Origin of the sequence: Pseudophaeobacter sp. 1A09344, from assembly GCF_041008745.1 — a bacterium.
Taxonomy (GTDB): Bacteria; Pseudomonadota; Alphaproteobacteria; order Rhodobacterales; family Rhodobacteraceae; genus Phycobacter; species Phycobacter gallaeciensis_A.
Window position 1 is genome coordinate 227133 of sequence record NZ_JAXGFS010000004.1, and the last position, 57671, is coordinate 284803.

Genomic DNA, 57671 nt, shown 5'->3' on the forward strand with positions numbered 1-57671 from the left:
CACCACCACGACCTCGGCGAATTTCACCGCGCGCAGCCCGTCCGATACGGACAGTTTTTCCAGCTTTTCCTGAACCTTGGCTTTTTTGCGCATACCCGCAGTGTCAAAGACCCGCATCGGCGTGCCTGCCCAGTCGATCTTCAGCGAGATCGCATCGCGGGTAATCCCCGCCTCGGGCCCGGTCAGCAGGCGATCCTCACCAAGGATCTTGTTGATCAGGGTCGATTTGCCCGCGTTGGGACGGCCGACGACTGCCACCTGCAGCGGCTTGTCCATCGTTGGCTGAGGGACCTCGTATTCGGCCTCCTCGTCGTCCAGATCCTCGTCCACAGACACGTCCGTCAGCGGAGCATTGTCCTGCGCGGTCTTTTCAAAACGTTCCGAAATCGGCAGCAGTTGCGAATAGAGATCATTCAGGCCCTCGCCATGCTCGCCGGACAGTCGGATCGGCTCACCGAGGCCTAGGCCATAGGCTTCCAAAACCCCCGCATCGGCCGCAGATCCTTCGGATTTGTTTGCCGCCAGAATGACATGCGCGGATTTTTTGCGCAGGATATCGGCAAACATCTCGTCCACCGGGGTCACACCCGTGCGCGCATCAATCATGAACAAGCAGACATCCGCCATATCCACCGCCCGTTCGGTCAGGCGGCGCATGCGCCCTTCGAGCGAGTTGTCGGTGGCATCCTCAAGGCCGGCGGTGTCGATGACGGTAAACCGCAGATCGCCCAGCCGGGCCTCACCTTCGCGCAGGTCACGGGTGACCCCCGGCTGGTCATCGACCAGGGCCAGTTTCTTGCCGACAAGGCGGTTGAACAGGGTGGACTTGCCCACATTCGGACGGCCCACGATAGCGAGGGTAAAAGACATCGGACCCAACTTTTTGCGATTCAGACGCGCCCCATAGCGCATCTGCTGTCTTACGGCCAGAGCCGATCGACGCTTTAACGGAAGGCGAGAAGCTCCCCTTTCGAGGAAACCACATAAAGGGTCTTGCCCGCAACAACCGGCGCGGTCGTCGCGCCGCCGGGGGCCTCGATGCTGCGCGTCAGGCTGCCGTCACGGGGATCGAACATGCGAATCTGACCATCGTTGGAGGTGATGATCACCCGACCACCTGCCAGCACCGGACCATAGTGGGCCACCACTGCGCCGCGTTTAGAAGGCTTGTCCTTCAGATAGCCCGGCAGATCCACAGCCCAGATCACCTCTCCGCTGGAGGCATCCAGACGCAGGAGCTGGTTGCGGTCGCTAATCTGGAACAGGCTGCCTCCCGCAGGCCAGACCGGACCGATGGCCCCTTCCTGTGCCGTCCAGATGCGATCGCCATTGTTGGTGTCGATCGCCACGGTGCGGCCCGAATGGTTCCCCACGAAGGCACGGTTTCCGACCACCACTGGCGCACCGGTGACATCGCTGATCCGCGCCAGCGTGGTGCCGACGCGCTGCCCCGCCACCGAGGCGTTCCAGCGGCGCACACCGCCACGGCGGAAACTTGCGACCAGATCGCCGGAGCCAAAGGCAAAGATGACGTAATCCCCGGCAATCACTGGCGACGGGGCGCCCAGCACGTTCGAGGGGCTCGGAACGCCTTCGACCTGCCATGCGATGCGGCCGTCCGAGGTGTTGACGGCCCAGCCGGTATCATCCCCGGCCACCAGATAAACCAGCCCGTCGCGCACCATCGGTTCGCCCGAACCGGTGGCTTCCAGTTTTTGACGCCAGATCTGTTTGCCGGTGCTGGCCTCCAGCGCGGTCAGAACGCCATAGCCAGAGGAGATGTAAAGAACACCCTTGTCATAGGCCATGCCGCCGCCGGTTGCCTGACCTTCGCTTTCGCGGGCGGGAATCAGATCGCTTTGCCACAGGATCTGACCAGACGGAGAGACCGCGCTGACGCGGGCCGCGCTGTCCAGCGTGTAGATACGCCCATCAGCCACAACGGGGCGCGCCGTGATGCGCTGGCGGCGGCTGTCGCCCTCGCCGATGGAAACGGCCCACTGCAATTGCGGCGCCGTCGACAGCGCCGGATGCGCGGTGCGCTGCGCCGGAAGCCCGTGCGTCTGCGCCCAGGAAGCGTTGACGGTCTGGCTGGGCAGGGAAATTGGCCGCGACTGGTTGACCACCTCGATATTGGCATCGGGACGGATGTCTTCGCGCTGCCCTTGCAGGATCACCTCTGGTTCGGCGCAGGCGGCCAGAACCAGAGCCATCGCGCTACCGCAAAAAAGCGCCCGCGCGCGAGAAATGGATTTAGCTGCCGTCATTGCCCTGCCCCGCAATTCGTTTCCCTCTCCGCGCACATTTCGCGCGGCGCCTTTTAACCTTCCGGCGCGTCTGCCGCGTCCGGTTTTCCACCAAGTGCTACAATCACTTGAGTTGCGCGGTCTTGCAAGTCCCGGCTGACAGTCGCATCCGCCGTAATCGCCTGCAGACGCTCGATTGCGGCCTCGGTCTCACCGGCTTCGATGTCCAGCAGTGCAAGTTGCTCGGACGCCAGCAGCGACAAAGGTGCACCGGGCTGTGCCAGGGCCTCGTATTGCAGGCGGCGCTCTTCAAGGCTCAGCGTCTCTGCCTGCAGGGCCAGCGCCTTGAAGCTGGCGATGTGACGGTAAACCAGCGGCAGTTCGCCATCGGTGGCGACTTCACTGAGGACCGCAACGGCGGTCTCGGTATCCTCGGCTTCGGCCAGGGCGCCTGCGCGCATCATCTTGGCCACGGCAGCGCCGGTTTCAGAGCCAGCGGCCACCTGCGCCAGTGCCTCGGCGCGGTCTGCAGGTTCATCAGCTGCCAGCGCGGCAATCATGCCATCGCCAAGCGCCTGCGCTGCAGCGAGTTCCTGCGCCTTGGAATACTCGCGATAGGCGGCACCGCCCACGATGACCACCACGGCCAGACCACCGATCCAGCCATAGCGTTTCAGCATCAGGAACAGGCGGTCCCGGCGCACCTCTTCGGTCACCTCTTCGATAAAGCTGTCGGTGTCGCTCATGAAAATGTCCCCGATATGCCCGGTCTGTGCCGGAAAATTGTCTCACGTGACGCCTCTCTTAACGCGCCTTCGGGTACAAGCCAAGAGCCGCAATATCCGGCAATCCGGGCGCAAGCCTGAAACAATGGGTAAAAATATGAAGTGAACTGCTTTGTTTAGTATGGACAATGCCTACATGCTTACTATGACTTTTCCCGGGTGTCTGGCGGAACCCTCTTGGAAAGCCCAGCCAATGGCTGTGGCTTACTCAGTGTTATTTGAGAAAGGCCCGAAATGCGTTTGATACCCCTTCTGACCGCGATTGCCGTCACCGCCGGACTGTATTTCCTGGTCCTGCAGCGGGAGGATCTGTTTGCCTTCGCCCGTGGCGAGACTGCTGCCGAAGCAACAGAGACCGTTGAAAGCGAACCCTCTGCCGAAGGCGCGGCCAGTGTCACGGTCACTGCAGAAAAACGCGTCGGCGTCGTCGTCAAACGCAGCGAAGCGCGGCCGCTCGACAGCGCTGTGATCCTGCGCGGCCAGACACAGGCCGCACGTCAGGTCGAGGTCAAGGCCGAAACAACATCCACCGTGCTGTCAGAGCCGCTGCGCAAGGGCACGCAGGTCAAGGCGGGCGATCTGTTGTGCGAGCTGGATCCGGGCACCCGGCTGGCCGCGCACCAGGAGGCGCAGGCCCGTCTGCTCGAAGCGCGCGCCCGTACCCCCGAAGCCGAAGCCAAGCTGGAAGAAGCCAACGCCCGCCTGAAAGAAGCGACAATCAACCTGACGGCGGCTGAAAAACTGTCGCAGGAAGGCTATGCCTCGGAAACACGGCTGGCGGCGGCGCGGGCGGCCGAACGCACGGCGGTTGCCGGGATCGCTGCGGCGCAGGGTGGTCTGGAAACCTCGCGTGCGGGCATCGAATCCGCGCTGGCGCTGGTCGCCTCCACCAGCAAGGAAATCGACAGGTTGCGTATTACCGCGCCTTTTGACGGCCTCCTGGAAAGCGACACCGCAGAGATCGGCAGCCTGATGCAGCCGGGCAGCCTTTGTGCGACCGTCATCCAGTTGGACACCATCAAGGTGGTGGGCTTTGTGCCGGAAACCGAAGTCAACCGGGTGCATCTTGGCGCGCTGGCCGGGGCCGAACTGGCCAATGGCGCGCGGGTTCAGGGCGAAGTTACATTCGTCAGCCGCTCGGCTGATCCGACCACCCGCACCTTTGAGGTCGAAGTCACCGTCGACAACCCCGACCTGAAGATCCGCGACGGGCAGACCGCCGATATCGCCATCTCGGCCGAAGGCACCAAGGCGCACCTGCTGCCGCAATCGGCGCTGACCCTTAACAACGATGGGCGGCTCGGCGTGCGGATCGTGCGCGAGGATCAGACCGCCGGCTTCGTTCTGGTCACCCTGCTGCGCGACACGGCGGAGGGCGTCTGGGTCAGCGGCCTGCCGGAAAAGGCTGACGTGATCGTCGTCGGTCAGGACTTCGTCACCGCAGGGGTGCCCGTTGCGCCCACCTATGAGGAGGCCATGCAATGACCGGCATAGTCTCCTGGGCCGCAGACCGGGCCCGTATGGTTCTGGCCTTCATCGTGATCTCGCTCCTGGTGGGCGGGTTTGCCTATGTCAGCCTTCCAAAAGAAGGCGAGCCGGACATCGACATTCCGATGCTGCACGTCTCGGTGCAGTTTCCCGGCATTTCCGCCGAAGACAGCGAAAGCCTGCTGGTCAAACCGATGGAATCGGAGCTTGTCGATCTCGACGGGCTGAAGGAAATGACCTCCACCGCGGCGGAGAATTACGCCGGTGTGCTGCTGGAGTTCGACTTTGGCTGGGACAAGAGCGCCACAATCGCCGATGTGCGCGATGCGATGAATACGGCGCAGGCGGATTTCCCGTCAGCGGCCGAGCAATACGTCATCAAGGAAATCAACTTTTCCGAATTCCCGATCGTCATCGTCAACCTGACCGGCGATGTGCCGGAACGGACCATGGCGCGGATTGCCAAGGACCTGCAGGACGATCTGGAATCGCTGGATGCGGTGCTGGAGGCCCCCATCGCGGGCAACCGCGATGAGATGGTCGAGGTGGTGATCGACCCGCTGCGGCTGGAATCCTACAACGTGACCGCGCTTGAACTGATCAACGTGGTGCAAAACAACAACCAGTTGATCGCGGCGGGTGAGGTTGAAACCGCGCAAGGCACCTTCTCGATCAAGATCCCGTCGTCCTTTGACGATGTGCGCGACATCTACGCGCTGCCGATCAAGACCAACGGCGACCGGGTGGTCAAGCTGGGGGAACTGGCTCAGATCAACTATACCTTCGAAGATCGCGAAGGCACCGCACGGTTTGACGGCGAAGACACCGTTGCCCTGCAAGTGGTCAAGCGCAAAGGGTTCAACCTGATCGACACCGTGGATCTGGTGAAAGAAACCATCGCCAAATCCGAGCAGAAGTGGCCCGCAGAACTGCGCGCGGCGATCTCGCTTGGTACCTCCAACGATCAGAGCCGCGTGGTCGGCTCCATGGTCAGCCAGCTGGAAGGCTCGGTCCTGACCGCGATTGCGCTGGTGATGATCGTGGTTCTGTCCTCGCTTGGCAGCCGGGCGGCGCTGTTGGTGGGCTTTGCCATTCCGACCTCTTTCCTTCTGTGCTTTGCCCTGCTGGCGCTGATGGGGATCTCTGTCTCCAACATCGTGATGTTCGGTCTGATCCTTGCCGTGGGCATGCTAGTCGATGGCGCCATCGTGGTGGTAGAATACGCCGACAAACGCATCAGCGAAGGCACCGGCCCGATGCACGCCTATGTGGAGGCTGCGCAGCGCATGTTCTGGCCGGTTGTCTCCTCGACCGCGACGACGCTCTGTGCCTTCTTGCCGATGCTATTCTGGCCCGGTGTGCCGGGTGAGTTCATGGGCATGCTGCCGGTAACGCTGATCTTCGTCCTCTCCGCATCGCTGGTGGTGGCGCTGGTCTACCTGCCGGTCATGGGCGGCGTCTCCGGTCGTATTAGCCGGGTGTTCGAAGGCACCTCGCAAGGCCTGCGCGCTGTGCTGCCATGGTGGGCACGGGCGCTGCTGGTGCCGCCGCCAATCTGGGGCATGTTCGCCGGTCTGATGCAGATGCTGAATCCGGGCTACCTACTGCCCGACGCCGCTGCTGCCGCCATGCCCGGTGCCATCCCGCCGCTCTTTGGCGCGCTGGTCTTTGTGCTGTCGGCCTTTGCCGCCTCCACCGCGCTGGGTGCAGCCCGGATCGAGCGCAAACCAAAGGTGGTCTCTGCAGGCTACCGCCATACGCCGTTTGGCTATTTCATCAAGTTCATCGCGGGCAATCCAATCATGCCTCTGGTCACGATTGCAGCGGTTGCCTTCAGCATCATGACGGTGTTCCAGATGTTCAGCGAGAACAACTATGGCGTCGAGTTCTTCGTGGAATCCGAACCGGAGCAAGCCACGGCATTTGTGCGGGCACGTGGCAATATCTCGCTGCATGAAAAGGACGAAATGGTGCGCCAGGCCGAAGAGGTCATCAAAGCGCATCCGGCGGTGATCAACGTCTTCTCCTTTGCAGGTGAAGGTGGTCTTGATACCGGTGGCCCCGGCGGCGGGCAATCGCCGCAGGATACCGTTGGTCAGGTCCAGTTCGAAATCATCCCCTGGGAAGATCGCCCGACGCAAACGGAAACATGGTTCTTCGATCTGCTGACCCGCGAGGTGACCGCTTCGGCCTATGACGGACATACAGTGATCGACGAACTGAACGCCGAGCTGGAAAAACTGCCGGGCTTTGTCGCCGAGCTGAAGGCGCTGGAACAGGGCCCCGGGTCGGGCAAACCCATCCATCTGCGGATCAAGGGCGACGGCTGGGAGGATCTGACATCCGCCACCGAAACCGCGCGCGCCTATTTCGACGAAATGCCGGGGCTGACGCTGGTTGAGGACACCCTGCCCCTGCCCGGTATCGACTGGCAGATCGACGTGGATGTGGAAAAGGCGGGCCGCTATGGCGCCGATGTGGCCACGGTGGGCGCCATGGTGCAGCTGGTGACACGTGGTATCCTGCTCGACACCATGCGGGTGGACAGCTCGGATGAGGAAATCGAGATCCGCGTGCGCCTGCCCGATGAAGACCGGGTGCTGTCGACGCTGGACAACCTCAAGGTCCGCACCACCGATGGCCTGGTTCCGCTCAGCAACTTCATCACCCGCCAGCCAGTGCCGAAACTGGCGCAGATCAGCCGCGTGCAGCAGCAGCGGTATTATGATGTGAAGGCGGATGTGGAGCCGGGTCTCAGCAAAGTCGTCACAGCCGATCCCGATACTGGCGATGACAAGGTCCTGGGCCTGCTAAAAGCGGTCCCCGACACAGTGACGGCGGCCGAGGGGCAAATCACCGCTGCCAATGGCAACCGCTATACGATCTTCGCCCTGGATCAGGCCGATACGGCTGAAGAGCTCGGCATTGCCGTCGCAGAGAACGCCCGAATCCTGCCGGTCAACGCCAATGAACGGCTGGCTGCGATCACCACCTGGCTCGACACCGATCCCTTCCCCAAATCCATCACATGGGAATGGACCGGCGATCAGGAGGAGCAAGAGGAAAGCGGCGCCTTTTTGTCCAAGGCCTTTGCCGGGGCGCTAGGGTTGATGTTCGTGATCCTTCTGGCGCAGTTCAACAGCTTCTACAATTCGGCGCTGGTGCTGCTGGCGGTGGTTCTCTCTACCACCGGGGTGCTGATCGGCATGATGGTGATGCAGCAGCCGTTCTCGATCATCATGACGGGCACGGGTATCGTGGCGCTGGCGGGGATCGTGGTGAACAACAACATTGTTCTGATCGACACCTATCAGGAGTTCAGCCAGCACATGCCGCGGATCGAGGCGATCATCCGCACCGCCGAGGCACGCATCCGTCCCGTGCTGCTGACCACCGTCACCACCATGGCCGGTCTGGCACCGATGATGTTCGGCATCAGCCTCGACTTCATCGACGGTGGCTACTCCATCAACAGCCCCACCGCGCTGTGGTGGAAGCAGCTGGCGACCGCCGTGGTCTTTGGCCTTGGCATCGCAACCGTGCTGACGCTGGTGGTGACGCCATCGCTGCTGTCGATCCGGGTGTGGCTGTCGACCTACCTGTCGTGGATGGGCCGCCTGCTGGCACGCATCACAGGTGGCCGGTCCAGCCGGATCGCGCAGGATATGCGTCTGGCGAAGAAAGCGCGCAAACTGCCCACGACCGAGCTGCTCTGGGAAGAGATCGACAGGAGCCCGGCAGACAACAGCGAGCCCGACGCAGGACCGGGCACAGGCCCCGCTCTGCGCGCGGCAGAGTAAACGTAGCGTCTGCGCAGACAACCAGATGAAAGAAAGGCCCCGCAGATGCGGGGCCTTTCTTTTCGCTGCGTAGCATTGCGCCTCTGGCGCCCGCACGGCTTACAGCAGGGCGGTTTCATCCGCGGATACGTTTTCAATCTTCTTCTGTGCCAGCTCTTCATCGCCTGGGCCGGGCGCGGGTTCCGGGTGCAGCTGACGCGCCCGCGGCGTGTGCTGCAGAACCACCTGAATGGGAAAGTGATCAGACCCGATATTGCGGTGCCGTTTCATTGAAACCAGCGTGAAATCCCCCGAGCAGAAGACGTGATCCAGCGGCCAGCGCAGCAGCGGGTAGCCTGCGTGAAAGGTGCTGAAGATCCCCCGCCCAATGCGCGGATCCAAAAGACCGCTCAACTTTTGGAATAGCCGGGTCGATGCCGACCAGGCCACATCGTTGAGATCCCCCATGACCACCACCGGTCCCGCGCTGGCTTCAATGGTCTTGGCCACCAGCAACAGCTCTCCGTCCCGTTCGGCAGAGGTCGGGTTCTCCGTCGGGCTGGGCGGCGCCGGGTGGAGGCAATGCAAGGCAACCCGCTGTCCCGAGGCAAGAACCACGGAGCCATGCATCGAGGGCACGCCCTCCTCCACCAAAAAGTGGACCTGCGGGTCGATCAACTCGAGCCGGGAATAAAGATGCATCCCGTAAAGGTTATCGAGCGGCTGCTTGACCCGGTAGGGATAAACCGCCTCGATCTTCTCCAGTTGTTCTTCCCACCACGCGTCCGTCTCCACTGTCAGGACCAGATCCGGCTTGGTCTCACGGATCAGGTCCAGCAGCGGCTGCGCGTTGCGGTTGGTCATCAGGACGTTGGCCACCAGAAGGTTCAACTGATCGTCAGGGCGCATCTGTCGCGCCGACTGGATCTGATAGGGAAAAAGCCGCGTATAGCGGATGATCCGCACGCACTGCAGCGCCGAGCAAAGCAACAACAGAACGATCAGCGCTTTATCGCCCTGCCCCTGCCAGCCGTAGACCCAGACATAGGCCAGCAAAGCAGCAACGGTGACCGTGGTGATCTGCAAGGCCGGGAATTCAAAGCCCCGCACCCACCAGCCTTCGTGCCGCAGCAGCGGCAGCAGGGTCAAAAGCGGCACTGCGCAGATGAACAGAAAAAGAGCCCAGTCCAGTATCACGTTCATCTTACACTCTTTATCCCGCTCACCCTACCGCGCGCCTTTGGAACGCCACCCGCGCTGACAGGCTCAGGCGACATCCTGATCCGCTTGCTGGCGCTGCCACAGATGGGCATAACGGCCACCGCGCGCAAGTAGATCCTCGTGAGAGCCTGCTTCCGCGATCTCTCCCTGCTCCAGCACCACGATCTGATCCGCCTCGGCGACGGTGGACAGGCGGTGCGCGATGGTGATCACCGTGCGCCCCTGCCCGGCCCGCGCCAGCGCTTCCTTGATCTCGCGCTCGGTATCGGTATCCAGCGCCGAAGTTGCCTCGTCCAGCAGCAGGATCGGCGGGTCCTTCAGTAGGGTACGGGCAATGCCGACGCGCTGTTTTTCACCGCCCGACAGCTTGAGCCCGCGTTCGCCCACCTGAGTGTCATAGCCCTGCGGAAGACCGGCGATGAAATCATGGATCTGCGCCGCCCGAGCGGCGTCTTCGATCTCTTGCTGGGTGGCGCCATCGCGGCCATAGGCGATGTTGTAGCGGATGGTGTCGTTGAACAGCACCGTGTCCTGCGGCACAACGCCAATTGCGGCATGCAGGCTTTTCTGGCTGACGTTGCGCACATCCTGCCCGTCGATGGTTAGGGCGCCGCCGGTGACATCGTAAAACCGGAACAACAGCCGCCCGATGGTGGATTTGCCGGACCCGGTGGAGCCGACGATGGCCACCGTCTCACCTGGTTTGGCCTCCATGGTGATGCCCTTCAGGATCTCGCGCTCCGGGTCATAACCGAAATGCAGGTCCTCCAACCGGATATGCCCCCTGCTGACCTTCAGCTCAGCCGCATTCGGACGGTCCTTCACATCTGGCGGCTGTTCCAGCAGGTCGAACATTTCGCCCATATCGACGAGGCTCTGGCGGATTTCCCGATAGACCGAGCCGAGGAAGTTCAGGGGCACTGTGATCTGGACCATATAGGCGTTGACCATCACGAAATCACCAACGCTGAGGCTGCCGTCCTGCACGCCGATGGCCGCCATCACCATTACCGTGATCAAACCACCGGTGATGATCACGCTCTGGCCAAAGTTCAGGAAGGCCAGCGAATAGGCGGTCTTCAGCGCCGCCTGCGCATAGGCACGCATGGCCCCGTCATAGCGCGCCGCCTCGCGCTCTTCAGCGCCAAAATATTTGACCGTTTCGAAATTCAGCAGGCTGTCGATCGCCTTTTGGTTGGCGTCAGTGTCCTGCTTGTTCATCTCGCGGCGCAGTTTCACCCGCCATTCGGTGATCGCCAGCGTGAACCAGACATAAAGCGCAATGGTGACCCCAACTGCCAGCAGATAGCGCGCGTCGAACAGCACCGTCAGAATGATGGCCACCAGCACCAGTTCCAGCACCAGCGGACCGATGGAGAACAGGAGGAACCGAAGCAGGAATTCGACGCCCTTGACCCCGCGTTCGATGATCCGGGACAATCCGCCGGTCTTGCGGGTGATATGATAGCGCATCGACAGTCGGTGAATGTGCTGAAATGTCTCCAGCGCCAGACCGCGTAGCGCCCGCTGGGTGACAGGCGCAAACACCGCATCCCGCAGCTGTTGGAATCCGTTCGTCAGCACCCGCGCCACACCATAGGCGACGGTCAGCCCCACCGCGCCGAGCGCCAGCGGCGGAACGCCTTCACCCGCCAACGCATCCACCGCGCCCTTGTACAGAACCGGCGTATAAACGGCGATTAGCTTGGCCAGGATCAACACCACCATGGCCAGCACGACCCGGTATTTCACGCTCTTCTGGTCTGCGGGCCAGAGGTAAGGAACCACCTTGCGCAGGGTGCGCAGGCTTGAGCGGCGTTCCTCTGCCGAGATGGAATCGATGGTAGTGGGGGATCGTCTCATGGCGTTCCTGCGGCTGGGCCTTCCGGCGGGCTGGCGATGTCTGATGCGTATCGCCTACTACATATCCCAAGCACAAAGCTGGGAAAGGATACGCCGCGCCCCCTGTGGCTGGGGACACGGCGCGTTTCTGGTACACCGAACAAATCAGTCCGGCAGGTTGAACACCTGCCCGGGATAGATCAGGTCGGGATCGCGGATCGCATCCTGGTTGGCCTGGAACACCCGGACATAAAGGAACCCGCTGCCATAGCGTTCCTGCGAGATCGCCCAAAGGGTATCGCCCTTTTGCACCGTGATGGCCCGTACCAGCGGAACCGGCTGATCCGGCGCCTGTCCCGGCTGCTGCGTCTGCGGTTGCAGCACCTCGGGCGCCTCGCGTTTGAAGGGGGTTTCAAGACGACTCAGGACTTCTGCGCCGCTAGCGGAAATTTCATCCAGACGCAGAGTGTAGATGCCCGGTTCCACGGCAGCCAGCGCGCCGCCCCAGCGGCCATCCTCGGCCACGAGGAATTCGGTCTTGAGCGCATTGTCCACGTAGACCCGCACCAAGGCACCCGCGCGGCCGCGTCCGGCCAGCAGCACCTCGCCGCTGTCGGAATAGCTGATGGTATCAAGCGCGACCTTGCCATTCAGAACCGGCGTGGCTGGCTGCACCAGCTCTACACCGTCTGCACCGGCCCTTAGCACGGCAACCGCCGTTGGCTCCGGCTGCGGCGCAGGAACGGTTTCCGCGCTGGCGAGTGTTTCCTCGGCCACCGGCTCGCTTTGGGGCGGTGTGGTATCGTCGGGGCCAACAGTGCCGGTCTCGCCCTCCGCGGTTGCCACCTCGACCTGTGCGGCCTCAGCCTCCACCGGTTGCTCCGGTGCCGCCGTTTCCGCCTCGACCTGCGGCGTGGTGGTTTCGGCTACGACGGGCTGTACTTCTCCCTCGGCTGCGACCGGAGCGGGCGCTCCGCCCTGCTCAGTTGGTTGTTCCTGTGAAGTGGCCTCAGATGTTTCAGCCTGCGCAACCTCCACGGCCTCTTCGCTCTGCGGGGCTGCGGTGTCCTCGGATACTGCCGCAGGCTCGGCCTCGGGCTTCGCGGCATCCTCGGCATCCGCCACCTGCGGCGCTGGCGCCGCGGAGATCGGTGCCAAAATGAACTGATCCTCAGAGGGTTGTTTCTGATCCTCGAACCGCGCCAGAAGCGAAATCACCCGCGGCTGGTCGCTGGGCAGGATGCTGGAGAAAATCACGAAATCGCCGCTGCCCTGAACCTCGGTCTGTTCCAGAACCGTACCATCCAGCAGGACCTCGACCGCGGCTCCGGCCTGTGCACGACCTGCAATCACAAGGGCACCGTCGGGGCCGACCCGCACCAGGTCCAGCATTGGCGCTTCCAACAGCGGCGCCGCCTCTTCCACAGGCGCCTCTGCAGTGGTGGCGGGGTCTTCAGAAACGGCTGCCTCTTCGGTCGCGGTATCAGCAGCAACATCCGCCTTTTGCGAATCTGCAACGGTGTCGCTGTCATCCGCCGCGGGAACCTCTGCCTCAGGTGCCTGGGCTACCGCCGTTTCGCTCTTACCTGTCTCTGTTGGCTCGGCGGTTTCGACGACGGCGCTGGTCTCTGCCGGTGTCTCAGGCGCTTCTGTCGGCGCGATGGTCTCGGCTTCGGCTTCTGCCGTCTCCTCAACTGCCGCAGGGGCCGCATCCTCTGCGGCTGTCTGCTGCGGCGCATCGGTCGCAGGTTCAGGCGCGCTTTCCGGAGCGGTCACAGTTTCAGGTTCAGCCGCGGAATTGGCGGTCTCAACCGTGGTGGTCACGCCAACCGGCTCTTTGGCCGCCGGGGACACCGTCACCTCGGGCTGCACCACCGTGCGCGATGCGGCCTCTTCAGGCCCATCGCCCCGGTCAAACACCCCCAGCTGCATCAGCACGACGCCGCCCACGATCACGACGACAGAAGCAATACCTCCCATCGCCAGGGGGCTGAGCCCCCCACTTCCAGATGTTTGCGCCATCTTGTTCCTTCCTTGTGCGAGATGTTTTCCCTCGCTTGGTTGAGCCAGCCTACCAATGGGGGTATCTGGGGTCAAAACAGCATACCTGTTTCGCTGCCAAACCCTGTCGAAAGGCTATCTCATGAGCATAAAATCCGTCTGTGTGTATTGCGGATCACGTTTTGGAGCAATGGCCAGCTATGCCGCAGCCGCCGAGACCCTTGGAAAAGGGCTCGCCGCACAAGGTCAGCGGCTCGTGTACGGCGCCGGAGACGTCGGCCTGATGGGCACCGTTGCCCGGGCGGCGCAGGCTGCAGGTGGTGAAACCTTTGGCGTGATCCCGGTGCATCTGGAACGGCGCGAGGTCGGCAAATCGGATCTCACAACCTATGTGGTGACCGAAACGATGCACGAGCGTAAGAAGGTCATGCTCTATAACGCCGACGCGGTGGTGGTGCTGCCCGGCGGCCCCGGATCGCTGGATGAGCTGTTCGAGGTGCTGACCTGGCGCCAGCTGGGCCTGCACGACAAACCGATCATCGTGGTCAACACCGATGGCTACTGGGACAAGCTGCGCGACCTCCTGGAGCATGTGGTGGCACAGGAATTCGCAGGCGCCGAGATGCAGGATTACCTGACCTGGGTCGACAGCGCCGAAGAAGCGCTAGCCAAGCTGAACTCCTGAACCGGAAGGCACTCCGGTTCAGGACCAAACCCAGCCCCCTGGCCCCGGCAAAACGGGGACCGAGATCACTCAAACAGGTGCCAGCGCAGTTTTCACGGCCTCGGCAATTTCTGGCACCGGGTGTTTGGTTAGATCTTTCGGCAGCTCCGCAATCAGCAGTTTGGCGGCATCCCCGCTTAGCTCGGGGCGCAGCGCGCCAAGGCTGCGCGGCGGTGCAATCAAAACCAGCCCGGAGCAGGCCCCGGCGGCCACCCATTTGTTGACCAGCGATGCTACCCCGGCAGCGAAGTCATCTTCGGCCATCTGATGCCAGTCCGCAGGTTCAACCGCGCCAAGCGCAGCTCCTGCTGCCCCGCTGAGCCGACCGGGCGCTTCTGACCCTTGCGCTCCGTTCGGCGGGTTGGCGATCTCATCGGCCCGCATCACGCGCAGGTCCGCATCCACCGTATCGCTGACGTTCTCCAGAAACAGCGCCTTCTGGCCGTCTGCAACGATGATCCATAGTCCTTTGGGCAATTTAATCATGCGTGTTCCCTTTCCTCCGTTCCGCTTCCTCTGTGCCGCCAGCCAACCGGAAAACATGGCAGGGAACCTTGACGCGTATCAAACTGCCACGAAAAAACCCGCGCCGGTCCGGCGCGGGTTTTCGTATCTCGTATCCTGTCGCGGATTACATGCGCGAAGCGACGTTTTCCCAGTTGACCAGGTTGTCCAGGAAGTTGGTCAGGTAGGCCGGGCGCTTGTTGCGGAAATCGATGTAGTAGGAGTGTTCCCACACGTCACAACCCAGCAGCGCGGTCTGGCCAAAGCACAGCGGGTTCACGCCATTCTCGGTCTTGGTGACTTTCAGGGCGCCATCGCTGTCTTTTACCAGCCAAGCCCAGCCGGAGCCGAACTGACCCGCGCCTGCGGCGGAGAATTCTTCCTTGAACTTGTCAACCGAGCCGAAGCTTTCGACCAGTGCCTTTTCCAGCTCACCCGGCATCGCGGAGGCGCCCGGACCCATCATTTCCCAGAACTGGTTGTGGTTCCACAGCTGGGAGATGTTGTTGAAGATGCCGTTCTGGGCGACGGCGGATTTGTCGTAGGTGCCGACAATGATCTCTTCCAGCGTCTTGCCATCCCATTCAGTACCGGCGATCAGCTTGTTGCCGTTGTCGACATAGGCCTTGTGGTGCAGATCGTGGTGGTATTCCAGGGTTTCGGCGGACATGCCCTTGGAAGCCAGCGCATCATGTGCATAAGGAAGATCGGGAAGTTCAAAAGCCATATCGGACCCCTGTCAATTTTGTTGCGTTCCTATGCAGATACATGCGGCGCAGCATTCGGCAGGTCAAGGGCCTAGACAAGAAATCCGCGCCATCTGACTGCGACGTCTATGTGCGCAAATGGGAGAGACCGCCATGATCGCCGAGGCCTGGATCCGCGCCCGCAAAGCGCTCTACCGCATGCGGGGCCACTATGCAGGTCAGTTGAACGGCGTTCCCTTTCGGCTGGATCCCTACCATTCCAAGTTCTGGCGCAAGGCCGCAGCAGGCAGGTGGGAGCCGGAGACCTTTCAGGTGCTGGATGCCCATCTCGACAAGGATCACGACTATCTCGACATTGGCGCCTGGATCGGTCCCACCGTCCTATACGGCGCGCACAAGGCGCGGCGGGTGATGTGTTTTGAACCTGACCCCGTTGCCTTCCGCCATCTGGCCTGGAACCTGGAACTGAACCGCGTCGACAATGTCTCGGCCTTCTCAGTCGCCATCAGCAGCGGTTTTGGTCTTGCCCGTATGGCATCTTTTGGTGGTGAGGCCGGAGACAGCATGAGCAGCCTTCTGAACGATGGCGATCACGGATCCGACGTGATGACGATCGGCTGGCAGGATTTCGCAGCAAAGGCGGATCTGTCGCGCGTGTCGCTGGTCAAGCTCGATATTGAAGGCGCCGAATTCGACGTTCTGCCGCAGATGATCCCCTGGCTGAAAGAGCGGCGCCCGGCCCTCTACCTTTCCACCCACGCGCCTTTCCTGCCGGAAGAGACCCGCAAGGCGCGGATGGCAGAGCTGGCCGATCTTCTGTCCTTTTACGGCGAATGCCACCCTGACAATGGGGCGCAGGCCGGGTTTGAGGCTCTCACCAGCCCCCGCGCCCTGACGCAGTTCCCGACGTTTCTGTTCAAGTGATGCGTCCTGCGGGGCAGATTATTTGACCCGTTTACACGCGCCGGTGCCGCGGTGGCTTCCGTCTCCGCCATGAACGCGCGCGCTGATCGTTGCCCTGGACCGCGCTGCATCAAGCCGCACAGTGTAGGTCGCCGTGGCTGTCCTATTTCCCTGAACGGGCAAGCCCGTCAGGGTCCATTTCATGAGGTATTTCTGCTCCTTCACCACGCTGAACGTCACAGGCAACGGGGCCTTATTGACGTGGTGAATATAAGCATCATAGGCCATCGCGGTTCCGGCGGCCTCATCCACCACGTAGGCGGCCTTTTCCGGGATCCAGCCATAGCTGGTATGGGCGGAATATTCGCATTCATAAACAATGGGCGCGCCTGCGGCGGCCAAGGGCAGCGTGCAAACCGACAGAGCTGCCGCTATTATGGATCCTTTAAACATGTTCAATCCTTGCTTTTAAATTCAGCGCCTCAAGACAGCAGAACAAACACCTGATCAAAAACAAAAAACGCGCCCCGAGGGTTCGGGGCACGTTATTGAATGGATCGATCTCGCACAACCCAGAAGGGCCGATGTCAGTAGACGCCAACCTTTGATTGCGGGTGGGCAGATGCTTTCAACAGGTTGAAGACATACCCCGCGACCGAGCGGAAGCAGACAATGTGGAAGGTCTCCTCTTCATCCAGCCAGAAGGCCGCAGCCACCTGCGCCATGCGGGTGCGGCGGAAATCGCCGGGGGTGAAGGCTGCCGCATCGAAATCCACCGGACAGACCTTGCCCAGAACCTCGCGCGCACCTGCGCCCGAGAGGTGGAAAAAAGCCCGCGCATCAGAGACATTCACCGCCAGAGCGTGCTCGCCCGACAGAGCTTCTGCCAGCGCCACGGTCTTGGCTTCGGCGTCGGCATATGGCAGCAGCAACAGCAACTCATCCGGGGACATCCAGGCCACGGCGCCGCTCTCGGTGGTGGTGATCCGGCGAGGCGCCGGCACATCTGCGCCGGTGGCCACCTTCACCGCCTGTTGCAGGGTCTTGGAGGACAGATCGCCGCGCAGGGTGATCATCCCCTGCAGACCGGCCTCTTCCAGCGTGGCCATTCCGGCGTAGCTGGCGCCGCCCAGGGCGCTCACAGGATTAGACATTCTGCTTTTCCCCTTCCTTGTCGTAGAAGACCGGATCGACGATCCGTGCCTTGAAAATGGTGCCATCGGTGCCGGGGAAGTCGAGAACCTCTCCCATGCGGTCGGGGCCGTGTTTCACCAGTCCCATCGCGATCCCCTTGCCCAAGGTCGGGGAATAATAGGTCGAGGTTACCCGGCCGATGGTGTTTTTCTGGCCATTGGCATTGACGCCATTGCCGACCGCGTAGGCGCCGTCCGGCAGCACCGACCCGTCGGTCGTCTCAAGCCCCACCAGTTTCCAGCGTTCCGGATCCGCCATATGGCTGCGCAGCTGCGCGCGCTTGCCGATGAAGTCTTCCTTCTTCTTGGAAATCGCCCAGTTGAGCCCCAGATCCTGCGGAATGACCGTACCGTCGGTTTCATCCCCGATCATGATAAAGCCCTTCTCCGCGCGCAGCACGTGCAGGCATTCAGTGCCATAGGGCATCACGCCAAACTCCTGCCCCGCCGCCATCAGCGCATCCCAGAAGGCCTGACCGTCAGAAGCAGCAACAGCGATCTCGTAGGACAACTCGCCCGAGAAGGAGATCCGGTAGACCCGGCATTTGAAGCCGCCGATCTCTCCGTCCTTCCACTCCATGAAGGGCAACGCCTCCTTGGAGACATCCAGACCGCCACCGGCCTCGCCGTTCAGCTTTTCCAGCACCTTGCGCGCCTTGGGACCGACCACCGCGATTTGAGCGTATTGCTCGGTCACATTGGCGACGAAGACTTTCCAGTCCCACCATTCGGTCTGCAGCCATTCTTCCATATGGGCATGGATGCGATCGGCGCCGCCGGTGGTGGTGTGGCACAGCCAAGTGTCCTCGTCGATGCGGGCAACCACGCCGTCATCCGACAGGAAGCCGTTCTCGGAGCACATCAGACCATAGCGACATTTGCCGACTTTCAGGGTCGACATCATGTTGGTGTACATCATGTCGAGGAACCGCCCGGCGTCGGGGCCTTTGACGATCAGCTTACCCAGGGTTGAGGCATCCAGCATCCCGACGTTCTGGCGGGTGTTGGTGATCTCGCGGTTGACCGCCTCCTTCACGCTTTCGCCGCTGCGCACATAGGCGTAGGGGCGGCGCCAATGGCCCACCGGTTCCCAGTCGGCGCCATTGCCATCGTGCCAGTCGTACATCGGCGTCTTGCGCAGGGGCTGGAAGATCTCGCCGCGCGCCTCGCCGCCGATCGCGCCCATGGAAATGGGGTGATAGGGCGGGCGGAAGGTGGTGGTGCCCACCTGCGGGATTTCCGACCCGAGGCTGTCAGCAAGGATCGCCAGACCGTTGATATTGCTGAGTTTACCCTGGTCCGTCGCCATGCCAAGCGTGGTGTAACGCTTGGTATGCTCGACGCTCTCATAGCCTTCGCGAGCCGCCAGCTGCACGTCAGAAACCTTGACGTCGTTCTGGAAGTCCAGCCAGGCCTTCATGCGCAGGTTGATTTCCGCACGGGCGGGCATCAGCCAGACCGGCTGCATCGGCGCTTCGTCCTGCGCTTCGCCCTTGGCGGCAGTGGCATCGGCTTTGAACCCGGCCGCAGCGGCGGCCTTGGCCCCGGCCTCGGCGCCATCGGCCAGCACCGCATCCAGTGTCAGCGGGCCGCTGGCAGCGCCAGCGGTCACCACAAAACCCGCACCATCCGCGCCGAGCGGCGGGCGGTTGGGATCGGGGCGGAAATGCGCCTGAGCATCATCCCAAGTAAGCTTGCCGCCACAATGGGACCACAGGTGCACCACCGGAGACCAGCCGCCGGACATGGCGACCGCATCGGCTTCGACCTCTTCCTGGGCGCCGCCCTGACCATTCTGGGCGCAGATCGCGACCTTGGTCACATGCTTGCCGTCCTTGACCTTGGCAATGCCGCGGCCGCATTCGACACGGATACCAAGCGCACGGACCTCATCCATCAGGGCGCCGCCACCGGCTTCGCGGGTGTCGAGCACGCGTACAACCTCGACGCCTGCACCATGCAGCGCCAGCGCGGTGCGATATGCATCATCGTTGTTGGTCGCTACCACCACGCGCTGCCCCGGGGTCGCGCCCCAGTTCACCACGTAATCGCGCATCGCTGCGGCCAGCATCACGCCGGGCACATCGTTGCCAGCAAACGACAGCGGCCGTTCAATGGCGCCAGTTGCGGTAACGATCTGTTTTGCACGGATCCGCCACAGGCGGTGGCGCGGACCACCCTGCCCCGGTGTGTGATCGGTCAGCCGTTCGTATCCCAGAGCATAACCGTGATCATAGACGCCCGATCCCATGCAGCGGTTGCGCAGGGTGACGTTCTCCATCGCGGTGAGTTCTGCCAGCGCCTGTTCCACCCAGGCTTCGGGATCGTCGCCATCGATGGTCCCGCCATCGACCGGCGCACGGCCGCCCCAATGGGCGTTCTGTTCGATCACCAGCACCTTGGCGCCCGAACGGCCCGCCGTTAGCGCCGCCTGAAGGCCTGCGACACCGCCGCCAACAACCAGAACATCAGCAAAGAAATAGAAGTGTTCGTAGGTATCCGCGTCCTTCAGTTCGCGGTCGGGTGCCTGACCCAGACCTGCGGATTTGCGGATGATCGGCTCGTAGACGTGTTTCCAGAAGGGTTTGGGATGGATGAACGTCTTGTAGTAGAAACCAGCGGGCAGGAACCGCGCCAGCTTGTTGTTCACCACGCCCACGTCGAACTCAAGGCTGGGCCAGTGGTTCTGCGACTGGGCGCTGAGGCCCGAGAACAGCTCGGTCGTGGTGGCGCGCTGGTTCGGTTCGAACCGCGCACCGGAGCCGAGGCCAACCAGCGCGTTGGGCTCTTCCGCGCCCGAGGCAACCAGCCCGCGTGGGCGGTGGTATTTGAAGGACCGGCCCACCAGCAGCTGATCATTGGCCAGCAGCGCCGAGGCCAGCGTATCCCCGGCATAGCCTGTCATCCGCGTGCCGTTAAAGGTGAACTCGATGGGTTTGGAGCGGTCGATCAACCGGCCCTGATTGGCAAGACGCGTGCTCATGCTGCGAACCTTTCACGATAAAAGGCGGTGGTATTCGGTGTGTGTTCCACGAAACGGGCCATGCCCGGCTGCGGTCGGTCTGTGCGACGAAGTGCGTCTGTCATGACTTGGCATCCGAAAACTCGCGCCAGCTCCAGCCGGGGCGTTTGGCGGTGATCGCGTCGCGGATTTCCTGCGGCGGCTCGGTGGTTTGCGCCGAATAGGTGCCAAAAACCTCAAGCGTCATGGTACAGCGGGCCGCGTGGAACCACTTGCCGCAGCCATTGACGTGCCGCCAGCGTTCGAAATGCACGCCTTTGGGATTTTCCCGCATGAACAGATAATCATGGAACTCATCATCCGAGGAGCCGGGACCAAAGCGCGTCAGATGCGCCTCACCGCCACCGTGCAGTTCGGTTTCTTCGGCTTTGACGCCGCAATAGGGGCATTCAAGGATCAGCATGGGCCATGCTCCGGTTTGATCTGGTCTACTGTGCCCGAACCGAGGGCGGGGATCGGGCACGATGCGGCGCAGGACGTCACATTGGATGAACGAAGGGAAGCAACCATCAGTGGGCGACCCCGGCTGCGACGCTCTCGTCGATGAATTTGCCTTCCTTGAAGCGCATCATCGAAAATTCCTCGGCCAGCGGCGAATGGCCGGTTGCCATCAGCTCGGCCATGGCCCAGCCAGATCCCGGAATGGCCTTGAAGCCGCCGGTGCCCCAGCCTGCGTTGACGAAACAGTTCTGTACCGGCGTGGAAGAGATGATGGGCGAGCGGTCGCCGGTGACATCCACGATACCGCCCCACTGGCGCAGCATCTTCAGGCGCGACACCATCGGGAAGGTTTCGTTCAGCGCACGCACGGTTTCCTCGATGTGGTGGAAGGACCCGCGCTGGGTGTAATTGTTGTAGCCATCGGTACCGCCACCAATCACCATCTCGCCCTTGTCGGACTGGCTCATGTAGCCGTGCACGGTGTTGGCCATGACGACCACATCCATGCAGGGTTTGATCGGTTCAGAGACCAGCGCCTGCAGCGCCACGCTTTCGACCGGCAGGCGGAAGCCCGCCATCTGGGAAAGGTGCGAACAGTTGCCTGCAACCACCATGCCCAGCTTATCGCAATCGATCGCGCCCTTACTGGTGTCGACACCGATGACCCGGCCGCCTTCAGTGCGCACGCCGGTGACTTCACATTGCTGGATGATGTCCATGCCCATGGCCGAACACGCCCGGGCATAGCCCCAGGCCACCGCATCGTGACGCGCGGTGCCGCCGCGCTCCTGCCACAGGCCACCCAGCACAGGGTAACGCGGCCCTTCAAGGTTGATGATCGGCACCAGTTCCTTGACGCGCGCGGGTTCGATCCACTCGGTAGACACGCCCTGCAGCGCGTTGGCATGGGCCGTGCGCTTGTAGCCGCGCACCTCATGCTCGGTCTGGGCCAGCATGATGACGCCGCGCGGAGAAAACATGACGTTATAGTTCAGATCCTGGCTCATATCCTCGTATAGGGAACGCGCCTTTTCATAGATCGCCGCCGACGGATCTTGCAGGTAGTTCGAGCGGATGATGGTGGTGTTGCGCCCGGTGTTGCCGCCGCCCAGCCAGCCCTTTTCCAGCACCGCCACATTGGTGATGCCGAAATTCTTGCCAAGGTAATAGGCCGTGGCAAGGCCGTGCCCGCCCGCGCCGACGATGATCACATCATAGTGGCGTTTGGGCTCGGGGGCGCGCCAGGCGCGTTCCCATCCGGTGTGGTAGCGCAGGGCCTCCCGCGCGACTGCAAAGGCTGAATAGCGTTTCATGAGCGAATCCGATGATGCGTGTCTGTTCTTGGGTATGCCCGAGGGGCGGTTCAGGGCCGTGCCGTTTATCGTCGCATTTGTGCATAGTTGCGACATCACCTTTCTACCACGTCTGCGACCGTGGCGCACGGGGTCTGCCTCGCCCGTGAGCCGACTGACATACCGGGCACGACAGGGTGACGCAGCAGTTAGGCCTTTTTTCCGCGCCTGCGGAGATATAGATGGAGATCAAACATCGGAGTAAGCATGGTTTTCTGGATCCTCATCGCATTCATGGCCCTGGCCATCGCCGGATTGATGGCATTGGTTCTGCTGCGCAGCCGCGCAACGGGAGAGCCGCCAGCCGCCTATGACCTGCGCGTCTATCGCCAGCAATTGCGCGACGTGGACAAGGATCTGGCGCGTGGCGTGATCAACGAAGCCGACGCCGGCCGCATCCGAACCGAGGTCTCCCGCCGCATTCTGGCCGCCGATGCGGAGCTGCAGGCACAGACCGAAGGCGCGCGGCAACCCCGGATGGCGACCCGCGCGGTGGCGGTGATCATCGTTCTGGGGATCTGTGGCGGAACACTGGGGATATACGCGACGCTGGGCGCACCAGGCTATGGTGACCTCAGCCTCAAGAGCCGCATCGCCATGGCGCAGGAGCGCGCCGACAGCCGCCCCCGGCAGGCCGAAGCTGAAGCCCAGGTGCCGCCTTTCCCGGCGCCCGAAGTCGAAGACAGCTACCGTCAGCTCGTCGATCAACTGCGCAAGACCGTGGCCAAGCGTGAAGACGACGCTCAGGGTCAGGCCCTGCTGGTACAGCACGAGGCGAACCTCGGCAATTTCATCGCGGCCTATCAGGCCAAGGAAAAGTATATCAACATCATGTCCGGCGATGTGGAAGCCGCCGATTTCGGCGAGCTGGCCGAGCTGATGATCATGGCAGCCGGTGGCTATGTCTCTCCCGAAGCGGAAAAGGCGCTAAGCCAGACGCTGCGGCTGGACCCGGAAAACGGACCGGCACGCTATTACTACGGGTTGATGCTGGGACAGGTGGGACGGCCTGACCTCTCCTACCAGATCTGGGCGGAAACCCTGCGCAAGGGCAATGCCGATGATCCCTGGGTCCGCGGCATTCAAAGCCAGATCGAAGAGATGGCCGTGCGTGCCGGGGTCGATTATCAGCCGATCCAGCCCAAAGGCGCGCCGACCCCGCCCTTTGCTGGCGCCATGCCCGGCCCCGATGCGGCGGACGTGGAGAACGCCGCCGAGATGAGCGAAGCCGACCGGGCCGAGATGATCCGCGGCATGGTGGCTCGCCTGTCGGACAGGCTCGCGACCGAAGGTGGCACGGTCCAGGAATGGTCCCGTCTGATCGGGGCGCTGGGGGTGCTTGGCGATCTGGATCAGGCCCGCGTCATCTATGACGAAGCCCGCCAGACCTTTGCCGGGGACGCCGCCGCGCTTGACATGATCAACGACGCCGCCCGTCAGGCAGGGGTGTCAGAATGATCCTTGATACCTTTGAAGAATTCGCCGCCGCCCTGCCCTCTTACTCTGCGCTGGTCGGGCTGGATCTGGGCGAGAAAACCATCGGGGTTGCCGTCTCGGACCGGATCGGCGCGGTGGCCACACCGCTGGAAACCATCCGGCGCAAGAAGTTCACCCTCGACAGTGCGCGCCTGCTGGAGATCATCAAGGAACGCGAGGTGGGCGGCATCCTGCTCGGCCTGCCGCGCAATATGGATGGCAGCGAAGGACCACGCTGCCAATCCACCCGCGCCTTTGCCCGCAACCTGACGCGACTGACCGAACTGCCGATCGGCTTCTGGGACGAAAGGCTGAGTACAGTTGCCGCAGAAAAAGCCCTGCTGGAGGCGGATACGTCCCGCAAACGCCGCTCCGAGGTGATCGACCATGTCGCCGCCTCCTATATCCTGCAGGGAGCGCTGGATCGGATGAGGCATTTGGGCAATGGATGACGGCATGAGCGACAAGGTCTGGAAACGCGACGAAATTCAGTCGCCTTGCATCAAGATCTGTGTGGTTCACCCCGCAGAGCGGATCTGTACCGGCTGCTACCGCTCGATTGACGAAATTACCCAGTGGTCTCGGATGAGCAATGATGAACGCGCTGCGGTGATGGAAGAACTGCCGGGGCGTGCCGCCGGGCTGACCAAACGCCGTGGCGGTCGCGCTGCCCGGCTGGAGCGCAAATAACGCCGCCCGCGTACAGCGGTCAGTCAGCACAGGATTGATGGTTCACCGGTCTCCTGCTGACGGATGCCTCAGGCGGCAGAGCGCTCTGCCACCTGTGACAGCGCTTCCAACACCAAATCAGGACCGGCCCCCGGACGGTTCGCCCTCTCGGAGAGGATCCGCCGCCATGCACGCGCGCCGGGTTTACCGGCAAAAAGACCCAGCATATGTCGGGTAATCTGATGCAGCCGCGCGCCATCGCTCAACTGCCGCTCGATATAGGGAAGCATCTCATGCACCACGGCGGATGCGTCGCGCGGCTCGCCGGTGCCATAGATCACCGGGTCGGCAGCCGACAGAATATCGGCGGGCTGGTGATAGGCCGCGCGTCCGACCATGACACCATCAAGACCCCGGTCCAGATGTTCCCGCGCCGCGTCCAGGGAGGCAATGCCACCGTTCAGTGAGATATGCAGATCGGGAAACGCCGCCTTCATCTGATGCACCAGATCGTAATCTAGCGGCGGGATATCCCTGTTTTCCTTGGGTGACAGCCCTTGCAACCAGGCTTTGCGCGCGTGGATCGTCACGCGTCGGCAACCCGCAGCGCGAATTTTCTCCAGAAACACCGGCAGGATGTCCTGCGGTTCCTGCTCATCAACGCCGATGCGGCATTTCACGGTGACATCGACCTGCACGTTACCGCGCATGGCCGCCACGCACTCCGCCACCAGATCCGGCGTTTGCATCAGAACCGCCCCGAAGGCACCGGATTGCACCCTATCGCTGGGACAACCGCAATTGAGGTTCACCTCATCATAGCCCGCCTCTTCGCCAAGCCGCGCGGCCTCGGCCAGTTCCTGCGGCTCGGACCCGCCCAGCTGCAGCGCCACCGGGTGCTCCTCGGGATTGAAGGCCAGCAGATGCAAGGCCCCACCCCGCACCAGCGCAGGTGCGGTGACCATTTCTGTGTATAGGAGTGTCTCACGGCTCAACAGGCGATGCAGGTAACGACAGTGCCTGTCGGTCCAATCCATCATCGGCGCCACACTCAGACGCGCTGCTTGTTCCAGCTTGGTATTCACAGCCTTGGCTCCATCCTCAATACGGCCTGCCTTCGGCGCAGGCCGGGGTGCCCAGTCATACACGATTCGACAGGGCTGGGGTGTAGCACATTTCACCGGAGGCAACAGGGAGCCACGGGAAACCCACAGCGCCGTGAACGTCGCCCCCCTGCCCCAAACCAGAACCAAACCAGATTTCGCGGCGAATAACCGCCCCGAACAAGGCAGGAATTGCCCACTGCGAGCATTGCAGACAGGCCATCCTGAAGGACCTTAGAATCGGACATTTCGCCCCTCGAAAAACATTGGATTTTTTGCCGAAAATGGTCTTGCAATCCCCCCCGAAATACATCAGAAGTGCGCCTCACGGAGAGGTGGCCGAGTGGTCGAAGGCGCACGCCTGGAAAGTGTGTAGGCGGGAAACCGTCTCCAGGGTTCGAATCCCTGTCTCTCCGCCATACCCCCCTTAGATGCTCAATTTTCAGACCTGGTTGTGGCTGGATATCGTTGCCATTTCAGGCGACCATGTGGGCGTGGCCCAGCGCCGGGCGTCTACGTCTCCATGGCTAAAGGAGCGGTCACACGAACGCTCTACGCCATTGATCTTTGTCAACGTGCTGGACCTGTGGGCTGCGATAATGCCCCAGCGCCCGGCAGAGCGGGCGCCCTGCGGAGGCACAGGGTGAAACACAGATCGAAACAATCGCATAAGCCGGAGCCGGCGCACCCCGAGCGGCGGCAAACGGACCTGCCTTGGAAAACCCCGAAGCCCTCTCATGAAGATCCGGAGGCTCTGTCTCTGGTACAGGCGATCATGAGGTCACCAGAGTACAGGCGCGCGGACGAGGACATCGATTACCTGCAAAGTGAAGACACCCGCGGCGTCCGGCTGCAGTTAGACTATCTCAAGGCAGAGCAGCTCCTTGAACACCATCGGATCAAACACTCCATTGTGGTGTTCGGAAGCACCCGGATCCCGGAGCCGAAAGCCGCTCAGCGCAAGGTGGCAGAGCTAGAGGCGGTTCAGAACGGTCCTGCAGAGCACTGGCCTTCGGGCCTCGAACGCGATCTGAGGATCGCAAGGCGTCTACTGGACAAAAGCCACTATTACGAGGTTGCGCGTGAATTCGGACGCATCGTCGGGGCACAGGAGCAAACGAACGGCGACAAGCTGGCACTGGTTACGGGCGGTGGGCCAGGCCTGATGGAAGCCGCAAACCGCGGTGCGCATGATATGGACGCAACAACCGTGGGACTGAACATTACCCTGCCGCACGAGCAGTTCCCAAACCCCTATCTGACCCCCGGATTTTGCTTCCGGTTCCACTATTTCGCGATCAGAAAGCTGCATTTCCTGCTCCGGGCACGTGCCCTGGTGATCTTTCCCGGTGGCTATGGCACGCTTGATGAGTTCTTTGAGGCCCTCACCCTGATCCAGACCCGTAAGATCGCGCCGATGCCGCTGATCCTGGTCGGGGAAGACTACTGGCGCGGCGCCTTTGATCCCGAATTTTTGGTCGACGAGGGTGTCATCGCCCCCGAGGACCGGGACCTTTTCTGGTTCGCCGAAACGGCCGAGGAAATCTGGGAGGACATCCAACGTTGGTACGCCCGTGCCGGAAAATCCATCGTCGAACAGGAGTAATAGAGGATGCAGATTTCGTTTCACGGCGCCGCTGGTACTGTCACCGGGTCCTGCCATCTGGTGACGGTTGGCAACCTCAAGATCCTGGTGGATTGCGGCATGTTTCAGGGCGGCCACGAACTCAAGGAAGAGAATGTCGGCGACTTCGGCTTCGACCCTGCCTCTATCGACGTCCTGCTGCTTACCCATGCGCATCTGGATCATTGCGGACGCATTCCGCTGCTGGTGAACCGGGGCTTCCGGGGCGACATCATCTGCACTGCCGCAACCCGGGATCTGGCCCGGCTGGTCATCCTCGATTCCGCGCATCTTCACGAAGAAGAGGCGCGTCGGCGGCAACGGCACTCCGAGAAAGGGCACAAACATCAGCCGCTCTATGACACGCTCGACGCGGTCATGAGCTTTGACCACTTCAATCGCATCGCTGACTACGGCGTGCCCATCCACCTCGGGCACGATGCAAGCGCCATCTTCTATGAGGCGGGCCATATCCTTGGCTCGGCCAGCATCCTACTTAGCGTCACCGAGGACGGGCGCAATCGCCGCATCCTGTTCTCGGGCGATATCGGCCCATCGGACAGGCCGTTCCTGAGCAATGCTCAGCCGCCGGGTGATGCGGATATCATCGTGATGGAAACCACCTATGGCGATCGCGATCACCGCTCGCTTGAGGCCTCGGTGGATGAATTGCTCGAAGCCATCTCTGATACGCAGGCACGGGGCGGCAATGTCATCATTCCAACCTTTGCCCTGGAGCGGGCGCAGGAGCTGCTCTTCTTCATGAATGAAGGCATCAAACGGGATATCCTGCCACAGGATTTGAGGGTATTTCTCGACTCCCCGATGGCGATTTCGGCCACAAAGATCTTTCGCAACCATCCCGAGGCGATGACCCGCGAAATCGCGGAGCAGATCCGGTCGGGGCAAGATCCCTTTTCACTGCCCGAGTTGGAATTCACGCGTGAGACGGCAGAATCGATGCAGCTCAACCACATACACTCTGGCGCGGTGATCATGGCGGGGTCGGGCATGTGCACGGGGGGTCGCGTCCGGCAACACCTGAGGCACAACCTCGCCCACGAAGAATGCAGCGTCATTTTCGTCGGCTTCGCTGCCGAGGGCACGCTCGCGCGTATCATCATCGACGGCGCTCAGTCGGTGAAACTGTTCGGCGATCACATCCCGGTCCGGGCTCGCATCCACACGATCAACGGATTTTCCGCCCATGCAGGCAAAAAGGAACTGCGCGCCTGGCATGAAAAGAACCGCACGCCCGACATTACCTTCCTGATCCACGGGGAAGAAGACGCACGAAAAACCTTTGCAAAGGGCCTTAAATCGGAGCGGATCGAGTTTCCGACCATGCATCAGAGTTTCGAAATCTGACGGCGCGCCGGAGCGAACCCGCCATCGGCGATGCCCGCCAAACAGACGCAATGCAGAAAGGACCGAAGGACAATGCTCAAAATCATGAAAGAAAGCGACGGGCCCGTCGTCGGTATACGGGCCTCCGGACTTTTGCACGAAGAGGACTACACCACTTTGTTGCCCGAACTCGAAGCGCGTTTTGACACCTACAGCAAACTGCGCCTCCTGTTCTTCACGGACAGCGATTTTGAAGGGTGGGACATCAGGGCCGCCTGGGACGACATGTCTTTCGGGCTAAAGCATGCCTCGGATTTTGAACGTCTCGCCCTTGTCGGCGCGCCCGATTGGGTCGTCTGGTGCCTCAAGCTCAGCGCGTTCCTGATGAAGGGGGAAGTCAAGGTGTTCGATGGCGATGCGCTTGATGCCGCCTGGGCTTGGGTGCGGGCTTAACCCTGTGGGCGTTATTTGCCTTCGACCGCCTCGGAGCCAACGATGACATCGAGCATGTCCGATGTCGTCTGCTCCTGCAGGGCCTGCCGTTCCTCTCTGCGCAACTTGTCGAAACGGGTGTCGATATTGCGCGTCGCCGCATCCATGGTCAGCAGCCGCACATTGTTTTCACAGGCAAGGCTTTCCATCAATGCATGGGCGATCTCGGCAAAGAGATATTCCCCCGCGAGCCGGTCCAGCAACTCTGGCGTGGGCAAATGGTGCAACGGCGGCGCAGCAGCGGCATTCTGCGGGGGATCTGCCGCGAGCGGCAGGACAGAGCGATTCACGACCGCGTAGGTGCCGCTTTTCTCATGCTGGGCAAAGACCACCCGCGCGTATGTCGCCCCTATCAACCGGTTGGTCGCCCGCCGCGCAAGTTGCGTCACACCGCTCACCCGCGAGGTCATCGGCAGCGCGATCTCCGGCTGCATGTGCATCTCGCCCGCAAGGATCTGACCGCGCCGCCCGATCAGCACAAGCCTCTCTTCTGGCATGCGGATCTCTTGCACATGCTCCATGATGCGCGTGTTGAAGCCGCCCACGAATCCGTTTTCCGAGGTGATCACCAGCAAGACAGGCGCGCCAGTCTCGTCTGGTGTCTTGCGCCCGGGCAATTGGCTGAGGCTCGCGATCGCGCGGTCCACCGTGGCACAGAAAGCCTGTGTGCCGATCAGCGCCTCCTGAGCTTCGCGTGCCCGCACAGCCGCCATGGACCGCATCGCCGTGACCAGAACGCCAAGCTGCCCAAGGCTTTCGAGCCGGGCCTCTATGCGGGCAAGTTCAACCACCTGACACGCCCTCAGCGCCGTGGATGCGGTTGAACTCATCCGCGCAGGACCGCGCGAACTCGCGCAGCGCATCGCGCGCCTCATCAGAAAGCGCATGCGTTTTGTCTATTTCGGCCACCACATTGGGGCGCTGGCTTGGCAGGCGCTGCGCCAGCATCTCCCGAAACTTGGGAATATCCGGCGGCGGCATCTCATCCAGCATGCCGTCGGATATGGCCAGCAGCAGGGCAACCTGCAGCGAAAGCGGCAAGGGCTGGTACTCGGGCTGCGCGAGGATCGCCCTTAACCGACGGCCATGAGCGATGGTTCTGGCGGTCTTGTCATCCACCATCGCACCAAAACGGGTGAAGATTTCCAGCTCAAGGTATTGCGCGTAGTCCAGCTTCAGCGATTGGGCGAGAGACTTGATTGCCTTGGCCTGCGTGGCGCCGCCGACGCGGCTGACACTCAACCCGACGTTCACCGCGGGCTTTTGCCCCTCATAGAACAGTTTCTGCCCCACGATGATCTGTCCATCGGTGATCGAGATCAGGTTGGTGGGAATATAGGCGGTCAGGTTCTCGGCCTGCGTCTCCGCAATCGGCAGGGCCGTCAGCGAGCCGCCACCAAGATCGGGCGCCAGTTTCGCAGCCCGTTCCAGCAAACGCGAATGCAGGTAGAAGACATCGCCGGGATAGGCCTCGCGCCCCGGGGGCTTGCGCAGCAGAAGCGACAATTGTCGGTAGACCATCGCATGTTTGGTCAGGTCGTCCATCACCAGCAGCGCATGCTGGCCCCGGTCGCGAAAATATTCGGCGATGCTACAGGCCGCAAAGGGGGTGATCCACTGCGCCCCGGGCGCAGCATCAGCGGCCCCCACAACGAAGATGCAGCGATCAATTGCCCCATGCGCGCGGATGGATTCGACCACGCGCGACACGGTCGAGCTTTTCTGCCCAATGGAGGCGTAGATGCAGACGACATCGGTGTCGCGCTGATTGATGATCGTATCGACCGCGATCGAGGTCTTACCCGTCTTCCGGTCCCCGATGATGAGCTGACGCTGCCCCCGCCCAAGGGGGATCATCGCGTCGACCACGGTCAGGCCAGTCAGCAAGGGTTCGGTGACAAGATCACGATCAACGATGCCGGGCGCAGGTTTTTCGATCGGATCATACCGCGCCGCGACAACCGGCGGCCCACCATCCAGAGGTTCTCCAAGCGGTGATATGATACGCCCCAGCAGCCCATCGCCAACCGGAACCCGCGCGATAGTCCCGGTATTGAAGACCCGGCTGCCTGCGGTGATTTCCTCGTAGGGCGACAGCAGCACGCAACCCAGGCTGTCTTCGGCGATGGTCATCGCCATTCCCATGCTGCCATCCTCAAAACGCAAAAGCTCATCAAGACGCGTCTGCCCCAATCCCGAAACATGCGCGACACCGTCCCCGATCTGCTCTACGCGTCCGACCTGCTCCAGCTCAGGCGCAAGACGGGTCTGCTCCAGCCGGTCGCGGGCGCCGGATATCCAATCAGAAAGCGGGGTTTCCAGAACCATGGCTCAGACCTCCAGCGCCTGCGCGGCGCGTTTCAGCCGGTCGGCCACGGAAAACCGCAGGGCGGCATGTGGGAAATGCAATTCCGCCCCGCCAAGGATCTCGGCCTTTTCAGTAAAAACCACAGCTACGTCCGCCCCGAAATACTTGGACAGGCAGGCATTCCAGGCTGCCTTCTCCTCATCCGAGAGATTATGAGCCGTCATCACGGTCATTGCAGCATTCTTGGCCTGCAGGTCGACCTTGAGCGTGTCGAGATCGCCCTGTGCCAGACCGTCAAGATGGGCCTGAACCTGCGCAAGCGTTTCCGGAAGCCTACAGGGACCACGAAGCGCCACCCGCGCCAGATCTGTCGCAAGCGCCTCAATCTGCTGTTTGAGCGATTGCAGCGCCTGATGTTTGTCCTCTTCGATTTTTGCACGCGCATCCGTCAGCAGCTGCGCTGCCTCTTTGCGCGCCGCCTCAAGGCGTTTATCCTTTTCGGCCTCCAGGGATTTGTGAAAGTCGGCTTCCCGTTCCTGCCGCTCTGCGGCAAGCTGCGCAGTCTTGTCCTCATAGGTGCGCCGGACGGCCTGCGCTTCTTCCAGTTTGTCCTTGGCCGCATCGCTTGCGGCCTTGTCCGCCGCTTCACGCTCTTCGATGATCCTGCGTATCGGACGGTAAAGGAACCGGCTGAGAAGCCAGATGACAATCAGGAAATTGACCGTCTGAAGTCCCAGTGTCCACCAGTCGATCTGCATTCTCAGCCCACAAACGGATTGGCGTAAAGAAGCAGCAGCGCGATGACGAGACAGTAGATCGCCATGGTTTCGATCATGGCGAGGCCGACAAACAGCGTCCGCGATAATGTCGCGGCGGCCTCTGGTTGCCTGGAAATTGCCTCCATCGCCGCCGCGATGGCACGCCCCTCGCTATAGGCGGGCATGATCGCACCGAATGACACGGCGACTGCCGCTCCGATGACGCTGACATGTTCGATATAGTCCATGATTTCCCTTTCCTTATGTCTCGACCGCGCCGACAGCGGCAGCGATGTAGACGGCGGCGAGAACGGTGAAGATGTAGGCCTGGATTATCCCGATCAGGATCCCGAGCAGCAGAAACGGGACCGGAACCAGTAGGCCGGTCAGAAACACCACGATGGCCAGGACGAACTCGTGGCTCATCATGTTGCCGAACAGGCGGATCATCAGCGAAAAGGTCCGCGTCAGCTCCGACAGGATATTCAGCGGCAGGAGAAGCGGGCTCGGCTCCAGATAGTGCCGCAGATATGGCCCCGTGCCGCGAATCTTCAGACCGTAGAAATGCACCGACAGGAAGACGATCAGCGCCAGCGCGGCGGGCGTCTCAATATGTCCGGTGGGCGGTGTGGCACCGGGCAGCACAGCCGCAAGATTGGCAAGGCAGAGGAACAGAAATAGTGACCCAAGCAGCGGCAGGAAGGGCCAGGGATCACGCCCGAGGATCTCGCGCAGCTGTTTCACGATGGCGAGCAGCACAACTTCGAGCGCCGCCTGAACAGGGCCGGCATCATGGGCGGGTTTACGCAAGGCGATGCGCAGGAACGCTGCCATGGCCAGCATCAACGCCCAGGTCGTCACCACGGCGCGGCTGATCGGCACCGGGCCGATGTGAAACAGGATATCGGGCAGCAGCGGGCTCGTGTCCATCAGCCCTGTCCTTTGACCCGCCGGATGGCGATCATGCGCGCCGCGATGAACCCCAGCAGCGTCAGGACCAGCGGCGCCGTGCCCTGCATGGCCGCCAATGCGAATGCCCCGGTTGCCAGCACCAGCCGCAGGCCAACGAACACCGCCGCGCGGCGCCATCCCGCATCAGCTTCGATTGCCGCAACCGTCCGCCCCAAAAGGACAAAATAGACAGCCCCCAGGACGAGGCCCGCAAGCAGCCAGGGAAGCAGGTTCACGAATTGGCTCAACAAAAGGTATAATGTCATTTCTCATTCATCCTGTGCCATGCAAGGAAAAAGCCGAAACAGGCGCCCGCAAATGTCAGGGCGCCGCTGAAGGTAACACCGGTGCCCAGCTTGCTATCAAGCCACCGGCCCAAAAAAACGCCGAGCAGCGTTGGCGCGACGATGAGCCAGCCCAGCGCGCCGATCATCGAAAGGTTCTTCCACAGGGGACGTTCGCCCTCCTCCTGCCATTTCTGGCGCCGGTCCTGGGTTGTGCGGATGACCTTCAGCATTTCATCGCGTTCGTTGTTGTCCGGATCGCTCATGATCGCGCCTCCCCTGCCCCCGGGCTGGCCCCGGCGTCCAGTCGTGGCGTGGTCGTCTCCTTGCGCGCGCCCCGCAGCAACCGTTCGAGCTGGCGCATCGTGGCCAGATGCAGGCGGTGTTCGGATTTGCGCGTCACATCTTCGTCGCTGTCCTCGCGCTGCAATTCCGCAATCGCGCTGGACCCGAGATCGGAAAGCTGATCCTCGCGCCAGGCGCCGCGGGCGGCGATGTCGATCCTGCTCCCGCCCTGCACCGTGAGGATGCCGCCCCGGATGACAACCACTCCGGAACGCGTCTTGGTCCGCCAGCTGACAACCGAAATTGGCAGGACCGTCAGGAAATCCGCATGTCCGGGCTGGATGCCAAAGGCGCCGGTATCGTCGCTTGCACGGACCGAGACGATGTCATCGACCTCCTCGACAATCTCCGTAGGGGTGGCGACGACAAGTTTCATGTGCTCTGCCGCAACTTGGCTTGCGCCGCCCGGGCGTCTTCCAGCGTGCCCACCATATAAAGCGCGCTTTCGTCCCAATCGTCGGTCTCACCGTCCAGAATGGACTCGCATCCGGTCAGCGTGTCTTCAAGACTGACCGAGACCCCGGCCCGTCCGGTAAATTGTGAGGTCACGACAAACGGCTGCGTCATGAACCGGATCAGACGCCGCGCGCGCCCGACGGCCTGCCGGTCCGTCGCGCTCAGCTCGTCGATCCCGAGCAGCGAGATGATCTCCTGCAGTTCCCTGTACTGCTCGATCAGGCGCCGCACCCGCTCGGCCGTATCATAGTGGCGCTGACCGATAATAAGGGGATCGTGGAGCGATGAGCTTGAGGCGAGCGGATCAATCGCGGGATACAGACCTTCGCTGGCCATGTCCCGGCTGAGCACGATGGCACTGTCGAGATGGGTGAAGGTTTCCGCGACCGCCGGATCGGTGAAATCATCTGCCGGGACATAGACCGCCTGGATCGAGGTAACCGCTGCGCTGCGGACCGAGGCAATCCGTTCCTCCAGCTCTGCGATTTCCGTCGCCAGCGTTGGCTGATAGCCCACGCGCGACGGCAAACGCCCCAGCAGACCCGAGACCTCTGAACCGGCCTGAACAAATCGAAAAACATTGTCGATCAGGAACAAGACGTCCTGCGCCATTTCATCTCGGAAATACTCGGCAACGGTAAGGGCAGAGAGCGCCACGCGCCAGCGCGCACCGGGTGGCTCATTCATCTGACCAAAGACCAGAACCGTTCTGTCGATCACGCCGGAGCGTTTGAGGTCGAGCCACAGCTCATGTCCCTCGCGGGACCGCTCACCGACCCCAGCAAAGACCGATTGCCCCTTGTAACGGTCAGCGATGGAGCGGATCAGTTCCATAATCAGAACGGTCTTGCCGACCCCGGCACCACCGAACATGGCGGCCTTTCCGCCGCGTGCAAGCGGAGCAAGAAGGTCGATCAGCTTGATCCCGCTCGAAAAAACCTCGGTGCCTGCATTCTGTACCGACAATAGCGGCGCGCGCCGGTGAATGCCGCGGCGTGGCGTGCTTTCGGGCAGGCCCGGCCCCTTGTCGATCGTCTCTCCGACCACGTTGATCATACGGCCCAACACCTGCTCTCCAACTGGCACAGTGATCGGGCTGCCGGTCGCCAGAACAGGCATTCCGCAAGCCAGCCCCGCCGTTTCATGAATGGCAACGCAGCGCACATGGGTCGGGTCGGCGTGTTGTTGTACCTCCAGCAGCAGTTTGCTCGGGCGGTCCCACTGTACCTCAAGCGCGCTATTGATCTCTGGCAAATCGCCCTCTGCAAAGCGCACCTCAATGACGGAGCCGTCAATGCGGGAGACGGCTCCATGCGCGCCTGTGCTGTCGCTTGGCGAGGGTGTCTGGATATCTGCTACGGTCTCGCTCATCTCAATGCATCATAAACAGAGAACGTTGGGCATGGTGTATCATATAGCGCGTGACGCCTCCGAAAATCGCCTCCCAGCTGCGGAAATGACCATATCCACCCATGACGATCAGCCCGCAGTGCAGATCGACTGCGGCTTCTGCCAGCACGGCACCGACGGGCTCGGCGCCCTTGCGGCGGGTCTCGACCGTGCAGGGAACACCGTGCCAGGCAAGATGGTCGCGGATATTGTCGCTGTTCGGCTGGTCCTCATGCGGGTCCGCCACGTGCACGAGAAAAACCTCCTGCAACGGCAAACCACTGGCGAGCCAGGCCGAGATCGCCCGTACGCAGGCGCTGCTGCCATCCCAGGCAATCATGACGCGGGATATATCTACCTGCTGGCCGTCTTCCCCCGGCAGATAGAGCACCGGGCGCCCTGACCGCAACAAGGCAGCCTCCAGAACATTATCCGCCATCAGAGTGTATCTAGCGGTCTCAGGCGTAAAGATCGTCGCATCTGCGCGTCTGGCCAGGGGGGTGATCATCTCCTGCGGCTCCCCCTTGATCCGGTGCCATGCGCCGCTGGCAGTCGACGCGAGCGACGGTTTTTGCCGCAGCTCCAACCCGGCCTCCTTACGTAGCTTGGCAAACATCCGGCGCGACGCCTCGGCCGCGCTGCGCCCGTGATCTTCCATGCAGTCTCGGATGTCGGACAAAGGACCGCCCTGTTCGGTCGGCTCAATGCCCGTATAGATGAATGTCTCTTTCGGGTCCGGAAGCAGAAAGACCACGTCCAGATGGCAGGGCAGACGCTTGGCCAGGGTGATGGCCCGGCGCAGGCTTGACGGGTCATAGCGCCCCGGTGCAATCGGCATCACGATATTCCGCATTGCCATGTTTTGTCCCTTTACCGACGCAGCCTTATCCCAAGAGACCACCAAAAAACTGGGATCGCCTCCAATTCCCGACCGACGATAAAGCGGTCCTGCGCCTACGCTTTGACATAAATCAGGGATCGCAGCTGCCGCCGTTCCTATGGTCGCGCCTATGTACCTGACGTTCAAAACATGTGCAGACTGGCTGAGGCTGTCATGACGGGGAGACCGGCATCGCAATGATGAGTTTCATGGTGCAGGCGACACGGGCGCTCTTCGCCCTGCCTTTTCTAATTCCGTCTTGTCAGGGACCCGATACGCATGTGGCGCTGGGCGTGCTTGCGCGCGAACGCGTTGCTCTCACCGCGACCGCCAACGAGATCATAACCGAATTGCCCGTCGCCGAAGGTCAGAGCGTGACGGCGGGGACGGTTCTAGTCCAACTTGATGACAGGCTGGCGCAAGCCAACCTTGATGTGACGCTGGCAAACCGGGCGCAGGCGCAGGCCGATCTGGAGCGGCTGCAAACCGGCGCGCGCGAGGAAGAAATCGCGATTGCACAATCCCGGGTCGATGGAACCCGGGCCGTCTATCACGAGGCGCAGAGTACGGTCGAGCGCAACAGCCAGTTGCTGAAACGCGGGACGATCACGCAGGCCAGCCTTGATCAGGACATCGCGCGGCGCAATGCCGCCCTGGCGGAACTGCAAAGCGCCGAACAGGCCTTGCTGGAAATCGAAACCGGCGCGCGCGAAGAGGACATTCGCATTGCCGAGGCCAAGCTGAGAGCAGCCGATGCGCAGGTCGCTGCCGAGCGGATCCGGCTGCAGAACCTCACAATCGTCGCATCCCGTGATGGCATTCTCGACAACCTGCCCTGGAGCCTTGGAGAGCGCGTGCCGATGGGCAGCCCGGTGGCAATCCTGTTAACGGATGATCGACCCTTTGCCCGGATCTATGTTCCGGAACCCGCCCGGGCAGGCCTCAAGATCGGCGCAGAAGTACTGGTTGAGGTCGATGGGATCGAGGGCCGCTTTTCCGGCACCGTTCGCTGGATTAAGTCCGAGCCTGCCTTCACGCCCTATTACGCCTTGAACAAGGAACAGCGCAGCCGCCTTGTCTATATGGCCGAAGTGGACATGCCACCGCAGGCCGGTGATCTTCCGGTCGGATTGCCCGTGACGGCCTATCTGCCATGAGCGGAGTTGTCGTGGAAACCCATGGGCTGACCCGCATGTTCGGGACCAAGACGGCGGTCGACAAGGTTGATTTGAAGATCACCAAAGGTACAGTCTACGGCCTGCTGGGCCCAAACGGATCGGGAAAGACCACCGCCATGCGCATGCTGCTTGGTTTGCTGAAACCCACCGCCGGTGAGGCTCTGGTTCTGGGTACGCGGCTTCCGGGCAATGCAGAACCGCTCAAACGCCATATCGGATATATGACGCAGGGCTTCACGCATTACCGCGACCTGACCGTTCTGGAGAACCTCGGCTTCATCGCCGATATCCACGATTTCGGCGGCCGCCGAAAACGCGCCCGGATCAAAGAGCTGCTGGATACCTACGATCTGGCCGCGCAGGCCGATAAATTTGCCGGTGAGATGAGCGGGGGGCAGCGCCAGCGTCTTGCGCTGGCCGCGACGGTTCTGCATCGGCCCGAGTTGTTGTTTCTGGATGAGCCCACTGCCGCGGTCGATCCGGAAACACGGCGCAGTTTCTGGGAACAGCTGTTTGATCTGGTCGAGGGCGGAACCACGATCATCGTTTCCACCCACCTGATGGATGAAGCCGAACGCTGCCACCAGATCGCGATCCTGGATCAGGGGCGAAAACGGGCAGAAGGTGCGCCACGTGATCTGATGGCGCGCGTGCAGGGGCGCGTCATCGAAGTCTCGGGTCCGGACCTGAGGCCCGTCCGCCGCCATCTTTCGACCACCACAGGTATTTTGTCGGTGGCGCAGGTCGGATCGCGGCTGCGTGTGCTTGTCGCCCCGGAAACCAATGATCCGCAAGCGACGGTGGCGGCGGCCGTTGCGGAGTTTGCAGAGGTCCAAACGCAGCCCACGCGCCCCAACCTTGAGGACGTGTTCGTGCTGGCCACAGGGGAAAGAGCCGCGGAGAGGGCGGCGTGATCTCCTACCGACATATCCTCGCCATCATCCGCAAGGAGTTACTGCAACTGCGTCGGGACCGGCTGACCTTTGGCATGATTGTGATGATCCCGCTGATCCAGCTGGTCCTGTTCGGCTATGCGATCAACACGGAGGTGCGCCACATCCCCGCCGCCATCGTCGATCAAAGCAATACGGACGTCAGCCGCGCGCTGGTGCAGATGGTAGAGGCCACGCAGGTGGTCCGCTTTGAAAGCCGGTTCGCCACGGTGGCCGAGGCCGAAGGCGCGATCATGCGGGCCGACGTCCGAGCGGCCTTCATCATTCCGAAGGACGTCAGCCAGCGCCTTGTCCGCAATCCGGCGGTGGGCGCACGGTTTTCCCAGGGCGCAACGGACACCACCGCGCGCCCCGTCGCCCAATGGATCGCGGATGGGTCGGACACGCTGGTGGCCGGCGCGATCCGGTCCCTGCGCACCATGCCGCTTGAGGCGCTGCTGCGCCAACCATCGACCCGTCCCACCCCCACCTTTGAAGTCGCCTTGTTTTACAACCCCGAGCAACGAACCGTGGTCAATATCGTGCCCGGTCTGGTCGGGATCATCCTGACGATGACGATGATCATGTTCACCGCCGCGGCAATCGTACGCGAATCCGAACGGGGCAATATGGAGATGCTCATCGCGACCCCCATCCGTCCGCTGGAGCTGATGATCGGGAAGATCGTGCCCTTTGTCGGGATCGGCCTGATACAGGTTACCATCATCCTCGGGCTTGGATGGGCCTTGTTTTCGGTCACCACCACCGCGTCGGTCTGGACCTTGCTGGTGGTGACCCTGCTTTTCATCATCGCGAGTCTGTCGCTTGGGCTGGTCATCTCCACGATTGCCAAGAACCAGCTGCAGGCGATGCAAATGACGATTTTCGTGCTGCTGCCCTCGATCCTTTTGTCGGGGTTCATGTTTCCCTACGAGGGCATGCCGGAAGGCGCGCAGCGCCTGGCCGATCTGCTGCCGGTCACGCATTTTCTGCGGATCATCCGCGGCGTCTTTCTACGCGATGCCGGATTGGCCGACGTTCTGCCCGACGCTGCCTGGTTGATCGGCTTTGCGGTGCTGGGAATGACCATTGCATCGCTGCGGTTCAGGAAAAGGCTTGATTGAATGCAGATGCTTGGAAACATGACACCGCAGAGAAGGGCGATGTCGAAACACGCCAAAGGAGCGGATCAAGGCCGATGATCGTGCAGCAACAGACCGGCGCAATTCAAGACCCCGAACTCAGGCACCGCATTATGGCGGGCTTTATCGGCAATGTCGTAGAATGGTACGACTTTGCGCTTTATGGCTACCTGGCGGGCATTATCGCGCCGGTGTTCTTTCCATCCCAAGACCCGACCGCAGGCCTGATCGCCACCTACGGTATCTTCGCGGCCGGTTTTCTGATGCGGCCACTCGGGGCGGCGGTCTTTGGCTGGTTCGGAGATCGCTATGGGCGCGCACGCACCATGCAGATCTCGGTAGCTATGATGGCGCTACCGACCCTGTTGCTGGGACTGCTGCCAACCTATGCGCAGGTCGGCGTTCTGGCACCGGTGCTGCTGGTTCTGGTGCGGATCCTGCAGGGCATTTCTGTCGGAGGCGAGTTTTCCTCCTCTGCGACCTATCTGGTTGAAACCGCACCGACGGGACGGCGCGGTCTGACCGGCAGCTGGGCGAATATCGGCTCCATGACTGGATCGCTCCTGGGTGTCGGCGCGGCCGCGCTGGTCACTACCCTGTTTGATGCGCAAACCATGCAGGACGGCGCCTGGCGCCTTCCGTTTCTGGGCGGAGCATTGCTTGGCGTTACCGCCATCCTGATGCGGCGCAACCTGCATGGGTCCGAACGTTTCGGCCAACATGACGCCGCACGCGAGGAAACCTCTCCCCTTTTGCAGGCCTTCACCACCAACCTGAAAGAAACCCTCCTCGCGCTGGGTTTTGCTGCCAGCTATGGGACGTGCTTTTACATCACCTTCGTCTACCTGCCGGAATGGCTGTCAGGTCAGAACCTGGTGGAGCGCAGCACAGCCTTGACCATCAACACCGCCATGACGATTCTGGTCATCCCCCTGATGCCGCTTGGCGCCATCGTCGGGGACAGGTTCCTCGCCCGGCGCACGTGGATCGCCGTGGCACTGTTGGGGCTGGGTCTCTTGAGCTGGCCAATGCACCTTTGGATGCTGCAATCTGGTGGCGCGATGCTGCCGGTCGTGCTGTTCCATCTGCTTGCCTTCGCCCTGCTTTCGGTTCCGCTTGGCTCTGGCCCGGCGTTGTTCGTAGAGATGTTCCCCGAAGAGGATCGCCTGTCTGGATATTCGGTTGCGTTCAACCTGGGGGTCGGCGTGTTCGGCGGCCTCACGCCAATGATCGCAACCAGCTTGATCGCCAGCACCGGGATCGCAACCGCCCCCGGGCTTTACATGATGCTGGCCTGCGCACTCGCAGTGTTATGCCTGGCCTTCGTCCCAGACCGCAGCCGTGCCGCGTTGCGCTGAGGTAAGCGCCGTCAACCTGCGAGGCTTGTCCGCAGAGTTCGCGCCGATCACGCGTCGCTTTGGGTTATCGGGCGCCCCCTTTCGGGCTGTTCTCCGCCCCCCACGGTCTACAGGCCGGGCATGAGCCTCAGTACCCGACGGCGCGCGGCAGCAACTCCAACGGAGCCTCCGACAGGCCCGCCCTGGTGACTCCGATAGGCACTGGTGCGTTCCCTGACACCCGGAAGGTTCCGACCAGTTCCGAAAGAACCTGCGTGTCCTGCTGCAGGGACATGATGGCGGCAGCCGTTTCCTCGACCATGGCCGCATTCTGCTGCGTCACGGTATCAAGCTGCGAGACGCCAACCGAAATCTCAGACAGACCAGTCGATTGAGCCCGCGCCGAGTTGACGATATCTGCCGTCAGCCCCGAAACCGTCTCAATCTCCTGAACGATACTGGTAAGCGCGGCCCCCGCCTGATCCACCATCGCGACGCCTGCATCGACATGCTGCGTGCTAGATGTCACGAGGCTTTTGATCTCCTTTGCGGAATTGGCGGCACGTTGGGCCAGGCCCCGCACCTCGGAGGCTACCACGGCAAAGCCACGACCGGCATCGCCTGCACGGGCCGCCTCGACCCCGGCATTCAGCGCCAGCAGGTTGGTCTGGAAGGCGATGTCGTCGATGACGCTGATGATCTGGGAAATCTGCACCGATGACTCCGAAATCTCGCGCATTTTCAGGACCGCCTGTTCGGCGACCTCATTTCCTGTTGCAGCGTTGTTCCGGGTGACGAGAACCACCTCTTCAGTCTTTGACGTCGATTCTGTTGAGGAACGCATGCTGTTGTTGATCTCTTCCACCGCCGCGGCGGTTTCTTCCAGCGTCGCCGCCTGGGTTTCGGTCCGGCGGGACAGATCCCCAGCAGACTGGCTCACCTCGCTGGCCACGCGGTTCAGATTGCCGGTCGAATCCTGAATGGTAACGATGATATCCCGCATAGAGCCCATCAACTCGTTGAACGACTGGCGCACCTGATCGTAGCGTGCGGGGTAATCGCTTTCATCGGGGCCGGGGATGCTCTGCGACAGATCCCGTTCCGACATCCGCCTAATTCCGTCACTCAGATACTTAAACGCCGTGTCCTGTTCTGCCTTCTGCGCCGCGAAATAGGCCTCAATCACCTGATAGGTGTCAAAGGCAAAGGCACGGGTCAATGTGCCAAGGATTTCTCCATGTTTGCGCTTGGCGAATTTACCCAAAAGCGCCCCAGAGCGTTCCAGCAAGCGCTGCTGGATATATGCATTGGCCCGCGAATAGCCGGAGAGGTACATCGAAAAGGGCAACTGGATCTTGAAATGCACCGTGCCGACACGTTCGGCTGAGGCGAAGTAGGCCTCGTCAAAGGTACCGGACAGAAGCCGCTGCCAGTGCTTTTTTTGCGCGGACCGGGCGTGGGCCATCACGCTGTCGTCCGGAAAGAATTGCGCGATCTCGGGATCTGCGACCGCGAACGAATAAAAATGTTCGAGGGCATCATCAAGGATCGGCATGACCATCTTGCCAGCCCGAACCAATTGTTCGTGGTCGTTCCCCGTCAAAGCAAACTTTGCAAGGGTATCCTGAGTGTCACGCACCATTGTTTGTCCTCACTACAATTTACAAGATCTCATCGTGATACAATTTTTCACGATGAATTTGCGGAATTAGCGCCTTCAATATTTAAGATTTAGACAATTGTGTTTCTCCGATCAAAAGTGCAGATGCGTGGCTGTAACATCCAAAAGGCGTAATCAAGCGCGCTTTCGCATGTGGATTGGGATGTCTACTTACTTTTCAAACGGATAACGCTCAAAAAATGAGCAGGCAGCAAAGTGATCGCATTGCGACCGCAGTTTCATTTATCGTACATTTAACGATCGCACCGGCGTTTCGAATCAGGAAAAGCCAGTACCCCAAGGCATACCCGCTACCCATTTTCCGGCTTTCAAACAAAAAACCGCCCCTCACAGAATGAGGGACGGCATGCTTTCTTTGTGCTGCGGTTTGCGTTTATCCAGCCAGCGATGGCAGGTAGAGCACAATCCCCGGGAAGGCGACCAACAGCGCGATGGTGATGGCATCGGCGATGAAGAAGGGTGTCACGCCCTTGAACACGTCCTGCACCGTCAGGTCATCCCGTACCCCGGCCACAACAAAGCAGTTGAGACCGATTGGCGGTGTAATCAGGCAGAACTCAGCCATCTTCACCACCAGAATGCCGAACCAGATCGCACACATGGTGCCGTTCATGCCGAATGCACTATCCGCAGCCGACACGGCTTCGCCGCCGTTCAGCGCCATCACCGCAGGGTAGACAACCGGCAAGGTCAGCAGCAGCATCCCGATGGCGTCCATGAACATCCCCAGCACCGCATAGGCCAACAGGATGCAGATCAGGATCAGCATCGGCGACATCTCAAGCGAGGTGATCCAGTCCGAAAACGCGCCCGGCAGATCGGCAAAACCGAGGAAGCGCACGTAGATCAGAACGCCCCAGATGATCGAGAAGATCATCACCGCCAGTTTCGCGGTTTCCAGCAGCGCCGACTTGAGCTCGGCCCATTTCATGCCGCGCCACAGCGCCATCAGGAAGACCACAAAGGCGCCGAGTGCGCCCCCTTCTGTCGGGGTGCCCCAGGCTTCGCCAAAGGGATTGTAGACAAAGAAGATGATGATCACGACCACGAACATGATCGGCAGCGCGCCCGGCAGGGCCGCAAACCGCTGCTTCCAGGTGAAGCCTTTGACCGGTGGGCCGACGGTTTTGAAGATCATCGCGATGCCGACGATCAGCAGCCCGTAGATCACTGCGGAGAAGGCGCCGGGGATAAAGCCCGCGAGCAACAGCTTGCCCACGTCCTGTTCAACGATGATGGCGTAGATCACCAAGATCGCCGAGGGCGGGATCAGCGAGGCCAGCGTGCCCCCTGCTGCCACAACGCCAGCCGCGAACTGCTTGTTATATCCGATGGCCAGCATTTCCGGGATCGCGATCCGTGCGAACACCGCCGAGGTCGCAACAGAGGCGCCAGACACGGCGGCGAAGCCGGCGGTCGCAAAAACGGTCGAAACCGCAAGTCCGCCCGGCAACCAAGCGATCCAGCGTTTGGCTGCCTCAAACAGCGCCTTGGTCAGACCTGCGTAATAGGCCAGATAGCCGATCAGGATGAAGGTCGGGATCAGCGACAATGCCTGGCTTGAGACCTTGGAATGCGGCACCTGCCCGGCGGTTTTGACGGCAATGGTCAGCGCCTTTGTAAAGCGGGAGGGATCATAGCCGAACTTGGCCCAGAAGATCCATGTCAGCCCCACCAGACCGGCCAGAGCTGCGGCAAAGGCAACGCGCATGCCGGTGACGACCAGGATCAACAGAAAACCCGTGACCCACAGGCCGATTTCAATCGGTTCCATGTGCTTTTCCTATCCTTGAGAGTTTCGGCTGTCGGCGCTGTCGCCGGGCGCGTCGTCATGGCCGGTCAGCATCTCTGCCTCATGGGCGGCTTGCGCGGCAGCATCCTGAATCAGCGGCACAGCTGCCGGAGCGTCCAGCCCCAGAACCAGCGCCCGACCATAGGCCCAAACCTGCAGCACAAGACGCAAGCACAGAACCGAGAAGGCCACCGGCGCCAGCAATTTGGCCGGCCAGAGCGGAATACCGATGTCGATCGAGCTGTCACGGCTCCACAGGGGCGCGGCGAAATCGAACGAACGCGCAAAATGCGCCCAGCTGCCCCAGACGAGGCAGATCATCAACGCAAGGATCAACAGCACCGAGAACAGTTCGAACAGCCACAGGGCCCGGCCGCGCAGGGCACCAATCACGATATCCATACGGATATGACCACCTTCGCGCTGCACATAGGCAATGCCCATGAAGGCGATCAGCGGCATCGCCTGTTCGATCCAGTCGACATACCCCGGCAGCGGGGCGTTAAAGGCATTCCGCCCGCCCACAGAAACCACTGCCAGCACCATAAGAGAAAAGACCGCCAGACCGCTGATCAGCGCCAGCACCTGTTCGACCTGCAACAAACGTCTGTCAAGACGACTGACAAGACTGTCGTCTTCCAATACCGCGGCGTTTCCCGCCATGGCCCCCACCTTTCATTTCAAGAGAACGGAAACAAAAACAGGCCGGGAGAGTGGTCCCGGCCTGCTCCTGCAACGCGGGATTTAGTTGCCCGCGCGTGTGTCTTCCAGAGTTTTCATCACCAGGTCATAGAGTTCCTGGCCCGGAATGCCCTGAGCGGTCATGTCCTTGATCCACTGTTCACGGATCGGGTCGGCAGCCTTGGCGCGGAACGCGGCCAGCTGTTCTTCCGAGATCATGACTTTCTCAACGCCTTTTTCTTCCAGCACGCTGTCCCATTTGGTCAGCAGCTTGCCGTAGTTGTCGAGGTAATGCGCAATCGCCTCGTCAACCGAGCTGTCCAGCGCCTCACGCTCGGCATCGCTCAGCATGTCGTAGGCATCGGTGTTGACCACAACCGGGCAGTTCACGGTGCCGGGGTTCAGGTTCGCGGTCCACCAGTCTGCTTTGTTGATGGTGCCAAAGGACAGATGCGCGTGCTGCGCAAAGGCAACCGTATCAACAACGCCCGACTCCATCGCGTTATAGGCTTCGGTCGCGGGCACCGAGGTCGGGACCCCGCCCACGGCTTCGAAGGCCTTGCCCAGACCACCGGTCGCGCGCACACGCATGCCGTCGAATTCAGCCAGCTCGTCGCGGGGCTCGCCGGTGCCGACCAGGTTGTACTGGGGCATGGGCGAAGTCATCAGCAGCTTGGCATTCCAGCGCGCCAGATCCTTGGCAGCGGCGGGATGTGCATAGACAGCGTGGCTGACGGCAACTTCTTCGGCCAGGTTGTTCACGCCCAGGAACGGCAGTTCCAGCACGGTGATCGACGGGTTCTTGTCGCGGTGATAGCCGGCGCAGAACTGTGCCATTTCGAAGGCACCGATGGAGATCCCGTCCAGGTTCTCACGCGGTTTCGACAGGCCGCCATAGCTGACGTTCATGGTAAAGGCGCCATCGGTCTTTTCGCTGACCAGTTCGGCCAGTTTCTCGACATGCTCAGTAAAGGCGCGGCGTTTGCCCCAGACCGACACGTTCCATTCGGTCGCAGCGGCCTCACCGGCAATTGCAAATCCCGCGGCAGCCGCCACGGCGGCAGTCAGAAGTTTATTCATGTTGTATCTCTCCCATTCTGCGTTCCTTGCAGTCGTGGACATTGTCCTTTGGAACGCTTGCGCAGTAAGCTACCTGTAAGGCGGCGCACTGCCAAGCCCCGGCCCGGACGTTTTGCTGACAGCTCCGTGAGCCCACCTCAGAACCCGGCAAAAGGTACGGCGTGCGGATCCGCGCGCGATTTGCCGCATGTCCGTACCGACAGCAACACCCCCTCCCTTCGGAAATCTTGCACAAAAGCCCCATACCCGCCCAGGCAGAGTGCCGGTATCGTTGACTCCCAATCACCCGTAAAAATTGGGTTTTGCACGGTTTTTGCCCTGAAAATTTACAAGCGCAAGGCACACAGGAAATTCATTCACAAACAAATCGTTACTTTCCGGCCCCTTATTCACAAATTTTCAACTTTCCCTATTATGGCCGTCGAGGAAGGAAACGGTTTGACACCCGGCCCCCGTGGCTGTCCGGTGACAAACTGAAGGGAAGTCAGGGAGGACACCAGATGACCACGCAGCCTGAAGGCAAAGTGTATCCGCCGTCGGACGACGTTGTTGCGCGCGCCCATGTGGACGCCGCCAAATACGAAGAGATGTATGCGGCCTCTATCGCAGATCCCGAAGGGTTCTGGAGTGAACAGGGCAAACGGATCGACTGGATCAAGCCTTTCACCTCGGTGAAGGATGTGAACTACAACTTCGGCAACGTGTCGATCAACTGGTATGCCGATGGCACGCTCAACGTGGCGGCCAACTGCATCGACCGCCATCTGGAGACCCGCGGCGACCAGACCGCCATCATTTTCGAGCCGGACGATCCCAACGAGGCCGCTCAGCACATCACCTACAAGGAACTGCACCGCCGCACCTGCCGGATGGCCAACATCCTGGAAACCATGGGTGTGCGCAAAGGCGACCGGGTCGTGATCTATATGCCGATGATCCCCGAGGCCGCCTATGCCATGCTGGCCTGCGCCCGGATCGGCGCCATCCACTCCATCGTCTTTGCCGGCTTCAGCCCCGATGCGCTGGCGGCACGGATCAACGGGTCGGACGCCAAGGTTGTCATCACCGCCGACGAAGCCCCCCGTGGTGGCCGCAAGACGCCGCTGAAATCCAATGCCGATGCGGCGCTGCTGCATTGCAAGGACACGGTGAAATGCCTCGTGGTGAAACGCACCGGCGGCCAGACCACCTGGATCGACGGGCGCGATTATGATTACAACGAGATGGCGATCGAGGCGAACGACTACTGCAAGCCCGCCGAGATGAACGCCGAAGATCCGCTGTTCATCCTCTACACCTCCGGCTCGACCGGTCAGCCCAAGGGCGTGGTGCACACCACCGGCGGCTATCTGGTCTATGCGGCGATGACGCATGAGATTACCTTTGATTACCACGATGGTGACATCTACTGGTGTACCGCCGATGTGGGCTGGGTCACCGGCCACAGCTATATCGTCTATGGTCCGCTGGCCAATGGCGCCACCACGCTGATGTTCGAAGGCGTGCCGACCTACCCCGACGCCAGCCGCTTCTGGCAGGTCTGCGAAAAGCACAAGGTCAACCAGTTCTACACCGCTCCCACCGCTCTGCGCGCGCTGATGGGTCAGGGCAACGAATGGGTCGAGAAATGCGATCTCTCCTCGCTGCGCCTGCTGGGCACAGTGGGTGAGCCGATCAACCCGGAAGCCTGGAACTGGTACAATGATGTCGTTGGCAAGGGCAAATGCCCCATCGTCGACACCTGGTGGCAGACCGAGACTGGCGGCCACCTGATGACCCCCCTGCCCGGCGCCCATGCGCTGAAACCCGGCGCGGCGATGAAGCCCTTCTTTGGCGTCAAACCGGTAGTTCTGGACCCTCAATCCGGCGAAGAGATCGAAGGCAACGGTGTCGAAGGTGTCCTGTGCATCAAGGACAGCTGGCCCGGCCAGATGCGCACCGTCTGGGGCGATCACGAACGGTTCGAGAAGACCTATTTCGCCGACTACAAAGGCTATTACTTCACCGGTGACGGCTGCCGCCGCGACGCAGATGGCGATTACTGGATCACCGGTCGTGTCGATGATGTGATCAACGTCTCCGGTCACCGAATGGGCACCGCCGAGGTCGAAAGTGCGCTGGTGGCGCATGCCGCAGTGGCCGAGGCCGCCGTGGTGGGCTACCCGCATGAGATCAAGGGACAGGGTATCTATTGCTATGTCACCCTGATGAACGACCGCGAGCCTTCGGACGAGCTGCTTAAGGAGTTGCGCACATGGGTTCGGACCGAGATCGGCCCGATTGCCAGCCCGGACGTGATCCAATGGGCACCCGGCCTGCCGAAAACCCGCTCGGGCAAGATCATGCGCCGCATCCTGCGCAAGATCGCCGAAAACGACTTTGCCTCGCTGGGCGATACCTCGACCCTCGCCGATCCGTCGGTGGTGGACGATCTGATCGCCAACCGCGCGAACAAGGGGTAACCGCATGTCGACGAATGTGATGACCCGCCCTGCCGTTCTGATCCTTCTCGGCCCTCCGGGCGCCGGGAAGGGCACACAGGCCCGCATGCTGGAAGACAGCTTTGGTCTGGTGCAGCTGTCGACCGGTGATCTGCTGCGCGCCGCCGTGGCTACAGGCACCGAGGCCGGCAAAGCCGCGAAATCCGTGATGGAATCCGGTGGTCTGGTCTCTGATGAGATCGTGATCGCCATCCTGCGCGACCGTCTGGGCGAACCCGACTGCGCCAAGGGCGTGATTCTGGATGGTTTCCCCCGCACCGCCGTTCAGGCCGAGGCGCTGGATGCGCTGCTGTCCGAAACCGGTCAGAAGATCAACGCCGCCATCAGCCTTGAGGTCGACGACGATGCCATGGTGACCCGCGTCGCCGGGCGCTACACCTGCGGCGGCTGCGGCGAAGGCTATCACGACACCTTCAAACAGCCGAAAGTGGCTGGCACCTGCGACAAATGCGGCGGCACCGAGATGAAGCGCCGCGCCGATGACAACGCCGAAACCGTGGCAAGCCGTCTTGCGGCCTATCACGAACAGACAGCCCCGCTGATCGCCTATTACGACGGCAAGGGCGTGCTGCAGAAGATCGACGCCATGGGCCAGATCGATGCGGTCGCCGAAGGGTTGGCAAAGATTGTAGAGACCGCCGCGCCCTAGGCCCGGCCAAGACCCGGATCCCCGGTCGGCTCTGCGGCCGCCGGGGGGCCATCCCAAACCCTGAAATACCCGATGGACCCGCCAAAGCCCGCTTTGGCGACCAAAGGACTAATGCCTGATGGCTGCCCGTTTCAACGTGGGCAACGCAGGCAAACAGAGAAGGCTTGCCCAGCGCCCGGCGTAAGGCAGGCAGAACCCGTAGCAAGGAGGAGCCGCCATGGCGGACCACACAACCAATGCCGCAAGGGCAGCCGAGGCCGACAAGGGCTATTGGCAGGCCAATGTGCGCATCATTCTCATCAGCCTGGTGATCTGGGCTGTCGTTTCATTCGGTTTCGGCATTCTGCTGCGCCCGATGCTCTCGGGCATCGCCGTCGGCGGCACCGACCTGGGCTTCTGGTTTGCCCAGCAGGGATCGATCCTGGTCTTCCTGGGCCTGATCTTTTTCTACGCCTGGCGGATGAACCGTCTCGACCGTGAATTCGGCGTCGAGGAGGAATGATCATGGATCAGTTTACCATCAACCTGCTGTTCGTGGGCGCGTCCTTTGCGCTCTATATCGGCATCGCGATCTGGGCCCGTGCGGGCTCCACTTCGGAATTCTACGCGGCAGGCCGGGGTGTGCACCCCGTCACCAACGGCATGGCCACGGCAGCGGACTGGATGTCGGCAGCCTCCTTCATCTCGATGGCGGGTCTCATCGCCTTTACCGGCTATGACAACTCCTCCTTCCTGATGGGCTGGACCGGTGGCTACGTGCTGCTGGCGCTGCTGCTGGCGCCTTACCTGCGCAAGTTCGGCAAGTTCACCGTGTCGGAATTCATCGGCGATCGCTTCTATAGCCCCACCGCGCGTATCGTGGCGGTGATTTGCCTGATCGTCGCCTCCACCACCTACGTGATCGGTCAGATGACTGGCGTGGGCGTCGCCTTTGGTCGCTTCCTTGAGGTCTCCAACACCGCCGGTCTCTTGATCGGTGCCTGTGTGGTCTTCGCCTATGCGGTCTTCGGCGGCATGAAGGGCGTGACCTATACGCAGGTCGCGCAATATGTCGTGCTGATCATGGCCTATACAATTCCGGCCATCTTCATCTCGCTGCAACTGACCGGCAACCCGATCCCGGCGTTGGGTCTCTTTGGCGATCACGTTGCCTCGGGGGAGCCTCTTCTGGCGAAACTCGACGCCATCGTGCGCGAGCTGGGTTTCAATGAATATACCGCCCACCACGCCGATACGCTGAACATGGTGCTGTTCACCCTGTCGCTGATGATCGGCACCGCCGGTCTGCCGCACGTGATCATGCGCTTCTTCACCGTTCCCAAGGTGTCCGATGCACGCTGGTCCGCAGGCTGGGCGCTGGTCTTCATCGCGCTGCTGTATCTGACTGCCCCGGCTGTTGGCGCCATGGCGCGTCTCAACATCACCGACATGATGTGGCCCAATGGCACAAACAGCGAAGCGGTCTCGGTCGAGCAGATCGAGAATGACGCCCGCTATGACTGGATGGCCACCTGGCAGAAAACCGGCCTGCTGGACTGGGAAGACAAGAACGGCGACGGCAAGATCCAGTATTACAACGACAAGAACGCCGAGATGCAGGCCAAAGCCGAGGAGAACGGCTGGCAGGGTAATGAGCTGACCAAGTTCAACCGGGATATCCTAGTGCTGGCCAACCCTGAAATCGCCAACCTGCCCTCTTGGGTGATCGGTCTGGTGGCTGCAGGCGGTCTGGCGGCGGCGCTATCTACTGCGGCGGGTCTGCTGCTGGCGATCTCTTCGGCGGTGTCGCACGACCTGATCAAGGGCTCGATCAATCCGAACATCTCGGAAAAAGGCGAGCTTCTTTCGGCCCGTGTTGCCATGGCGGTTGCCATCGCGGTGGCCACCTATCTGGGCCTCAACCCTCCGGGCTTTGCAGCGCAGACCGTGGCGCTGGCCTTTGGTCTGGCGGCGGCCTCGATCTTCCCGGCGCTGATGATGGGCATCTTCACCAAGGTGAACAACAAGGGCGCGGTTGCAGGCATGATCGCAGGTCTGGTGGTAACACTGGTCTACATCTTCCTGCACAAGGGCTGGTTCTTCATCCCCGGCACCAACAGCTTCTCGGATGCAGATCCGCTGCTGGGCACCATCAAATCCACCTCCTTTGGTGCGGTTGGCGCGATGGTGAACTTTGCGGTGGCCTATTTCGTGTCCAAATCGACCGACGCCATCCCGGCCGAGATCGAAGAGCTGGTGGAAAGCGTCCGCATCCCGCGCGGTGCAGGTGCTGCCCAGGACCACTGATCGAGGGTTTCCTCCCCGGGCGGGCCGCCTCCCTCGGTATTCTGGCCCGCCCTCTTTTCCTCACCATCCTGTCCGGGCACACTCGGGCAGGATGACTTTTATCCCGGCTTACCCAACAGGCTTTTGACATGCCCCTTTCCCCAGACGGTCTGATCCAGTTCCTGAAGACGGTGCACCCCTATGACAGCCTAGATGCCGCGCGCCTTGCGCAGCTTGCGCCGAAGTTCGAGGTGATCCACGCCAATGCGGGCGAAGAGATCTATGCCCTTGGTGCGCCAATGCAGGGTCTCTACCTCGTGCATCACGGCGAGGTGGAAGTCTTTGACGAGAATGGTATGGCCGTCTCCATCCTTGGGCCACGCAATTCCTTTGGCGAGCGTGGTCTCACCCGGGACGGCATCGCTGCTACCACCGCCTCTGCCAGCACCGAGAGCGCGCTTTTGCTCCTGCCGCGCGCCGATTTCGATGCGCTGATGCAGGCCGAACCCAAGGTCGCGCGCTTTTTCGACCGCCGCCGCCCGGGCGGACCTGCGCAAAGCAGCCTAGCCACCCGCCGAGTTGCGGATTTCATGGCCACGCAGCCGATCACCTGCTCCAGCGGCCTCACCTGTCAAAGCGCCGCGCAACTGATGCGGGAGCATCATATCTCTTCGGTCTGCGTGACCGATGGAGACACGCTGGAAGGCATTCTCACCAACCGCGACCTGACCGAAAAGGTTCTGGCAGAGGGCCTGCCCATCTCCACCCCCGTTGCGCGGATCATGACGCGCGGTCCACTGACGCTACCTTCCTCAGCCATTGCATCCGATGTGCTGCACGCGATGATGGAGCATCGGATCGGCCATGTTCCCGTGGTGGATGCGGGCAAGCTGTCGGGGATCGTCACCCAGACCGACCTGACGCGCCTTCAGGCGATGAGCTCGGCCGAGATGATTGCCGAAATCGCCAGCGCTCCGGATGCCGCTGCCATGGCCAGGGTCACCGACCGCATTCCGGCCCTGCTGCTGCAACTGGTGGCTGGCGGCAACCGGCACGAGGTGGTCACCCGCCTGATCACCGATATCGCCGATGCCGCCACCCGGCGCCTGCTGAAACTGGCCGAAGAGCGCCTTGGCCCGCCGCCCGTGCCTTACCTGTGGCTGGCCTGCGGGTCGCAGGGGCGGCAGGAACAGACGGGGGTTTCGGATCAGGACAACTGCCTGATGATCGATGATGCCATGCAAGAGGATGACGCCCCCTATTTCGAGGCGCTGGCGCAATTTGTCTGCGACGGGCTCAATACCTGCGGCTATGTCTATTGCCCCGGCGACATGATGGCGACCACCCCGCGCTGGCGTCAGCCCTTGCGCATATGGCGGCAGTATTTTGACGGCTGGATCAAGACCCCCGATCCCATGGCGCAGATGCTGGCTTCGGTGATGTTTGACCTGCGGCCCATCGGCGGCAACCGTGATCTGTTCAACGGACTGCAAGAGGAAGTGCTACAGGCGGCCAGTGCCAACTCCATCTTTACCGCCCATATGATTTCGAATTCGCTGAAACACACGCCGCCGCTTGGTCTCTTGCGCGGGATTGCCACTATCCGCTCGGGTGAGCATCGCAATACGCTGGATCTGAAACACAACGGCGTGGTGCCGGTGGTCGATCTGGGGCGGATCTATGCCTTGCAGGCGCGGCTCACCCCGGTCAACACCCGCGCCCGGTTGGAGGCGGCGGCGCTGACCTCGGCGCTTAGCCCTTCCGGCGCGCGGGATTTGCTGGATGCCTATGATCTGATTGCCGAAACCCGGCTGACCCATCAGGCAGACCAGATTCGCAGCGGTACAGCGCCCGACAACTTCCTGGCGCCCTCCGATCTGTCGGATTTTGAGCGAAGTCACCTGCGCGATGCCTTTGTCGTGGTAAAGACCATGCAATCGGCGCTGGGACACGGCAAGGGGATGCTGGGCTGAGGCCAGCAACGAGGGAGGAACACGGATGTTTCTGGAACTGATCGCGGTGATTTTTGCCGGTATTGCCGTCGCAGGCGTCGTCATGCTGGCGGGACGGATCAGCGGCGGACGGCTGCCAAAATGGCTGGCGCCTGTGGCCGCTGCCCTGGCAATGATCGGCGTTACGATTGCTTCGGAATACGGCTGGTATGATCGCATCCGCGCTTCCCTGCCCGATGGGGTCGTGGTGGCTGAAACCGGTCAGAACCGCAGCCTTTACCGGCCCTGGACCTATCTTGTGCCCTATACTGAACGGTTCGCCGCGGTTGATGTGGCCAGCGCGAAACGCCATGCCGAGCTGCCCGGGCAATATCTGGCAGAAGTCTATTTCTTTGGCCGCTGGTCCCCTGTCAGCACCCTGACCGCGCGGCTGGACTGCACCGGCTGGCGCCGCGCCGTGGTGGCCTCGGGCAGCGCCATTGGGACGAGTGATGCGGCAGTTGACTGGATCACCCCGCCCGAAAACGACGGCCTTCTGACCACATTCTGCGGAACGGTCTGATGCTGACACGGCTGAGCCTCAGACTGCGGATCTTCCTGTTTTTCTGCCTGATCGCGCTTGCCGCAATCGCCGCCGTCGTGGTCGCCCTGTGGATCGGTTATACCCGGGCCGCCGCGCCAGAGCTTTTGGATGCCTTCGTGTTTTCCGGCGCGCTCAGCCTCTTTGCCATCCTTGGGATCTGCGCCGGGATCTGGCTGCTGTTTGATGAAAACGTCGCCAAGCCGATCGAACGGCTGGCCGCGCATCTGCGCGCACGGGCCCATGGTGGCGTCACCTCCGCGCTGGATCAAAACACCGCACGCTACCTTGGCGATCTGGCCCCGGCGGCCTCGGATCTGGCTGGGCAGCTGGGCGCTGCGACCCTATCCACCGCCGAGGCCATCGCCCGCGAGACCGCGCGGCTGGAGGCGGAAAAGGCCCGGCTGACAACGCTACTCTCCGAGGTTCCCGTTGCTACCGTGATGGCGGCGCCCGATCACCGGATCGTTCTATATGACGCGCAGGCCGCGGCGGTTCTGTCCCAGATCGCCCCTGCCCGCCTTGGCGCCTCGCTGGGTGACTACCTCGAACGCGACCTGCTGGAGGCCGCCCATAAGAAGATGATCCGCACCGGCAAGGAGGTCAGCGCCCGTATCACCGGCACCGATGGGCGCCAGACCTATGGCGTGCAGCTGAAACCGCTCGGGGATTCGCACGGTTACGTGGTGATCTTTGACAGCGCCGAGGCGGAAATCCCACCCGAGGCCGCCCGCCCGCTGATCTATGACTTTGCCCTGCTCAACCCTGAGGCGCGCAGGATCGAGGACAGGCCCCTTTCCGATCTGTCCTTTGCCGTGTTTGACACCGAAACCACCGGTCTGCTGCCGCATAAGGACCACGTTGTGCAGTTGGGTGCGCTGCGGGTTCTGCGCGGCCGCATCGTCGAAGGTGAAACTCTGGACCTTCTGGTCAATCCCCGCGCGCCGATCCCGGCGGCCTCCACCCGGGTGCATGGCGTCACCGATGCCATGGTGAAAAACGCCCCCGACATCACAAGCGTTTCTGCCACCTTCCATCATTTCGCGACGGACGCGGTAATCGTCGCGCATAATGCGCCCTTTGACATGGCATTCCTGCGCCGCGCCGCCAAGGAAAGTGGCCTGACATGGGATCACCCGGTGCTGGATACGGTGCTGCTGAGCGCGGTTCTGTTCGGCGCCTCGGTGCCGCATACGCTGGATGCGCTCTGTGAGAGGCTAGATGTGACCATCCCGGCGGCGCTGCGACATACCGCGCTTGGCGATGCCCGCGCCACAGCCGAGGTCATGTGCCGGATGCTACCGATGCTGGAAGCGCGCGGGTTTACCACGCTGGGGGATGTGATCGCGCAGACACGCCAGCACGGTCGTCTTTTGCAGGACCTGAACCCTGTGGACAAACAGGGCGACGCATGGCAGGTCGGGAGCAAGACCTGACAGAAGGCGCGCGACATGCCGGAAACCACAATCACCCCCGGCCCGGAGACTCTCCGGGCCTATCGCGACGCACTGGGATGTTTCGCGACTGGCGTCACCGTGATCACCACCTTGACGGAAAACGGGCCGCTGGCGATCACCGCCAACAGTTTCACCTCGGTGTCGATGGATCCGCCCCTTCTGCTCTGGTGCCCGGCGCGCAGTTCCCTGCGGCACGATGCCTTTGTTTCGGCGCAGCGATTTTCCATTCATGTGATGGCGCAGGACCAACTGGATCTGGCGATCCATTTCGCCCGCAGCGGCGATGATTTCGCCCCGGTCGACTGGCAAGCCGCCGAGGATGGGACACCACACCTTGATGGAGTGATCGCGCGGTTTGACTGCGCCGCCCACAGCGCCCATCACGCGGGCGATCACACGATCATCCTCGGCCAGGTGACCGGCTTCACCAGGCAGGCGGGCAAAGGGCTGGTTTTCAAACAGGGTCTTTACGGTGGGTTCCTGGAGCAATCCTGAGGCGCCAGCCCAGGCTTCAACCACACAGGCATGAAAAAACCCGCCACTGCAGAGCGCAGCGGCGGGTCAGTTTTGTCCGGGACGTGCCCGAAAAGCCTTATTTCAGGGCTGCATCGGTGATGGCATGGGTCCAGGCGCCCTCGGGCGTCTTGGTGATCACCGGGGCAGAACCGCCTGTCAGCAGGGTTTCAACCGTACGCTCATAGTCGGCCACATCCAGCGCGCCGTTGCTGCCTGCGGTCAGCTTGGCAACTTCGCTCATCATGCGCTTCTGGTGCATTTCGGTCTGTGCGCCCGAGGCATCGTTGTCCAGAACGATCTCAGCCGCTTCGTCCGGGTTCGACTCGGCGTATTTCCAGCCTTTCATCGAGGCGCGCACGAAACGCTCCATCTTGTCGGTGAAGGCTTCGTCGCTGAGGTTTTCCTCAAGCACATAAAGACCGTCTTCCAGCGTCGCGACGCCCTGATCTTCGTACTTGAAGGTCACCAGCTCATCCGGGGAGACGCCTGCGTCGATGACCTGCCAGTATTCGTTATAAGTCATGGTCGAGATGCAGTCGGCCTGACGCTGCAGCAGCGGATCCACGTTGAAACCCTGCTTCAGCACTTCGACGCCCATCTCACCCTTGCCTTCGGTGGAGATGCCCAGCTTGCTCATCCAGCTCATGAAGGGGAACTCATTGCCGAAGAACCACACGCCCAGGGTCCGGTTGGCCAGGTCCGCAGGCTCGGAAATGCCGGTGTCTTTCCAGCAGGTCAGCATCATGCCCGAGGATTTGAACGGCTGTGCGATATTGACCAGCGGCAGGCCCTTTTCGCGGGCGGCAAGCGCGGCAGGCATCCATTCGACGGTCACGTCAGCGCCGCCACCTGCGATCACCTGCGTCGGAGCGATGTCCGGGCCGCCGGGCAGGATGGTGACGTTCAGGTCTTCTTCTTCGTAAAACCCTTTGTCGAGCGCCACGTAATAGCCAGCGAACTGTGCCTGTGTCACCCATTTCAACTGCAGCTTAACGTCGTCGGCTGCCTGCGCGGCTCCGGCTGCGCCAAGCGCCAGCGCGGCGGCTGTCAGAATGTGTTTCATTGGTAGGTTCTCCCTGTTGTTATGGATAGAGCTTGCGCGAATTTGACCATTTGTTCAAAGTTTTTTTACCATATCAAACTTGGGCATCGCTGCCCGCGCGCAAGGATTAAGCAGCGCGCTGCGCCCATGTTATGCGCGGCATTTTTACCGTTCAACCATGGGCCGCAGCGCCGTTCTTGCCACTACCCGAAGACGTATTTCCGGGTGGTGGATCACTCTTCAGCCCCGCTGCGAAGGGTGCCAGAAAGTCAGTGTTTTCTCGACCAGTGCGATCACGCCGTAAAAGGCGGACCCGGCCAGCGCGGCCACCAGGATTTCGGCCCAGACCATATCCAGCGCCAGCTGGCCGACACTGGTGGAAATACGGAAGCCCATGCCCACGGTGGGTGAGCCAAAGAACTCCGCAACGATTGCGCCAACCAGCGCAAGCGTCGTGGAAATCTTCAGCCCGTTGAAGATGAAGGGCAGCGCAGCCGGCAGGCGCAGCTTGAAAAAGCTCTGCCAATAGCTGGCCGCGTAGGTTTGCATCAGGTCGCGCTGCATGGCCGAGGTTTCCCGAAGACCGGCAACCGTGT

General features: G+C 61.7%; 52 protein-coding genes and 1 tRNA gene (2 of these 53 cut by a window edge). 23 read left to right on the forward strand and 30 right to left on the reverse strand.

Annotated elements, in window-relative coordinates; genetic code table 11:
- From der to SM765_RS09020, 3 genes are all read right to left on the reverse strand, one after another.
- Window positions 1-870: the 5' portion of a ribosome biogenesis GTPase Der gene (gene der, locus SM765_RS09010; RefSeq protein WP_274829122.1), read on the reverse strand. The gene continues 597 nt to the left of window position 1, outside the view; only the first 870 of its 1467 coding nucleotides appear in the window; its start codon is at window positions 868-870; its stop codon lies off the left edge, out of view.
- Window positions 871-944: 74 nt separating this feature from the next.
- A complete protein-coding gene (locus tag SM765_RS09015; RefSeq protein ID WP_274837171.1) occupies window positions 945-2213 on the reverse strand; it encodes a PQQ-like beta-propeller repeat protein in 1269 nt (422 codons plus the stop codon).
- A gap of 107 nt (window positions 2214-2320) precedes the next feature.
- A complete protein-coding gene (locus SM765_RS09020) occupies window positions 2321-2992 on the reverse strand; it encodes a hypothetical protein (RefSeq protein ID WP_274837172.1) in 672 nt (223 codons plus the stop codon).
- A gap of 273 nt (window positions 2993-3265) precedes the next feature.
- On the opposite strand from SM765_RS09020, the gene SM765_RS09025 reads away from it, so the two are divergent.
- The gene (locus SM765_RS09025; RefSeq protein WP_274837173.1) at window positions 3266-4516 is read left to right on the forward strand and encodes an efflux RND transporter periplasmic adaptor subunit; all 1251 of its coding nucleotides are present in this window, start codon (window positions 3266-3268) and stop codon (window positions 4514-4516) included.
- Window positions 4513-8319 carry an efflux RND transporter permease subunit gene (locus tag SM765_RS09030; protein WP_274834417.1) on the forward strand — a complete coding sequence of 1269 codons (3807 nt, stop codon included), beginning with the start codon at window positions 4513-4515 and terminating at the stop codon, window positions 8317-8319. The genes SM765_RS09025 and SM765_RS09030 overlap by 4 nt, the downstream gene beginning before the upstream one ends.
- Before the next feature lie 99 nt (window positions 8320-8418).
- On the opposite strand, the gene SM765_RS09035 is transcribed toward SM765_RS09030, so the two are convergent.
- The 3 genes from SM765_RS09035 to SM765_RS09045 form a co-directional block, all read right to left on the reverse strand.
- Window positions 8419-9501: an endonuclease/exonuclease/phosphatase family protein gene (locus SM765_RS09035; RefSeq protein ID WP_274837174.1), complete on the reverse strand. Its 1083-nt coding sequence runs from the start codon at window positions 9499-9501 to the stop codon at window positions 8419-8421.
- Window positions 9502-9564: 63 nt separating this feature from the next.
- Entirely contained in the window at window positions 9565-11382 is a 1818-nt protein-coding gene (locus SM765_RS09040; RefSeq protein ID WP_274833460.1) for an ABCB family ABC transporter ATP-binding protein/permease, read from the reverse strand.
- Window positions 11383-11526: 144 nt separating this feature from the next.
- Window positions 11527-13383 (reverse strand): LysM peptidoglycan-binding domain-containing protein, encoded by a 1857-nt coding sequence (locus tag SM765_RS09045; protein WP_274837175.1) that lies wholly within the window; start codon window positions 13381-13383, stop codon window positions 11527-11529.
- 121 nt (window positions 13384-13504) lie between these two features.
- Between SM765_RS09045 and SM765_RS09050 the strand changes: the two genes are divergently transcribed.
- The gene (locus SM765_RS09050; RefSeq protein ID WP_065273483.1) at window positions 13505-14047 is read left to right on the forward strand and encodes an LOG family protein; all 543 of its coding nucleotides are present in this window, start codon (window positions 13505-13507) and stop codon (window positions 14045-14047) included.
- Between the two features lie 69 nt (window positions 14048-14116).
- Here the strand turns inward: SM765_RS09050 and SM765_RS09055 are convergent, their stop codons facing one another.
- Window positions 14117-14572, reverse strand: a complete 456-nt coding sequence (locus tag SM765_RS09055; protein WP_274829110.1) for a host attachment family protein — start codon at window positions 14570-14572, stop codon at window positions 14117-14119.
- 145 nt (window positions 14573-14717) lie between these two features.
- Window positions 14718-15317: a superoxide dismutase gene (locus SM765_RS09060; RefSeq protein WP_274837176.1), complete on the reverse strand. Its 600-nt coding sequence runs from the start codon at window positions 15315-15317 to the stop codon at window positions 14718-14720.
- A 118-nt stretch (window positions 15318-15435) separates the two neighbouring features.
- Here SM765_RS09060 and SM765_RS09065 point away from each other — a divergent pair, with 118 nt between their 5' ends.
- Window positions 15436-16221 carry an FkbM family methyltransferase gene (locus tag SM765_RS09065; protein WP_274837177.1) on the forward strand — a complete coding sequence of 262 codons (786 nt, stop codon included), beginning with the start codon at window positions 15436-15438 and terminating at the stop codon, window positions 16219-16221.
- An 18-nt stretch (window positions 16222-16239) separates the two neighbouring features.
- Here SM765_RS09065 and SM765_RS09070 read toward each other — a convergent pair whose 3' ends face one another.
- The 5 genes from SM765_RS09070 to SM765_RS09090 all read right to left on the reverse strand — a co-directional run bounded on the left by SM765_RS09070 (window position 16240) and on the right by SM765_RS09090 (window position 22169).
- Window positions 16240-16653 (reverse strand): hypothetical protein, encoded by a 414-nt coding sequence (locus SM765_RS09070; RefSeq protein ID WP_274837178.1) that lies wholly within the window; start codon window positions 16651-16653, stop codon window positions 16240-16242.
- A gap of 134 nt (window positions 16654-16787) precedes the next feature.
- Entirely contained in the window at window positions 16788-17354 is a 567-nt protein-coding gene (locus SM765_RS09075) for a sarcosine oxidase subunit gamma (protein WP_274837179.1), read from the reverse strand.
- Window positions 17347-20376, reverse strand: coding sequence for a sarcosine oxidase subunit alpha family protein (locus tag SM765_RS09080; protein WP_274837180.1), 3030 nt, complete (start codon window positions 20374-20376; stop codon window positions 17347-17349). The genes SM765_RS09075 and SM765_RS09080 overlap by 8 nt, the downstream gene beginning before the upstream one ends.
- A 100-nt stretch (window positions 20377-20476) precedes the next feature.
- Complete coding sequence (locus SM765_RS09085) at window positions 20477-20818, reverse strand: sarcosine oxidase subunit delta (protein WP_274829103.1); 342 nt, start codon at window positions 20816-20818, stop codon at window positions 20477-20479.
- Between the two features lie 106 nt (window positions 20819-20924).
- A complete protein-coding gene (locus SM765_RS09090) occupies window positions 20925-22169 on the reverse strand; it encodes a sarcosine oxidase subunit beta family protein (protein ID WP_274834428.1) in 1245 nt (414 codons plus the stop codon).
- 246 nt (window positions 22170-22415) lie between these two features.
- On the opposite strand from SM765_RS09090, the gene ccmI reads away from it, so the two are divergent.
- From ccmI to SM765_RS09105, 3 genes are read left to right on the forward strand one after another with little or no spacing between them, the layout of a single operon-like run.
- On the forward strand, window positions 22416-23666 hold the full coding sequence (gene ccmI / locus SM765_RS09095; protein ID WP_274837181.1) for a c-type cytochrome biogenesis protein CcmI: 1251 nt from the start codon (window positions 22416-22418) through the stop codon (window positions 23664-23666).
- Window positions 23663-24136 (forward strand): Holliday junction resolvase RuvX, encoded by a 474-nt coding sequence (ruvX, locus tag SM765_RS09100; protein WP_274829099.1) that lies wholly within the window; start codon window positions 23663-23665, stop codon window positions 24134-24136. Before ccmI ends, ruvX begins: the two co-directional genes overlap by 4 nt.
- Window positions 24137-24140: 4 nt before the next feature.
- Window positions 24141-24374 (forward strand): DUF1289 domain-containing protein, encoded by a 234-nt coding sequence (locus SM765_RS09105; protein WP_065273486.1) that lies wholly within the window; start codon window positions 24141-24143, stop codon window positions 24372-24374.
- 68 nt (window positions 24375-24442) lie between these two features.
- Here the strand turns inward: SM765_RS09105 and dusA are convergent, their stop codons facing one another.
- A complete protein-coding gene (gene dusA / locus SM765_RS09110) occupies window positions 24443-25438 on the reverse strand; it encodes a tRNA dihydrouridine(20/20a) synthase DusA (RefSeq protein ID WP_274837182.1) in 996 nt (331 codons plus the stop codon).
- A gap of 347 nt (window positions 25439-25785) precedes the next feature.
- Between dusA and SM765_RS09115 the strand changes: the two genes are divergently transcribed.
- From SM765_RS09115 to SM765_RS09130, 4 genes are all read left to right on the forward strand, one after another.
- Window positions 25786-25875 (forward strand) — tRNA-Ser (locus SM765_RS09115).
- Window positions 25876-26231: 356 nt separating this feature from the next.
- On the forward strand, window positions 26232-27062 hold the full coding sequence (locus SM765_RS09120; protein ID WP_274837183.1) for an LOG family protein: 831 nt from the start codon (window positions 26232-26234) through the stop codon (window positions 27060-27062).
- Window positions 27063-27068: 6 nt separating this feature from the next.
- Window positions 27069-28448: an MBL fold metallo-hydrolase RNA specificity domain-containing protein gene (locus SM765_RS09125; protein ID WP_274837184.1), complete on the forward strand. Its 1380-nt coding sequence runs from the start codon at window positions 27069-27071 to the stop codon at window positions 28446-28448.
- 72 nt (window positions 28449-28520) lie between these two features.
- The gene (locus SM765_RS09130) at window positions 28521-28880 is read left to right on the forward strand and encodes a SpoIIAA family protein (protein ID WP_274841266.1); all 360 of its coding nucleotides are present in this window, start codon (window positions 28521-28523) and stop codon (window positions 28878-28880) included.
- Window positions 28881-28891: 11 nt separating this feature from the next.
- Here SM765_RS09130 and SM765_RS09135 read toward each other — a convergent pair whose 3' ends face one another.
- The 10 genes from SM765_RS09135 to SM765_RS09180 are packed head-to-tail and all read right to left on the reverse strand — an operon-like array spanning window position 28892 to window position 36269.
- Entirely contained in the window at window positions 28892-29710 is an 819-nt protein-coding gene (locus SM765_RS09135) for a F0F1 ATP synthase subunit gamma (protein WP_274837186.1), read from the reverse strand.
- Window positions 29703-31247: a F0F1 ATP synthase subunit alpha gene (locus tag SM765_RS09140; protein ID WP_274837187.1), complete on the reverse strand. Its 1545-nt coding sequence runs from the start codon at window positions 31245-31247 to the stop codon at window positions 29703-29705. Before SM765_RS09140 ends, SM765_RS09135 begins: the two co-directional genes overlap by 8 nt.
- 3 nt (window positions 31248-31250) lie before the next feature.
- Entirely contained in the window at window positions 31251-31985 is a 735-nt protein-coding gene (locus SM765_RS09145) for a F0F1 ATP synthase subunit delta (RefSeq protein ID WP_274837188.1), read from the reverse strand.
- Window positions 31986-31987: 2 nt separating this feature from the next.
- Entirely contained in the window at window positions 31988-32233 is a 246-nt protein-coding gene (locus SM765_RS09150; protein ID WP_065270496.1) for a F0F1 ATP synthase subunit C, read from the reverse strand.
- Between the two features lie 13 nt (window positions 32234-32246).
- A complete protein-coding gene (gene atpB, locus SM765_RS09155; protein WP_274833442.1) occupies window positions 32247-32915 on the reverse strand; it encodes a F0F1 ATP synthase subunit A in 669 nt (222 codons plus the stop codon).
- The gene (locus SM765_RS09160) at window positions 32915-33202 is read right to left on the reverse strand and encodes an ATP synthase subunit I (protein WP_274835907.1); all 288 of its coding nucleotides are present in this window, start codon (window positions 33200-33202) and stop codon (window positions 32915-32917) included. The genes atpB and SM765_RS09160 overlap by 1 nt, the downstream gene beginning before the upstream one ends.
- Complete coding sequence (locus SM765_RS09165) at window positions 33199-33486, reverse strand: AtpZ/AtpI family protein (protein ID WP_065270499.1); 288 nt, start codon at window positions 33484-33486, stop codon at window positions 33199-33201. Before SM765_RS09165 ends, SM765_RS09160 begins: the two co-directional genes overlap by 4 nt.
- On the reverse strand, window positions 33483-33941 hold the full coding sequence (locus tag SM765_RS09170; protein ID WP_274835908.1) for a F0F1 ATP synthase subunit epsilon: 459 nt from the start codon (window positions 33939-33941) through the stop codon (window positions 33483-33485). Before SM765_RS09170 ends, SM765_RS09165 begins: the two co-directional genes overlap by 4 nt.
- Complete coding sequence (gene atpD / locus SM765_RS09175; RefSeq protein ID WP_274835909.1) at window positions 33938-35392, reverse strand: F0F1 ATP synthase subunit beta; 1455 nt, start codon at window positions 35390-35392, stop codon at window positions 33938-33940. The genes SM765_RS09170 and atpD overlap by 4 nt, the downstream gene beginning before the upstream one ends.
- Before the next feature lies 1 nt (window position 35393).
- Entirely contained in the window at window positions 35394-36269 is an 876-nt protein-coding gene (locus SM765_RS09180) for a universal stress protein (RefSeq protein WP_274837189.1), read from the reverse strand.
- A gap of 218 nt (window positions 36270-36487) precedes the next feature.
- Here SM765_RS09180 and SM765_RS09185 point away from each other — a divergent pair, with 218 nt between their 5' ends.
- From SM765_RS09185 to SM765_RS09200, 4 genes are all read left to right on the forward strand, one after another.
- Complete coding sequence (locus SM765_RS09185; protein ID WP_274837190.1) at window positions 36488-37447, forward strand: HlyD family secretion protein; 960 nt, start codon at window positions 36488-36490, stop codon at window positions 37445-37447.
- On the forward strand, window positions 37444-38382 hold the full coding sequence (locus tag SM765_RS09190) for an ABC transporter ATP-binding protein (protein ID WP_274837191.1): 939 nt from the start codon (window positions 37444-37446) through the stop codon (window positions 38380-38382). The genes SM765_RS09185 and SM765_RS09190 overlap by 4 nt, the downstream gene beginning before the upstream one ends.
- The gene (locus SM765_RS09195) at window positions 38379-39524 is read left to right on the forward strand and encodes an ABC transporter permease (protein ID WP_274837192.1); all 1146 of its coding nucleotides are present in this window, start codon (window positions 38379-38381) and stop codon (window positions 39522-39524) included. Before SM765_RS09190 ends, SM765_RS09195 begins: the two co-directional genes overlap by 4 nt.
- A gap of 74 nt (window positions 39525-39598) precedes the next feature.
- Window positions 39599-40900 carry an MFS transporter gene (locus SM765_RS09200; protein ID WP_274838990.1) on the forward strand — a complete coding sequence of 434 codons (1302 nt, stop codon included), beginning with the start codon at window positions 39599-39601 and terminating at the stop codon, window positions 40898-40900.
- Between the two features lie 127 nt (window positions 40901-41027).
- Here SM765_RS09200 and SM765_RS09205 read toward each other — a convergent pair whose 3' ends face one another.
- The 4 genes from SM765_RS09205 to SM765_RS09220 all read right to left on the reverse strand — a co-directional run bounded on the left by SM765_RS09205 (window position 41028) and on the right by SM765_RS09220 (window position 46113).
- Window positions 41028-42521: a globin-coupled sensor protein gene (locus SM765_RS09205; RefSeq protein WP_274835913.1), complete on the reverse strand. Its 1494-nt coding sequence runs from the start codon at window positions 42519-42521 to the stop codon at window positions 41028-41030.
- Window positions 42522-42933: 412 nt separating this feature from the next.
- Complete coding sequence (locus SM765_RS09210) at window positions 42934-44334, reverse strand: TRAP transporter large permease (RefSeq protein WP_065270508.1); 1401 nt, start codon at window positions 44332-44334, stop codon at window positions 42934-42936.
- 9 nt (window positions 44335-44343) lie between these two features.
- Entirely contained in the window at window positions 44344-45015 is a 672-nt protein-coding gene (locus tag SM765_RS09215) for a TRAP transporter small permease subunit (protein WP_274833432.1), read from the reverse strand.
- Window positions 45016-45096: 81 nt separating this feature from the next.
- Window positions 45097-46113, reverse strand: coding sequence for a C4-dicarboxylate TRAP transporter substrate-binding protein (locus tag SM765_RS09220; RefSeq protein WP_065270510.1), 1017 nt, complete (start codon window positions 46111-46113; stop codon window positions 45097-45099).
- A 500-nt stretch (window positions 46114-46613) separates the two neighbouring features.
- On the opposite strand from SM765_RS09220, the gene acs reads away from it, so the two are divergent.
- From acs to SM765_RS09260, 8 genes are all read left to right on the forward strand, one after another.
- Complete coding sequence (gene acs, locus SM765_RS09225) at window positions 46614-48575, forward strand: acetate--CoA ligase (protein WP_065270511.1); 1962 nt, start codon at window positions 46614-46616, stop codon at window positions 48573-48575.
- A gap of 4 nt (window positions 48576-48579) precedes the next feature.
- The gene (locus SM765_RS09230) at window positions 48580-49263 is read left to right on the forward strand and encodes an adenylate kinase (protein ID WP_368981492.1); all 684 of its coding nucleotides are present in this window, start codon (window positions 48580-48582) and stop codon (window positions 49261-49263) included.
- 217 nt (window positions 49264-49480) lie between these two features.
- Complete coding sequence (locus tag SM765_RS09235) at window positions 49481-49765, forward strand: DUF4212 domain-containing protein (protein WP_274837194.1); 285 nt, start codon at window positions 49481-49483, stop codon at window positions 49763-49765.
- Window positions 49766-49767: 2 nt separating this feature from the next.
- Window positions 49768-51549: a sodium:solute symporter family protein gene (locus SM765_RS09240; protein ID WP_274837195.1), complete on the forward strand. Its 1782-nt coding sequence runs from the start codon at window positions 49768-49770 to the stop codon at window positions 51547-51549.
- Between the two features lie 128 nt (window positions 51550-51677).
- The gene (locus SM765_RS09245; RefSeq protein WP_274837196.1) at window positions 51678-53501 is read left to right on the forward strand and encodes a DUF294 nucleotidyltransferase-like domain-containing protein; all 1824 of its coding nucleotides are present in this window, start codon (window positions 51678-51680) and stop codon (window positions 53499-53501) included.
- Between the two features lie 25 nt (window positions 53502-53526).
- Window positions 53527-54042 carry a hypothetical protein gene (locus SM765_RS09250; RefSeq protein WP_274837197.1) on the forward strand — a complete coding sequence of 172 codons (516 nt, stop codon included), beginning with the start codon at window positions 53527-53529 and terminating at the stop codon, window positions 54040-54042.
- Window positions 54042-55496, forward strand: a complete 1455-nt coding sequence (locus SM765_RS09255; RefSeq protein WP_274837198.1) for a 3'-5' exonuclease — start codon at window positions 54042-54044, stop codon at window positions 55494-55496. Before SM765_RS09250 ends, SM765_RS09255 begins: the two co-directional genes overlap by 1 nt.
- A 15-nt stretch (window positions 55497-55511) precedes the next feature.
- Window positions 55512-56012 (forward strand): flavin reductase family protein, encoded by a 501-nt coding sequence (locus SM765_RS09260; RefSeq protein ID WP_065270518.1) that lies wholly within the window; start codon window positions 55512-55514, stop codon window positions 56010-56012.
- 97 nt (window positions 56013-56109) lie between these two features.
- Here SM765_RS09260 and SM765_RS09265 read toward each other — a convergent pair whose 3' ends face one another.
- Entirely contained in the window at window positions 56110-57096 is a 987-nt protein-coding gene (locus tag SM765_RS09265) for an ABC transporter substrate-binding protein (protein WP_065270519.1), read from the reverse strand.
- A 219-nt stretch (window positions 57097-57315) separates the two neighbouring features.
- A protein-coding gene (locus SM765_RS09270) for an ABC transporter permease (protein ID WP_274829054.1) crosses the window boundary here: on the reverse strand, window positions 57316-57671 show its final stretch. Its footprint extends 490 nt past the window's final position; 356 of the gene's 846 nt are visible here — the last part of the coding sequence; the start codon falls outside the window, past its right edge — the gene reads right to left on this strand; its stop codon occupies window positions 57316-57318.

Coding starts and splice junctions, on each gene's coding strand:
- SM765_RS09015 (WP_274837171.1), bottom strand. CDS start 2,213: ATGGCTCTGGTTCTGGCCGCCTGCGCCGAACCAGAGGTGATCCTGCAA.
- SM765_RS09020 (WP_274837172.1), bottom strand. CDS start 2,992: ATGAGCGACACCGACAGCTTTATCGAAGAGGTGACCGAAGAGGTGCGC.
- SM765_RS09025 (WP_274837173.1), top strand. CDS start 3,266: ATGCGTTTGATACCCCTTCTGACCGCGATTGCCGTCACCGCCGGACTG.
- SM765_RS09030 (WP_274834417.1), top strand. CDS start 4,513: ATGACCGGCATAGTCTCCTGGGCCGCAGACCGGGCCCGTATGGTTCTG.
- SM765_RS09035 (WP_274837174.1), bottom strand. CDS start 9,501: ATGAACGTGATACTGGACTGGGCTCTTTTTCTGTTCATCTGCGCAGTG.
- SM765_RS09040 (WP_274833460.1), bottom strand. CDS start 11,382: ATGAGACGATCCCCCACTACCATCGATTCCATCTCGGCAGAGGAACGC.
- SM765_RS09045 (WP_274837175.1), bottom strand. CDS start 13,383: ATGGCGCAAACATCTGGAAGTGGGGGGCTCAGCCCCCTGGCGATGGGA.
- SM765_RS09050 (WP_065273483.1), top strand. CDS start 13,505: ATGAGCATAAAATCCGTCTGTGTGTATTGCGGATCACGTTTTGGAGCA.
- SM765_RS09055 (WP_274829110.1), bottom strand. CDS start 14,572: ATGATTAAATTGCCCAAAGGACTATGGATCATCGTTGCAGACGGCCAG.
- SM765_RS09060 (WP_274837176.1), bottom strand. CDS start 15,317: ATGGCTTTTGAACTTCCCGATCTTCCTTATGCACATGATGCGCTGGCT.
- SM765_RS09065 (WP_274837177.1), top strand. CDS start 15,436: ATGGGAGAGACCGCCATGATCGCCGAGGCCTGGATCCGCGCCCGCAAA.
- SM765_RS09070 (WP_274837178.1), bottom strand. CDS start 16,653: ATGTTTAAAGGATCCATAATAGCGGCAGCTCTGTCGGTTTGCACGCTG.
- SM765_RS09075 (WP_274837179.1), bottom strand. CDS start 17,354: ATGTCTAATCCTGTGAGCGCCCTGGGCGGCGCCAGCTACGCCGGAATG.
- SM765_RS09080 (WP_274837180.1), bottom strand. CDS start 20,376: ATGAGCACGCGTCTTGCCAATCAGGGCCGGTTGATCGACCGCTCCAAA.
- SM765_RS09085 (WP_274829103.1), bottom strand. CDS start 20,818: ATGCTGATCCTTGAATGCCCCTATTGCGGCGTCAAAGCCGAAGAAACC.
- SM765_RS09090 (WP_274834428.1), bottom strand. CDS start 22,169: ATGAAACGCTATTCAGCCTTTGCAGTCGCGCGGGAGGCCCTGCGCTAC.
- ccmI (WP_274837181.1), top strand. CDS start 22,416: ATGGTTTTCTGGATCCTCATCGCATTCATGGCCCTGGCCATCGCCGGA.
- ruvX (WP_274829099.1), top strand. CDS start 23,663: ATGATCCTTGATACCTTTGAAGAATTCGCCGCCGCCCTGCCCTCTTAC.
- SM765_RS09105 (WP_065273486.1), top strand. CDS start 24,141: ATGAGCGACAAGGTCTGGAAACGCGACGAAATTCAGTCGCCTTGCATC.
- SM765_RS09120 (WP_274837183.1), top strand. CDS start 26,232: ATGAGGTCACCAGAGTACAGGCGCGCGGACGAGGACATCGATTACCTG.
- SM765_RS09125 (WP_274837184.1), top strand. CDS start 27,069: ATGCAGATTTCGTTTCACGGCGCCGCTGGTACTGTCACCGGGTCCTGC.
- SM765_RS09130 (WP_274841266.1), top strand. CDS start 28,521: ATGCTCAAAATCATGAAAGAAAGCGACGGGCCCGTCGTCGGTATACGG.
- SM765_RS09140 (WP_274837187.1), bottom strand. CDS start 31,247: ATGGTTCTGGAAACCCCGCTTTCTGATTGGATATCCGGCGCCCGCGAC.
- SM765_RS09145 (WP_274837188.1), bottom strand. CDS start 31,985: ATGCAGATCGACTGGTGGACACTGGGACTTCAGACGGTCAATTTCCTG.
- SM765_RS09150 (WP_065270496.1), bottom strand. CDS start 32,233: ATGGACTATATCGAACATGTCAGCGTCATCGGAGCGGCAGTCGCCGTG.
- atpB (WP_274833442.1), bottom strand. CDS start 32,915: ATGGACACGAGCCCGCTGCTGCCCGATATCCTGTTTCACATCGGCCCG.
- SM765_RS09160 (WP_274835907.1), bottom strand. CDS start 33,202: ATGACATTATACCTTTTGTTGAGCCAATTCGTGAACCTGCTTCCCTGG.
- SM765_RS09165 (WP_065270499.1), bottom strand. CDS start 33,486: ATGAGCGATCCGGACAACAACGAACGCGATGAAATGCTGAAGGTCATC.
- SM765_RS09170 (WP_274835908.1), bottom strand. CDS start 33,941: ATGAAACTTGTCGTCGCCACCCCTACGGAGATTGTCGAGGAGGTCGAT.
- atpD (WP_274835909.1), bottom strand. CDS start 35,392: ATGAGCGAGACCGTAGCAGATATCCAGACACCCTCGCCAAGCGACAGC.
- SM765_RS09180 (WP_274837189.1), bottom strand. CDS start 36,269: ATGGCAATGCGGAATATCGTGATGCCGATTGCACCGGGGCGCTATGAC.
- SM765_RS09185 (WP_274837190.1), top strand. CDS start 36,488: ATGATGAGTTTCATGGTGCAGGCGACACGGGCGCTCTTCGCCCTGCCT.
- SM765_RS09190 (WP_274837191.1), top strand. CDS start 37,444: ATGAGCGGAGTTGTCGTGGAAACCCATGGGCTGACCCGCATGTTCGGG.
- SM765_RS09200 (WP_274838990.1), top strand. CDS start 39,599: ATGATCGTGCAGCAACAGACCGGCGCAATTCAAGACCCCGAACTCAGG.
- SM765_RS09205 (WP_274835913.1), bottom strand. CDS start 42,521: ATGGTGCGTGACACTCAGGATACCCTTGCAAAGTTTGCTTTGACGGGG.
- SM765_RS09210 (WP_065270508.1), bottom strand. CDS start 44,334: ATGGAACCGATTGAAATCGGCCTGTGGGTCACGGGTTTTCTGTTGATC.
- SM765_RS09215 (WP_274833432.1), bottom strand. CDS start 45,015: ATGGCGGGAAACGCCGCGGTATTGGAAGACGACAGTCTTGTCAGTCGT.
- SM765_RS09220 (WP_065270510.1), bottom strand. CDS start 46,113: ATGAATAAACTTCTGACTGCCGCCGTGGCGGCTGCCGCGGGATTTGCA.
- acs (WP_065270511.1), top strand. CDS start 46,614: ATGACCACGCAGCCTGAAGGCAAAGTGTATCCGCCGTCGGACGACGTT.
- SM765_RS09230 (WP_368981492.1), top strand. CDS start 48,580: ATGTCGACGAATGTGATGACCCGCCCTGCCGTTCTGATCCTTCTCGGC.
- SM765_RS09235 (WP_274837194.1), top strand. CDS start 49,481: ATGGCGGACCACACAACCAATGCCGCAAGGGCAGCCGAGGCCGACAAG.
- SM765_RS09240 (WP_274837195.1), top strand. CDS start 49,768: ATGGATCAGTTTACCATCAACCTGCTGTTCGTGGGCGCGTCCTTTGCG.
- SM765_RS09245 (WP_274837196.1), top strand. CDS start 51,678: ATGCCCCTTTCCCCAGACGGTCTGATCCAGTTCCTGAAGACGGTGCAC.
- SM765_RS09250 (WP_274837197.1), top strand. CDS start 53,527: ATGTTTCTGGAACTGATCGCGGTGATTTTTGCCGGTATTGCCGTCGCA.
- SM765_RS09255 (WP_274837198.1), top strand. CDS start 54,042: ATGCTGACACGGCTGAGCCTCAGACTGCGGATCTTCCTGTTTTTCTGC.
- SM765_RS09260 (WP_065270518.1), top strand. CDS start 55,512: ATGCCGGAAACCACAATCACCCCCGGCCCGGAGACTCTCCGGGCCTAT.
- SM765_RS09265 (WP_065270519.1), bottom strand. CDS start 57,096: ATGAAACACATTCTGACAGCCGCCGCGCTGGCGCTTGGCGCAGCCGGA.